Annotated in this window: 48 protein-coding genes (2 of these 48 only partly in view); 30 read left to right on the top strand and 18 right to left on the bottom strand. The window is 59.7% G+C overall.

The annotated features are described in order from the left end of the window. The 7 genes from cydB to EYD00_RS26215 form a co-directional block, all read right to left on the bottom strand. Positions 1 to 450: the beginning of a cytochrome d ubiquinol oxidase subunit II gene (gene cydB / locus EYD00_RS19750; protein ID WP_004437800.1), read on the bottom strand. 708 nt of this gene lie to the left of the window's left edge; the window shows 450 of its 1,158 coding nt (coding positions 1–450); the start codon lies at positions 448 to 450; the stop codon falls past the left edge of the window. A gap of 6 nt (positions 451 to 456) precedes the next feature. Beyond that, the gene (locus EYD00_RS19745) at positions 457 to 2,034 is read right to left on the bottom strand and encodes a cytochrome ubiquinol oxidase subunit I (RefSeq protein ID WP_006698090.1); all 1,578 of its coding nucleotides are present in this window, start codon (positions 2,032 to 2,034) and stop codon (positions 457 to 459) included. 68 nt (positions 2,035 to 2,102) lie between these two features. Next, positions 2,103 to 3,788, bottom strand: a complete 1,686-nt coding sequence (locus EYD00_RS19740) for an amino acid ABC transporter ATP-binding/permease protein (RefSeq protein ID WP_022563451.1) — start codon at positions 3,786 to 3,788, stop codon at positions 2,103 to 2,105. After that, complete coding sequence (gene cydD, locus EYD00_RS19735; protein ID WP_502685807.1) at positions 3,785 to 5,572, bottom strand: thiol reductant ABC exporter subunit CydD; 1,788 nt, start codon at positions 5,570 to 5,572, stop codon at positions 3,785 to 3,787. Before cydD ends, EYD00_RS19740 begins: the two co-directional genes overlap by 4 nt. A 13-nt stretch (positions 5,573 to 5,585) precedes the next feature. Continuing rightward, complete coding sequence (locus tag EYD00_RS19730) at positions 5,586 to 6,164, bottom strand: GbsR/MarR family transcriptional regulator (protein WP_022563449.1); 579 nt, start codon at positions 6,162 to 6,164, stop codon at positions 5,586 to 5,588. 459 nt (positions 6,165 to 6,623) lie between these two features. Further along, entirely contained in the window at positions 6,624 to 7,655 is a 1,032-nt protein-coding gene (locus EYD00_RS19725) for an L-idonate 5-dehydrogenase (protein ID WP_034500219.1), read from the bottom strand. Positions 7,656 to 7,700: 45 nt separating this feature from the next. After that, entirely contained in the window at positions 7,701 to 7,829 is a 129-nt protein-coding gene (locus EYD00_RS26215; RefSeq protein ID WP_286084891.1) for a hypothetical protein, read from the bottom strand. Between the two features lie 40 nt (positions 7,830 to 7,869). Between EYD00_RS26215 and EYD00_RS19720 the strand changes: the two genes are divergently transcribed. From EYD00_RS19720 to EYD00_RS19710, 3 genes are all read left to right on the top strand, one after another. Further along, the gene (locus EYD00_RS19720) at positions 7,870 to 8,625 is read left to right on the top strand and encodes an SDR family oxidoreductase (protein ID WP_022563447.1); all 756 of its coding nucleotides are present in this window, start codon (positions 7,870 to 7,872) and stop codon (positions 8,623 to 8,625) included. Between the two features lie 85 nt (positions 8,626 to 8,710). Further along, on the top strand, positions 8,711 to 9,604 hold the full coding sequence (locus EYD00_RS19715) for an NAD(P)-dependent oxidoreductase (RefSeq protein ID WP_034500261.1): 894 nt from the start codon (positions 8,711 to 8,713) through the stop codon (positions 9,602 to 9,604). 149 nt (positions 9,605 to 9,753) lie between these two features. Then, the gene (locus tag EYD00_RS19710) at positions 9,754 to 10,737 is read left to right on the top strand and encodes an aldose 1-epimerase (RefSeq protein WP_022563445.1); all 984 of its coding nucleotides are present in this window, start codon (positions 9,754 to 9,756) and stop codon (positions 10,735 to 10,737) included. 17 nt (positions 10,738 to 10,754) lie between these two features. On the opposite strand, the gene EYD00_RS19705 is transcribed toward EYD00_RS19710, so the two are convergent. Then, the gene (locus EYD00_RS19705) at positions 10,755 to 11,216 is read right to left on the bottom strand and encodes an Lrp/AsnC family transcriptional regulator (RefSeq protein WP_003508584.1); all 462 of its coding nucleotides are present in this window, start codon (positions 11,214 to 11,216) and stop codon (positions 10,755 to 10,757) included. Positions 11,217 to 11,382: 166 nt separating this feature from the next. On the opposite strand from EYD00_RS19705, the gene EYD00_RS19700 reads away from it, so the two are divergent. The 10 genes from EYD00_RS19700 (at position 11,383) to EYD00_RS19650 (ending at position 26,154) form a co-directional block, all read left to right on the top strand. Continuing rightward, a complete protein-coding gene (locus tag EYD00_RS19700; protein WP_006698095.1) occupies positions 11,383 to 12,096 on the top strand; it encodes an aspartate/glutamate racemase family protein in 714 nt (237 codons plus the stop codon). Continuing rightward, positions 12,097 to 12,867, top strand: coding sequence for a class II glutamine amidotransferase (locus EYD00_RS19695; RefSeq protein ID WP_022563444.1), 771 nt, complete (start codon positions 12,097 to 12,099; stop codon positions 12,865 to 12,867). 491 nt (positions 12,868 to 13,358) lie between these two features. Then, positions 13,359 to 15,821, top strand: coding sequence for a glycogen/starch/alpha-glucan phosphorylase (locus EYD00_RS19685; protein WP_022563443.1), 2,463 nt, complete (start codon positions 13,359 to 13,361; stop codon positions 15,819 to 15,821). After that, positions 15,821 to 18,028 (top strand): 1,4-alpha-glucan branching protein GlgB, encoded by a 2,208-nt coding sequence (gene glgB / locus EYD00_RS19680; protein ID WP_022563442.1) that lies wholly within the window; start codon positions 15,821 to 15,823, stop codon positions 18,026 to 18,028. The genes EYD00_RS19685 and glgB overlap by 1 nt, the downstream gene beginning before the upstream one ends. Positions 18,029 to 18,049: 21 nt before the next feature. Further along, on the top strand, positions 18,050 to 19,312 hold the full coding sequence (gene glgC / locus EYD00_RS19675; RefSeq protein ID WP_004437759.1) for a glucose-1-phosphate adenylyltransferase: 1,263 nt from the start codon (positions 18,050 to 18,052) through the stop codon (positions 19,310 to 19,312). Positions 19,313 to 19,317: 5 nt separating this feature from the next. Continuing rightward, positions 19,318 to 20,760, top strand: coding sequence for a glycogen synthase GlgA (gene glgA / locus EYD00_RS19670; protein ID WP_034500217.1), 1,443 nt, complete (start codon positions 19,318 to 19,320; stop codon positions 20,758 to 20,760). A 4-nt stretch (positions 20,761 to 20,764) separates the two neighbouring features. Further along, positions 20,765 to 22,393 (top strand): alpha-D-glucose phosphate-specific phosphoglucomutase, encoded by a 1,629-nt coding sequence (locus EYD00_RS19665; protein ID WP_022563440.1) that lies wholly within the window; start codon positions 20,765 to 20,767, stop codon positions 22,391 to 22,393. A 197-nt stretch (positions 22,394 to 22,590) separates the two neighbouring features. Further along, on the top strand, positions 22,591 to 24,546 hold the full coding sequence (glgX, locus tag EYD00_RS19660; protein WP_022563439.1) for a glycogen debranching protein GlgX: 1,956 nt from the start codon (positions 22,591 to 22,593) through the stop codon (positions 24,544 to 24,546). A 54-nt stretch (positions 24,547 to 24,600) separates the two neighbouring features. Beyond that, entirely contained in the window at positions 24,601 to 25,089 is a 489-nt protein-coding gene (locus tag EYD00_RS19655; RefSeq protein ID WP_004437750.1) for a MaoC family dehydratase, read from the top strand. 21 nt (positions 25,090 to 25,110) lie between these two features. Next, entirely contained in the window at positions 25,111 to 26,154 is a 1,044-nt protein-coding gene (locus tag EYD00_RS19650; RefSeq protein ID WP_022563438.1) for a DUF2332 domain-containing protein, read from the top strand. On the opposite strand, the gene EYD00_RS19645 is transcribed toward EYD00_RS19650, so the two are convergent. Genes EYD00_RS19645 through EYD00_RS19625 form a run of 5 tightly spaced genes read right to left on the bottom strand, consistent with a single transcriptional unit; the run spans position 26,151 to position 31,644 of the window. Further along, on the bottom strand, positions 26,151 to 26,705 hold the full coding sequence (locus EYD00_RS19645) for a sarcosine oxidase subunit gamma (protein ID WP_022563437.1): 555 nt from the start codon (positions 26,703 to 26,705) through the stop codon (positions 26,151 to 26,153). The two genes, EYD00_RS19650 and EYD00_RS19645, sit on opposite strands and share 4 nt — an antisense overlap. Further along, positions 26,698 to 29,658, bottom strand: a complete 2,961-nt coding sequence (locus EYD00_RS19640) for a sarcosine oxidase subunit alpha (RefSeq protein WP_022563436.1) — start codon at positions 29,656 to 29,658, stop codon at positions 26,698 to 26,700. Before EYD00_RS19640 ends, EYD00_RS19645 begins: the two co-directional genes overlap by 8 nt. Next, positions 29,655 to 29,969, bottom strand: a complete 315-nt coding sequence (locus EYD00_RS19635) for a sarcosine oxidase subunit delta (RefSeq protein WP_004437737.1) — start codon at positions 29,967 to 29,969, stop codon at positions 29,655 to 29,657. Before EYD00_RS19635 ends, EYD00_RS19640 begins: the two co-directional genes overlap by 4 nt. Before the next feature lie 11 nt (positions 29,970 to 29,980). Then, the gene (locus EYD00_RS19630; RefSeq protein WP_004437734.1) at positions 29,981 to 30,391 is read right to left on the bottom strand and encodes a hypothetical protein; all 411 of its coding nucleotides are present in this window, start codon (positions 30,389 to 30,391) and stop codon (positions 29,981 to 29,983) included. Beyond that, entirely contained in the window at positions 30,391 to 31,644 is a 1,254-nt protein-coding gene (locus tag EYD00_RS19625) for a sarcosine oxidase subunit beta family protein (protein WP_022563435.1), read from the bottom strand. Before EYD00_RS19625 ends, EYD00_RS19630 begins: the two co-directional genes overlap by 1 nt. Before the next feature lie 316 nt (positions 31,645 to 31,960). Here EYD00_RS19625 and rpsU point away from each other — a divergent pair, with 316 nt between their 5' ends. Both rpsU and EYD00_RS19610 read left to right on the top strand, forming a co-directional pair. Beyond that, complete coding sequence (gene rpsU, locus EYD00_RS19615) at positions 31,961 to 32,188, top strand: 30S ribosomal protein S21 (RefSeq protein WP_003508541.1); 228 nt, start codon at positions 31,961 to 31,963, stop codon at positions 32,186 to 32,188. Between the two features lie 133 nt (positions 32,189 to 32,321). Beyond that, positions 32,322 to 33,221 (top strand): tetratricopeptide repeat protein, encoded by a 900-nt coding sequence (locus EYD00_RS19610; RefSeq protein ID WP_006698105.1) that lies wholly within the window; start codon positions 32,322 to 32,324, stop codon positions 33,219 to 33,221. Between the two features lie 71 nt (positions 33,222 to 33,292). Here the strand turns inward: EYD00_RS19610 and EYD00_RS19605 are convergent, their stop codons facing one another. Next, positions 33,293 to 33,559 (bottom strand): DUF6074 family protein, encoded by a 267-nt coding sequence (locus EYD00_RS19605; RefSeq protein WP_004437715.1) that lies wholly within the window; start codon positions 33,557 to 33,559, stop codon positions 33,293 to 33,295. 339 nt (positions 33,560 to 33,898) lie between these two features. Here EYD00_RS19605 and EYD00_RS19600 point away from each other — a divergent pair, with 339 nt between their 5' ends. Then, positions 33,899 to 34,177 carry an exopolysaccharide production repressor protein gene (locus tag EYD00_RS19600; protein WP_004437712.1) on the top strand — a complete coding sequence of 93 codons (279 nt, stop codon included), beginning with the start codon at positions 33,899 to 33,901 and terminating at the stop codon, positions 34,175 to 34,177. Between the two features lie 109 nt (positions 34,178 to 34,286). Beyond that, positions 34,287 to 35,276: a glycosyltransferase family 2 protein gene (locus tag EYD00_RS19595; RefSeq protein ID WP_034500211.1), complete on the top strand. Its 990-nt coding sequence runs from the start codon at positions 34,287 to 34,289 to the stop codon at positions 35,274 to 35,276. A 182-nt stretch (positions 35,277 to 35,458) separates the two neighbouring features. On the opposite strand, the gene EYD00_RS19590 is transcribed toward EYD00_RS19595, so the two are convergent. Both EYD00_RS19590 and EYD00_RS19585 read right to left on the bottom strand, forming a co-directional pair. Next, positions 35,459 to 36,424, bottom strand: a complete 966-nt coding sequence (locus EYD00_RS19590; protein WP_004437706.1) for a polysaccharide pyruvyl transferase family protein — start codon at positions 36,422 to 36,424, stop codon at positions 35,459 to 35,461. 51 nt (positions 36,425 to 36,475) lie between these two features. Further along, entirely contained in the window at positions 36,476 to 37,441 is a 966-nt protein-coding gene (locus EYD00_RS19585; RefSeq protein WP_004437703.1) for a glycosyltransferase family A protein, read from the bottom strand. A gap of 117 nt (positions 37,442 to 37,558) precedes the next feature. Here EYD00_RS19585 and EYD00_RS19580 point away from each other — a divergent pair, with 117 nt between their 5' ends. The 10 genes from EYD00_RS19580 to EYD00_RS19535 all read left to right on the top strand — a co-directional run bounded on the left by EYD00_RS19580 (position 37,559) and on the right by EYD00_RS19535 (position 50,172). Beyond that, positions 37,559 to 39,037: a lipopolysaccharide biosynthesis protein gene (locus EYD00_RS19580; protein ID WP_022563430.1), complete on the top strand. Its 1,479-nt coding sequence runs from the start codon at positions 37,559 to 37,561 to the stop codon at positions 39,035 to 39,037. Between the two features lie 371 nt (positions 39,038 to 39,408). After that, entirely contained in the window at positions 39,409 to 40,557 is a 1,149-nt protein-coding gene (locus tag EYD00_RS19575; protein WP_022563429.1) for an acyltransferase family protein, read from the top strand. Between the two features lie 4 nt (positions 40,558 to 40,561). Further along, positions 40,562 to 41,353, top strand: coding sequence for an endo-1,3-1,4-beta-glycanase ExoK (gene exoK / locus EYD00_RS19570; protein ID WP_004437693.1), 792 nt, complete (start codon positions 40,562 to 40,564; stop codon positions 41,351 to 41,353). A 65-nt stretch (positions 41,354 to 41,418) separates the two neighbouring features. After that, positions 41,419 to 42,600, top strand: coding sequence for a glycosyltransferase family protein (locus tag EYD00_RS19565; RefSeq protein WP_022563428.1), 1,182 nt, complete (start codon positions 41,419 to 41,421; stop codon positions 42,598 to 42,600). 17 nt (positions 42,601 to 42,617) lie between these two features. After that, positions 42,618 to 43,616, top strand: a complete 999-nt coding sequence (locus EYD00_RS19560) for a glycosyltransferase family 2 protein (RefSeq protein WP_004437687.1) — start codon at positions 42,618 to 42,620, stop codon at positions 43,614 to 43,616. Continuing rightward, complete coding sequence (locus tag EYD00_RS19555; RefSeq protein ID WP_034500209.1) at positions 43,613 to 44,557, top strand: glycosyltransferase family 2 protein; 945 nt, start codon at positions 43,613 to 43,615, stop codon at positions 44,555 to 44,557. The genes EYD00_RS19560 and EYD00_RS19555 overlap by 4 nt, the downstream gene beginning before the upstream one ends. Further along, the gene (locus tag EYD00_RS19550) at positions 44,557 to 45,552 is read left to right on the top strand and encodes a glycosyltransferase family 2 protein (protein ID WP_022563426.1); all 996 of its coding nucleotides are present in this window, start codon (positions 44,557 to 44,559) and stop codon (positions 45,550 to 45,552) included. Before EYD00_RS19555 ends, EYD00_RS19550 begins: the two co-directional genes overlap by 1 nt. A 67-nt stretch (positions 45,553 to 45,619) precedes the next feature. Next, the gene (locus EYD00_RS19545; RefSeq protein ID WP_004437677.1) at positions 45,620 to 46,525 is read left to right on the top strand and encodes a UTP--glucose-1-phosphate uridylyltransferase; all 906 of its coding nucleotides are present in this window, start codon (positions 45,620 to 45,622) and stop codon (positions 46,523 to 46,525) included. Positions 46,526 to 46,633: 108 nt separating this feature from the next. Then, positions 46,634 to 48,982: a polysaccharide biosynthesis tyrosine autokinase gene (locus EYD00_RS19540; RefSeq protein WP_034500207.1), complete on the top strand. Its 2,349-nt coding sequence runs from the start codon at positions 46,634 to 46,636 to the stop codon at positions 48,980 to 48,982. Between the two features lie 245 nt (positions 48,983 to 49,227). Further along, a complete protein-coding gene (locus EYD00_RS19535) occupies positions 49,228 to 50,172 on the top strand; it encodes a 2-hydroxyacid dehydrogenase (protein ID WP_022563425.1) in 945 nt (314 codons plus the stop codon). Between the two features lie 17 nt (positions 50,173 to 50,189). Here EYD00_RS19535 and EYD00_RS19530 read toward each other — a convergent pair whose 3' ends face one another. Further along, the gene (locus tag EYD00_RS19530; RefSeq protein WP_022563424.1) at positions 50,190 to 53,153 is read right to left on the bottom strand and encodes a PAS domain-containing protein; all 2,964 of its coding nucleotides are present in this window, start codon (positions 53,151 to 53,153) and stop codon (positions 50,190 to 50,192) included. Positions 53,154 to 53,517: 364 nt separating this feature from the next. On the opposite strand from EYD00_RS19530, the gene EYD00_RS19525 reads away from it, so the two are divergent. The 3 genes from EYD00_RS19525 (at position 53,518) to EYD00_RS19515 (ending at position 56,670) form a co-directional block, all read left to right on the top strand. Further along, positions 53,518 to 54,516 (top strand): ABC transporter substrate-binding protein, encoded by a 999-nt coding sequence (locus tag EYD00_RS19525; RefSeq protein ID WP_022563423.1) that lies wholly within the window; start codon positions 53,518 to 53,520, stop codon positions 54,514 to 54,516. A gap of 212 nt (positions 54,517 to 54,728) precedes the next feature. Further along, positions 54,729 to 55,616: an ABC transporter permease gene (locus tag EYD00_RS19520; protein ID WP_006698119.1), complete on the top strand. Its 888-nt coding sequence runs from the start codon at positions 54,729 to 54,731 to the stop codon at positions 55,614 to 55,616. Further along, positions 55,609 to 56,670 (top strand): quaternary amine ABC transporter ATP-binding protein, encoded by a 1,062-nt coding sequence (locus EYD00_RS19515; RefSeq protein WP_004437660.1) that lies wholly within the window; start codon positions 55,609 to 55,611, stop codon positions 56,668 to 56,670. Before EYD00_RS19520 ends, EYD00_RS19515 begins: the two co-directional genes overlap by 8 nt. Here EYD00_RS19515 and EYD00_RS19510 read toward each other — a convergent pair. Next, on the bottom strand, positions 56,662 to 57,671 hold the 3' portion of the coding sequence (locus tag EYD00_RS19510) for a TIGR03862 family flavoprotein (RefSeq protein WP_034500204.1). The gene runs 220 nt beyond the window's last position; only the last 1,010 of its 1,230 coding nucleotides appear in the window; its start codon lies beyond the right edge, outside the window; it ends in the stop codon at positions 56,662 to 56,664. The genes EYD00_RS19515 and EYD00_RS19510 overlap by 9 nt on opposite strands.

The following is a 57,671-nucleotide window of genomic DNA, read 5'->3' as shown; positions in this document are numbered from 1 at the left end:
AACACCCTGCAGTACGTTGCCGATCGCCACGCCGAAGATAAGCGAAGGAACGAAGCCGCCGATGAAGAGCGCCCAGTCCCAGCCGGTGCGCCATGCGGTGCTCTCGCGCTTGGACCGATATTTGAAACCGACCGGCCGCAGGATCAGTGCAAACAGGGTGGCGAACATGGCCAGATAGAACCCCGAGAATGACACCGCATATAGCGGCGGCCAGGCCGCGAAGATCGCTCCGCCACCAAGGATGAGCCAGACCTGATTACCCTCCCAGACCGGGCCGATGGAATTGATGACGACACGCCGCTCCACATCCGTTTTCGCCACGAAGGGCAACAGCGCGCCGGTGCCGAGATCGAAACCGCCGGTCACGGCAAAACCGATCAGCACCACGCCAAGCAGCAGCCACCAGATGATGCGGAGGATTTCGTAGTCGATGAGTTGGTGCAATATCATGATCGTTTACTCCGCAGCGACGAGTTTTTCAGGAACGAGCGGCGCTTCCGGCTGATGGTCCGGATCGGGGCCCTTGCGGATCGCTTTCAACATCAGGCCCATCTCGACGATGAACAGCACCGTGTAGATGGCGATGAAGCACAGGAGCGTGATGAGGACAGTGGACGCGCTGAGACTGGAGACGGCGGCTGCGGTCGGCAACACGCCCTCGATGATCCATGGCTGGCGGCCGAACTCGGCCACGACCCAGCCCATTTCCGCCGCGATCCATGGCAGCGGAATGGCGAATACCGCCACCTTCAGCAGCAACGGGTAATGATCCAGCCGGCGGCGGGCCGAAAGATAGAAGAAGGTCGCGGTCAGAAGGATGAAGAACATGCCGAGACCAACCATGATGCGGAACGACCAGAAGAGCGTCGGCACATGCGGGATGGTATCCGCCGCCGCCTTGGCGATCTGCTCTTCGCTCGCCTGACGAGGATCGTCCACGTAGCGTTTCAGCAGCAGGGCGTAACCGAGCTCATGGCCGAGTTCCGCGAAGGTGCCGCGCACCTCTTCCGGCAATTCGGCGCCCTTGCCGGTGGCGCGAATCTGCATCAGGGCATCATAGGCCTTGATGCCGTCGCGGATGCGGGTTTTGGCCTGCTCCACGAGATCGTTGATACCGGGAATTTCCGTATCGAGCGAGCGTGTGCCGATGAGGCCCATGACCCACGGGATCTTCACGGCAAAATGTGTCTCGCGCGATTCCTGATCCGGAAAGCCGATGGCGGTGAACGGGGCCGGCGCAGGCTCCGTCTCCCACATGGCTTCGATGGAGGCGAGCTTCATCTTCTGGTGTTCGGTCGAAAGATAACCACTTTCATCACCCAGCACGACGACGGACAGCGCGGACGCCAGGCCGAATGAGGCAGCAACCGTCATCGAGCGTTTGGCAAGATCGACATGGCGGCCTTTCAGCACATACCAGGCGGAAACGCCGAGCACGAAGATGGATGCCGTGACATAACCGGCGGAAACCGTGTGAACGAACTTCGCCTGCGCCACCGGGTTGAACAGGACTTCAAAGAAGTCAGTTACTTCCATGCGCATGGTCTGGGGATTGAAGGCGGAGCCCGTGGGGTTCTGCATCCAGCCATTGGCGATCAATATCCAAAGCGCTGAGAAATTGGAGCCGAGGGCCACGCACCATGTCGCGACGAGATGGCCGAGCTTCGACAGTTTATCCCAGCCGAAAAAGAACAGACCGACGAAGGTGGCTTCCAGGAAGAAGGCCATCATGCCCTCGATCGCCAACGGCGCACCGAAGATATCGCCGACATAATGGCTGTAGTAACTCCAGTTCATACCGAACTGGAATTCCATGACGATGCCCGTGGAGACGCCCAGCACGAAATTGATACCGAACAGGGTGCCCCAGAATTTCGTCATCTGCCGCCAGATTGTGCGGCCGGTCATGACATAGACCGTTTCCATGATGGCGATCACCACCGATAGTCCGATCGTCAGGGGAACGAACAGAAAGTGATAGAGAGCCGTCACCGCAAATTGCAGGCGCGACAGCGCCACTATGTCGAGTTCCATGGTCTTATCCACCTTTTCCGGAAGGCCGGCCTTCCATTTGTAAGACGACGCCGGCTCTCAAAAAAATCTCAGTCCGGGCGCAATGTGTTCAGCACTACGCCGTATTCCGGAGTGCCGCTTTGACATTCATCAAATTGACGCCCCTCTTTCAGCACGACGATGCGGTCTGCGAATTCCGCCTCGCGGCGATTATGGGTGATGACCACGACGGTCCTGCCCTCCGCCGAGGCAAACAGGCGGGCAAGCACGTCGCGGGCGGTCTCGCCGTCCAGCCCTTCCGTCACCTCGTCGAGAAGCCAGAGGGGCTTGTCGGTGAGCAGGAAGCGGGCCAGCGCAAGCCGGCGCGACTGGCCGCCGGAAAGCCCCTGTCCCGCTTCGCCAAGCCTCGCCTCCAGTCGACCCGGCATGGCCTTGACGTGTTCGGCAAGGCCCGCCGCCGTGAGGACCTCCCACAACTGGCTCTCGGTCGCGGCAGGATTTGCCAGCCTTAGATTGTCGGCGATGCTGTCGCGGAAGATCTGGCTTCTCTGTGTCATAGGGCTGGACGGCAGCGCGCTGACCGTGCCTGCCGACGGCTGCAATTCGCCCGCCAGCAGCTGGATGAGGCTTGTCTTGCCCGCGCCGCTTGGACCGACGATCGCAAGCCTTTCTCCGGCGCAGATCTCAAGCTCGATACCGGTCAGCACTACTTTGCCTTCACGTTCGAGGCGCACGCCCTGAAGCTTGGCCGCAATGCCGCCAGCCGGCAGGGGCGGACAGTGCAACGCAGCTGCAGGCGCGAGCCGTGGTGCAATGCGGCGTGCGGAAAAAAGCGTTCGTCCCAGTTCCATCGCACCACGGCGCAGCGCCGTGAACGGCTCCAGCGCTGCCAGACAGACCAGCAGGCCAAGCGCCGCGGCGGGCGCACCGAGCTTTTCCTGCTCCGCCAGCCAGGCCACGCCGAGAAGCGTCGCGCTCAAAAGTACCGCCGTTGCAACGCCGAAGGAAAACCCGGCATTCGTCTCAATGCGGTTCAAAGCTTCATCACAATCGAGCAGATAATCATCGGCCCGTTTCACCGCCTCGACCTGTGAGGCAAGCCGGCCGGCCACGAGCAGTTCCGCCTGCCCGCCGACAAGATCCGCCGCGCGAGCGCGTAGCGCCTCCAGACCGACCGCCCTTCGGCGCGAGAATTTCTCCGCCCGCACAGCTGCGCGCACCGCAATACCGAGGCCGGAAGCGACAAGAAACAATGCAGCCAGAAGACCGGCAAGCGGATCGATGAAAGCAAGCCAGATGCCGGTTGCGATCGCCGCAAGGGCCGCGACGGCCGCGGGAAGCAGCACACGCAGGTAGAGTGAATCCAGCGCATCGATATCCGCTGTCAGCCGGTTCAAAAGGCGCGCCGGCCTTGCCTGGAGATTTTTCGCCGCCTGCGGCGCTGCAAAACCGCGAAACAGCTTTTCCCGAAGTGCCGCGAGGATGGAAAGCGTGGCCTCGTGGGTCGTCATGCGCTCACCATACCGCGCGGCGGTGCGGGCCAGCGCGAGAAGGCGAATGGCGGCTGAAGGTGCAAAAACGTCGAAAGCATAAGCTGTCGCCGGAAGCAGGCCGGCAATGGCGGTGGCCGTGATAAACCAGCCGGATATGCCAAGCAGACCGATGCCAGCCAGCACTGTAGTCGCCGCAAGAACCGCACCGGCCAGCAACATGCCGCTCCGTGCCGACCAGAAGAGGGCGATAACGGGTTTCAATATGGCGAAGCGTGACATCATGAGGGATCTCCCGATCTCACCGCCGCCATATCCACGACCCTGTCCATGCGCGCGGCCAGCACCGGATCATGGGTCGCGACGATCAACGTCCTTCCCTTTGCCAGTTGCAGCAGGTTTTCCGTAACGAGTTCGGCCGTCTCGCGGTCGAGATGCGCCGTTGGCTCATCGGCCAGAATGAGCCGTGCGGCGGGGTCGGCGAAGGCACGGGCAATGGCGAGCCGCACCGCTTCACCGCCGGAAATGCCATGGCCGCCATCTCCCACCGGCAGATGCCCGCGGGAAGACGACAATTGATCGAGGCCGGTGCTTTCAAGCGCCTTGTCAACCATGCTCCGCGTGATGCCGGCCCGGCCGAAGCGAATGTTCGCCTCCAGCGAGCCGGCTGTGAAAAACGGCTTCTGGCCAATCCACCCGATGGATTTGCGCAGTATGTCCGCCGTCTCATCGCCGAGTACGGTGCCGCCGATTTTTATCGTGCCGCCCTGTGCCTTGGCGAGCCCGGCAATAAGGGAGAGCACCGTGGATTTGCCGCAACCGGAGGGTCCGAGAAGTGCCACTGTTTCACCCGCCCGGACATTGAAATCGAAATTTCGAAGCACGGGCGATGCACCGGGATAGGCGAAGGTCAGGTCATGCATATCCACGGTTGCCGGCGTCGCAACTGTCACGTCCGGCGCGTCCTTGCCCGTGCCTGCAATAGCCGCCCCACCCTTCGCCAGATTGTCGAGCGCGCCGAGCGCAGCCTCGCCGGCCGCCCGGTCGTGCCAGACGGCGGACAATTCCCGCAGAGGCTCGAAAAATGCTGGCGCGAGAAGCAAGATGAAAAGACCTTCGGCAAGCGTCAGTTTCTGACCCCACGCGCCGAAATCGAGAAAGCCGAGCAGATGGAAACCAATGTAAACGGCGGTCATGGCGACGCCGAGCGCCGCGAAAAGCTCAAGCACTGCCGATGAGAGAAAGGCGATCCTGAGCACCGCCATCGTTCGCTTCTTGAGATTCTGCGCATCGGCGCTCAGGTGTGTGGCCGTTAGATCGACCGCTTCCAGCGCCCGAATCGTTTCCAGCCCGCGCAGCCGGTCGAGCAGGAAGGCGTTCATATTGCCGGCCTCAACAAGCTGCTTTTCACTGGCGGCCTTGGCCTGCCAGCCAATCAAAGCCATGAACAGCGGAATGGTCGGCATGGCAAGCAAAAGCACCAGCGCCGCGATCCAGCTGAACGGAAGGATGACGAGGGCATATGCCACGGGAACGATCGTTGCCTTCATCCTTGCCGGCTGAAAACGGGAAAGATAGGGCACCAGTGCCTCCGACGTTTCGGCGACGACAGCTGCCACCTCACCGGAAGCCGTTCGCGAGAGGTCGAGCGGGGAGACCCTGGCGAGGGCGTGGAGCGCTTCCAGCCGCCGCTGCGAAAGAGCCGCCCGCGCTATACGGAACGACATGCGCGCTGCGGTTTTTTCCAGAAGGGCCTTGAGGATACCGAGAAGAAAAATGGCGGCAGCCGGCGGCAGGAGCGCCATCATTGGCGCACCATCAGCAATTTTTCCGACGGAAAAGGCAAGCAGACCCGCCTGTAGCAACCAGAACAGCGAAACGAGAACATGCAGCAGGGAAGCCGATCTTGCCGCCGCCGGTGCGTGCATTTTTTGCGGGGTGGGCGCTTTATCGGCGCGGGGCTTGCGGCCAGGAATGGAAAAGACCCGCCGCGTACCGAGCGACAGTGCAACCGGCGCGGAACAGCCGTCATCGCGGCTGTCGGCCAAGGGAGGGGTCTGGGCTGACATGGTCATGATCGCCTTAGCCGTCCTTTTTCGCGACGCGGGGCCGACCAAGGGAAACGATCTTGTCCTTGGCCTCCAGAAGCTTGGTGACTTTGGAGCCGAGCGCCAGAAGAGAAGCCAGCCGTTCCGTCTCCAGCCTTTTCACATCGTCATACCAACCCGTGAGCTGCTCGATCAGCGTCTTCATCTCATCGATACGCCTCTGCGCATGACGCTCATCTTCGTTTTCCGGCGTTTCCATCAGGATTTCCCGAAGCACGCTGAGGGTCGGATCGATTTCGCGTTTCTTGCGCTCCTCAGCAAGCGTTCGCAGGATGTGCCAGACATCCTCAGGCGTCGTGAAAAAATCACGCCTGTCTCCGGGGAAGTGCTTGAGGATTGCCAGGTTCCAGGCTTGCAGTTCCTTGAGGCTCATCGACACGTTGGACCGCGAAATGCCGAGCGCCTCCACAATATCGTCCGCGCAGAGCGGCTGTGGCGATATGTAAAGCAGAGCATAAACTTGGCCGACAGTGCGGTTGATGCCCCAGCGGCTGCCCATCTCACCGAAATGCAGCACGAAGGACTGAACGAGTGGAGAGAGATTGGAAGGCATTTCTCTTCCTTCTGAATTTTCAGTAATTTCTGAAATTTCGATAACGCAAAAATCGACTGGCGGCAAATCACCTTTTTGACCTGCGTCAAAATGTGCAAATGGGCAGAGACGACGCTGGTATAGACGGTCCTGGGTGCAGTCCGGGCAAAATATGCGGCAGTCGTGTTGGGGGTATGACAGGCTGGAGCGTTTGCTGGCGTCCGTCACTTTCCCTCCGTCATTCCGGTCTTGAGCCGGAATCCAGCCAGCCCAAGTCCTTGGGCCGCAAGGACTCTCTCGTCGCGCAGACGCGTGTCGGCTGGATTCCGGCTCAAGGCCGGAATGAAGTCTCCGAAGCAGTCGATGATATCGATAACATCTACGCGAGTCGCTACGACCAACAATCAGCCCAAAAAAATTGGCGGCGGGATAACCCGCCGCCAATCGAAACGTCGGCGTATTCGCACGTAGAAACCTTGCTTACGAGAAAGCGATCTGAACCTTCATGGCGCGGCTGCGGTCGGAAGCGAATTCGAAGGCCGAGATGGCATCGGCGAGATCAACGGTCTGGGTGATGAAAGGTTTGACATCGATCAGGCCCTTTTGCATCAATTCAACGCCGGTTGCGAATTCCTCATGGAAGCGGAAGGAACCGCGCAGATCGAGTTCCTTGGCGGTGATCGCCATCATCGGCAAGCTCATATCGCCGCCAAGGCCAAGCTGGACGATGATGCCGCGCGGGCGAAGCGCCGCGATGCCGCCGGCAAGCGCCACGGCGGCGCCTGAGCATTCATAGAGAATATCGAAGGTTCCCTTGTTCGCACCGTAGGCGGCAAGCGCGTCGGGCTCGTCCTTGCTATTGATGACGCGATCCGCACCCGCCTCACGCGCCTTGCCAAGCGTGAAATCGGAAAGATCGGTGGCGACGATCTCAGATGCACCGGCGCGGCGCGCGGCCAGAATGGAGAGGATACCGATCGGGCCGCAGCCCGTGACCAGCACACGTTTTCCCAGCATATCACCGGCTCGGCGGGTGGCGTGCAGCGTTACCGCCAGCGGTTCCGCCATGGCGGCCTCACCGGCGCTCAGGCCATCGGCCGGCACGCATTGCAGGGCATCGGCCACCAGGACCTCGCGGAAGGCGCCCTGAATATGCGGGAAAGGCATGGCGCTGCCATAAAACCGCATGTTCAGGCACTGGTTGTGCAGGCCTTCCTGGCAGAAGCGGCAGGTTCGGCACGGGCGGGATGGCGAAACCGCAACCAGACCACCGATCTTCAGCCCATCGACGCCTTCGCCCAGTTCCTCAATGACGGCGGAGACCTCATGGCCCAGCACCATCGGTTCACGCAGCCGCACGGCGCCGAAACCGCCATGATTGTAATAGTGCAGATCACTGCCGCAGATTCCGCCCCTGGCCAGACGGAGCCGCACCTCACCCGGTCCCGGCTTTTCCTCCGGCCGGTCTTCGATGCGCACATCCTTTGCCCCGTGGGCGACAATCGCTTTCATGACAACTCCCGTTCAAGCGCGCGCCATTATGGCGCATAAAATTCTTCATCCCATTGCTGCCGCAAGATGCGCCTCGACGCGCCTTGTCAGTTCGCCACCCGCCCGATACGTACCGAAAGCGGGCGCATCAGCCTTGACATCCGCCCTCAAACGGATGAATGTTATCGGTAACATATACTTTCAAGAATGCAATGTCGAGAGACTGGAGGAAACAGTGGGCCTTAATTTGTTCGATCTTTCCGGCCGCCGCGCCCTGATCACGGGTTCGTCCCAGGGCATCGGGTTGGCGCTGGCGCACGGGCTGGCGGAAGCAGGGGCGGAAGTGGTGCTGAACGGGCGCGATGAGGTGAAGCTGAAGGCGGCGGCAGCGGGCATCAAGGGTGCCAGAACGCTTGCCTTCGATGCTACCGATCACGGCGCGGTGCGCGAGGCGATCGACCGTTTCGAAGCGGAGGTCGGCCCCATCGATATCCTCGTCAACAATGCCGGTATGCAACACCGAACGCCGCTGGAGGATTTTCCGGCGGATGCCTTCGAGCGCCTGCTGCAAACCAACGTCGCCTCGGTGTTTCACGCCGGGCAGGCTGCCGCGCGCCACATGATCGGCCGCGGCCGTGGCAAGATCATCAACATCGCCAGCGTGCAGACCGCCCTTGCCCGCCCCGGCATCGCCCCCTACACCGCCACCAAGGGTGCCGTTGGCAACCTGACAAAAGGCATGGCGACGGACTGGGCCAAATATGGACTGCAGTGTAACGCCATTGCGCCCGGTTATTTCGACACCCCGCTCAACGCCGCCCTTGTTGCGGACGAGACCTTTTCGGCATGGCTTGAAAAGCGTACGCCGGCCGGTCGCTGGGGCAAGGTCGAAGAGCTCGTCGGCGCCTGCATTTTCCTGTCGTCCGATGCCTCATCCTTCGTGAACGGCCACATTCTCTACGTCGACGGCGGCATTACCGCCTCGCTTTGACACCCCAGGCCCGGATGGCCGGCTGCACCGCCATCCGGGCTTGAACGACGACACCACGACGCTTTGGGAGGAGGCCGTGACCACCATGACCGAGAAGAACAAAGTTGCACTGATCGGCGCAGGCGCCATGGGCGGGGCGATCGGGACACGGCTCATAGAGACCGGCAATCAGCTGACGGTTTTCGATCTGGATGCGGAAAAGGTGGCGGCACTGACGAGCCTCGGCGCGCAGAGCGCGAGCACAGCGGCGGAAGCAGCGTCGATTTCCGATGTGGTCATTCTCAGCCTCAATTCGCCGAAAATCGTTCGCATCGCCGTCTTCGGCAAGGATGGCGTCGCGGCGGGGGCGAAGCCCGGCACGCTCATCATCGACATGTCTTCCATCGATCCGGAAGCCACAAAGGAACTTGCAGCCGATGCCGCCGAAAAGGACCTGCGCTGGGTGGACAGCCCGCTTTCGGGCGGCGCGCCCAAGGCGCTTGTCGGCCAACTGACGCTTATGGCCGGGGGCAGCGAAAAGGATGTGGCCGATGCGCATCGCGTGCTGCGACATGTGGCCACCAATTACACCCATATGGGACCCTGCGGCGCAGGGCAGACCACGAAACTCATCAACCAGGTTCTGTGCGGTCTGAACTTCCTTGCTGTAGCGGAAGCGACGCAACTGGCGCTGGACGCCGGCGTCGATGCCGCAAAAATTCCGCAGGCACTGAAGGGTGGCCGCGCCGACAGCGCCATCCTGCAGGAGTACATGCCGCGTTACGTGGCAAGGGATTACCGCCGCACCGGCCGGATCGACAATATGGTGAAGGACCTGAACGGCGCGCAGGATCTCGCCCGACGCACCAACACGGCCATGCCGCTGACGGCTGTTTGCGCCGAGGTGCACCGGATGCTCACGGCAGCAGGGCTCGGTGGAGAGGACCAGGCAGCGCTTATGGAGTTTTTCAGCGGCGCAAAGCGAAGCTTTCCGGACTGATTGACCGGCAGACAGGGGATGGCAGGAGCCTGTTGATACAGTCCCTGCGAGCCATTGCGAAATTGTCTTTCAGCGAAGATGATCAGGCGAATCGGCACGGCAGTGGCCCCGATGACAGCAGACGCATGTATGCAAAGGACAATTTCCCGATGACCACCTCCGCGACAGGCACGGGAATTGCCAGTCTGACCGTTTCCGGAACCGGTTTCATTGCCGAAATCGCTTATCAAGGGGCGACGCTTCTGAGCTGGCGGCCGGTCTCTGCCGATGGCAGCGGAGGCGAAAATCTCGTCGACGGATATTCGACGCCCGCCGAAATGCAGTCCCAAAATGGCGTGAGGAACGGCATTCTCGCGCCCTTCTCCAACCGCATCCTGGATGGTCGGTTTAGTTTTGCCGGGCAGACGCACCGCATTGAGCCGGTGCTTGCCCATGAAGCCCTCGTCTTCCACGGATTTGCCAGAGCCCTGCCCTTCGTCCTCGCCCAGTCATCGGAGGAAAACGGCACTCATACTCTCATCTTCCGTGCCGAAATATCGCCTGCGGATTTCAGCGGTTACCCTTACCGTCTCGCCATCGAAGTGGAATATCGCTTCGTCGGCCGTGACGTTACCATCGACATACGCGGCATCAACCGCGACGGCCGGCCCCTGCCCTTCGCCGCCGGCTGGCATCCCTATTTCCGCCTGCCCGGCACCACGTCCATCGACGACCTTCTCCTCACTCTGCCTTCGCGAACAGCAATTGAAACAAACGAGTATCTCATCCCCCTGCGAAACCCACAGGGCGGGTTACTCAAACGGAACGACACCCTTTTTCTCCATACCCCGCTGGCCGGGCATGTGGTCGATGCCTGTTTCACCGATCTGATTGCATCCGCAAACGGGCTTTACGAGACGAGGCTCGAAAACCCGCATGACGGCTCAAGCCTGACGATCTGGCAGGAGCGTGGGCACATGCATGTCTTTACCGGGGATACGCTCGCACGCGACAGGCGGCGCTCCATCGCGCTCGAACCCGTGGAAACGCCGACCAACGCCTTCAACCAGACGGAACTCGCGGATGCAATCACGCTGCAACCGGGCGAGACGCGAAGCTTCCGCTTTGGCGTCCGTTTCAAGGCAGCACGCTGATCAAGGTTCGATAGCCCTCAGATATGCGTCGTCGGCAGCGAAGACGACAGTTTCACCGTCTCCATGGAGATATAGGCGGACATGTCGTAAAGCTGCACGCGGCGCAGAATCTGTTTGTAGACCGTGTCGTAATATTCGACATTCGGCAGTACGAGCTTCAGAATATAATCAAAATTGCCGGTGAGCCGGTGAACCTCGACGATTTCAGGGATGGTGCTGACCGCGGCATGGAACCGGTCCAGCCAGTCCTCCGCATGAAGGCCCGTTCTTACCAGCAGGAAAACCGTGGTCGGAAGATTGATCTTCCGCCGGTCGAGCAGCGCCATGGTGCCTGTCACGTAACCTTCCGTTCGTAGCCGCGTGATGCGGCGCGAACAGGCCGATAGCGACAGGGAAACTTCCTCTGCGATATCGGCGAGCGGGGTTTCGGCATTTTCCTGGAGAATCGCAAGGATTCGGCGGTCGCGGTCATCAATCATCAGTGAACAATGCACGGGTTAATGGAAGCGCGCAAGAAATTTGCGACATCGGGACAGAAAGCGCGCCGAGTTTGCATCCAGGCCACGAAAACTGCGCAAAAACGCATGCCGTTTTCGTTGCGACGATGGCATTCTTATTTCAATCAAAGTTGAAAAGGGAACTCTTATGAAACGGATCGGCCTGATCGGCGGCATGAGCTGGGAATCCACCGCAACCTATTACCGCATGATCAACGAGGCGGTTCGCGACAGCCGCGGCGGTCTGGTCTCGGCCGATATCGTCATGCATTCGCTCGATTTTTCCGAGGTCGTCGCCCTTCAGAAGGCAGACCGCTGGGATGAGGCCGGCGCGCTTCTGGGTGCAGCAGGCGCGCGCCTTGCCAATGCCGGCGCCGATTGTGTACTGATCTGCACCAATACCATGCATCTCGTTGCCGACACCGTTGCGAAAATGTCCGGCGTGGCGCTGATTGACATCATCGACGAGACCGCAGCCGCCCTGAAAACGGACGGACGCCGCAAGCCGCTGCTGCTCGCCACCCGCTACACGATGGAACACGGTTTCTACACGGACCGGATGCGCCGCCACGGCGTCGACGTGGTCGTGCCGGATGCCGAAGACAGGGCCGCCATCCACGACATCATCTTCGGTGAATTGTGCCAGGGCGAGATCAAGTCCTGCTCGCGTGACCGCTATCTTGCGGTCATCGAGAAGGCTCGCGCACTCGGCGTTGATTCCGTCATTCTCGGTTGCACCGAAATTTCCCTGCTGATCGATCCCGACGCCCTGCCGCTGCCGGGTTACGATTCGACCGCCATTCACGCGAAGGCCGCCGTCGGTTTTGCGCTCGGAGACAAGGCATTCGATAGAGCTGCATGAATGTGCCGCCTCTTTGCCTATTCCGGTGAACCGGTCTGGCTCGACAGCCTGCTGATCGAGCCGGAAGCCTCGCTGGTCAGCCAGTCCATGGCAGCAAGGGAAGCCAAGACCGTCGTTAATGGTGATGGTTGCGGCCTTGGCTGGTATGGCGAACGCGGAACGCCCGGCGTCTTTCGCGACACGCGCCCCGCCTGGTCAGACGCCAATCTCGCAGCACTTTGCCACCAGCTTCGATCGGGCATGTTCATGGCGCATGTGCGATCCGCCACGTCGGGCGAAGTCTCGCGCGCCAATTGCCACCCCTTTGCGCATGGGAAATACCTTTTCATGCATAACGGCCAGATCGGTGGCTATGAGCAGATCAGGCGCGATATCGATTCCCTTATCCCCGATGACATCTATGCATCCCGACGCGGCACCGGCGATAGCGAAGCGATCTTCTTGATTGCCGCCGGCCATGGCCTTGAGGTGGACCCGGTCAATGCCATCTCTACCGCGCTGCGGCTTTGCCAGGAAAAGATGATGGCGGCAGGTGTCTCTTCCGCATTGAGATTCAGCGCCGTTCTGATGGATGGTGATTGCGTTCACGCCTTCCGCTGGTCAAGCGATGACAAGCCGCCGACACTTTACTGGCGCGGTCTGGACGAAGGCATTGCGTTGAGTTCGGAACCCTTTTCCTTCGATTGTGCTCCCTGGTGCGCCGTTCCACCAAATACCAGCGTGACGATCCGCGCCGGAAAAATGACGACACAGGCTTTTTTCCTTCCGTAATCCCGGCTTTGCTGGCCGCATTTTCCCGGTTTCGCGGCGTCGCTTCCGTCGACCGGTGCGGCTGCCGCGATGCCTCGTTTATTTTCATTGAATTTTTGCAGCCGCGAAGGCTAGTGTGTGGTCCATGGCGTCGGATCGGAATAAGCACGATTTTCGGCTCGACGCGCAAAACGGAATATTAGAGCGAAACAGATTTCAGGACCGGTGAACCATTTAGAAGTGTTGCAGCCTCTCCCTTTCTTGCACGTTGCCCGCCATCGCGAAGACCATGCAAACCCGTTCAGGACCGACCCATAATGGGCCGGCAATCCCTTCGGCGATCCTCGGAACGCAGAGTAAAAAGTCTTATTTTTCATCACCCTAGGCCGTTCAACTTTCCGAAAAAATTGCTGTTGCCACACCTCCATATCGATGCATAAACTGGCATCAGCAAAGGCAACACGGATCGACCTCATCAGACCCTCTCCTCCCACCAAGGTGCTGACCGACCAATGATCAATAATCTCAACGCCGCCGATCTCCCCCGTCCCGCGCCGCGCAGTTCCAACCCGGAAATCATGGCGTCGGAAATCATCGAACGCCTCACCTACCGTATCGGCAAGGACGTCAAGGTTGCCAAGCCGCATGACTGGCTGACCGCAACTATTCTGGTCGTACGCGACCGCATCATCGACAAGTGGATGGAATCCACCCGCAAGGCCTATGCCAACAATTCCAAGCGCGTTTATTACCTGTCGCTCGAATTCCTGATTGGCCGCCTGATGCGCGACGCCATCTCCAATATCGGCCTGATGCATGAAATCCGCGACGCGCTGTCATCGCTCGGCGTCGATCTTGACGTCATCGCCGGGCTGGAGCCGGATGCCGCGCTCGGCAATGGCGGCCTTGGCCGTCTCGCCGCCTGTTTCATGGAATCCATGGCGACCGTTGATATCCCCGCCTATGGTTACGGCATCCGTTACGTGCACGGCCTCTTCCGCCAGCAGATGGCAGATGGCTGGCAGGTGGAACTGCCGGAAACATGGCTTGCCCACGGTAACCCCTGGGAATTCGAACGCCGCGAAAGCTCCTACGAAATCGGCTTCGGCGGATCTGTAGAGACGATCGGCGGTTATGAAGATCCGCAGCGTTTCGTCTGGAAACCGGCCGAACGCGTCATCGCCATGGCCTATGACACGCCGGTCGTCGGCTGGCGCGGCACGCGCGTCAATACGCTCCGCCTCTGGTCGGCACAGCCGATCGATCCCATTCTGCTGGCTGCCTTCAACGCTGGCGACCACATCGGCGCGCTGCGTGAAAGCAACAAGGCGGAGAGCCTGACGCGGGTTCTTTATCCTGCTGACGCGACACCTGCCGGTCAGGAACTGCGCCTGCGGCAGGAATTCTTCTTCTCCTCCGCCTCCTTGCAGGACATTCTGCGCCGCCATCTGCAGCAATATCCGGATTTTACTTCGCTGCCGGAAAAGGTCTCGATCCAGCTAAACGATACACATCCGGCCATATCCATTGCGGAGATGATGCGCCTTCTATGCGATGTGCACGGGCTGGAATTTGATGAGGCCTGGAAGATCACCCAGGGTACCTTCTCCTACACCAATCACACGCTGCTGCCGGAGGCGCTGGAAAGCTGGCCCGTGCCGCTGCTCGAACGTCTTCTGCCCCGGCACATGCAGATCGTCTACGCCATCAACGCAAATACGCTGCTCTTTGCCCGTAAGGAAAAGAAGATGGCGGATCAGCAGATCCGCTCCATCTCGCTCATCGATGAAGGCGGCGAGCGCCGCGTGCGCATGGGCAATCTCGCTTTCATCGGCTCTCATTCGATCAACGGCGTTTCCGCCCTCCATACCGAGCTGATGAAGGAGACGGTCTTTGCCGATCTCCACGGCCTCTATCCTGACCGTATCAACAACAAGACCAACGGCATCACACCGCGCCGCTGGCTGATGCAGTGCAATCCCGGCCTCACCAGCCTGCTTCGCGAAACGATCGGCGACGATTTCCTCGATGATGCGGAAAAGCTGACAGCGCTCGACCGTTTCGCCGACGATGCCGCGTTCCGCGAGAAATTCGCCGAAGTTAAGCGTCTGAACAAGGTGCGCCTTGCCAATACGGTGGCGCAGCGCATGGGCATTCGCGTCGATCCGTCGGCCATGTTCGACATCCAGATCAAACGTATCCATGAATATAAGCGCCAGCTTCTGAACCTCGTGGAAACCGTCGCGCTTTACGACCAGATTCGTTCTCACCCGGAACTGGATTGGGTTCCGCGCGTTAAGTTCTTTGCAGGCAAAGCGGCGCCGAGTTACCACAACGCGAAGCTGATCATTAAGCTTGCCAACGATATTGCCCGGGTCATCAACAACGATCCGGCCGTGCGCGGGCTTCTGAAAGTGGTATTTGTTCCGAACTATAACGTCTCGCTCGCGGAAATCATGGTACCCGCCGCCGATCTCTCCGAACAGATCTCGACGGCCGGCATGGAAGCCTCCGGCACCGGCAACATGAAATTCGCCCTCAACGGCGCACTCACCATCGGCACGCTCGATGGCGCCAACGTTGAAATGCGCGATCATGTCGGTGAAGACAACATCGTCATTTTTGGCATGACGGCCGATGAGGTGGCCAGAGCCCGTGCAGAGGGTCACAATCCCCGCGCGATCATCGAAGGATCGTCGGAACTGTCGCAGGCCCTTTCGTCCATAGCATCAGGCGTCTTCTCGCCGGATGACCGCTCACGATTCGCCGGCCTGATCGACGGTATTTACAACAGCGACTGGTTCATGGTTGCCGCCGATTTCGACGCCTATGCCGGTGCGCAGCGAGAAGTAGATGCGATCTGGAGTAATCCGGATAGCTGGTACGCCAAAACAGTGCGCAATACGGCGCGCATGGGCTGGTTCTCGTCCGACAGGACTATCCGCCAATATGCCACCGAGATCTGGAGAGCCTGATGAAAAAACCGCTCAATTCGGCCGACGAGAAAAAGACTGGCGACATCACGAAGGCTGAAATCGAGGCGATCAAGAGCGGTTTGCATTCCAATCCCTTTGCCCTTCTCGGCGTTCACGAAACGCCGGAAGGGTTTTCTGCCCGCTGTTTCATTCCGGGTGCCGAGGAGGTTTCCGTCCTGACGCTGGACGGAAATTTCGTGGGAGAATTGAAGCAGCTGGACCCGGATGGCTTTTTTGAAGGCCCGATCGATATTTCGAAACGCCAGCCGGTGCGTTACCGCGCCTGCCGCGACGATGCCGAATGGGCTGTGACAGACCCCTACAGCTTCGGCCCGGTTCTCGGCCCCATGGATGATTATTTCGTCCGGGAAGGATCGCATCTGCGGCTGTTCGACAAGATGGGCGCACACCCGCTGAAGCTCGAAGGCGTTGAAGGTTTTCACTTCGCCGTCTGGGCGCCGAATGCGCGGCGCGTTTCCGTCGTCGGCGATTTCAACAATTGGGACGGCCGCCGGCATGTGATGCGTTTCCGCAAGGATACGGGCATCTGGGAAATCTTCGCGCCCGATGTCTATGCCGGTTGCGCCTACAAGTTCGAGATTCTCGGTGCAAACGGCGAGCTGCTGCCGCTGAAGGCCGACCCCTATGCCCGCCGCGCCGAGTTTCGGCCGAAGAACGCTTCCGTCACTACGCCCGAACTGACGCAAAAATGGGAAGATCAGGCCCATAGGGAGCATTGGGCGCAGGTGGACCAGCGCCGCCAGCCGATTAGCATCTATGAGGTGCATGCCGGCTCCTGGCAGCGCCGTGAGGACGGCACCTTCCTAAGCTGGGACGAGCTCGCCGCCCAGCTCATTCCCTATTGTACGGATATGGGCTTCACCCATATCGAGTTCCTGCCGATTACGGAACATCCCTATGACCCTTCCTGGGGTTACCAGACGACGGGTCTCTACGCCCCAAGCGCACGTTTTGGCGATCCCGAAGGGTTTGCCCGCTTCGTCAATGGCGCTCACAAGGTTGGCATCGGCGTTTTGCTGGACTGGGTTCCCGCCCATTTTCCGACCGACGAACATGGACTTCGCTGGTTCGATGGCACCGCACTCTATGAGCACGCCGATCCGCGTCAGGGTTTCCATCCCGACTGGAACACGGCGATCTATAATTTCGGCCGCGTCGAGGTCATGTCTTACCTCATCAACAACGCGCTTTACTGGGCTGAAAAATTCCATCTCGACGGCCTGCGCGTCGATGCGGTCGCCTCGATGCTCTATCTCGATTATTCCCGCAAGGAAGGCGAGTGGATCCCGAACGAATATGGCGGGCGTGAAAATCTCGAATCCGTGCGCTTCCTGCAGAAGATGAATTCCCTCGTTTATGGCACCCATCCGGGCGTCATGACGATTGCCGAGGAATCCACCTCCTGGCCGAAAGTGTCGCAGCCCGTTCATGAGGGTGGCCTCGGTTTCGGTTTCAAGTGGAACATGGGCTTCATGCACGACACGCTGAGTTATTTCTCGCGGGAGCCTGTGCATCGCAAGTTCCATCATCAGGAACTGACCTTCGGCCTGCTTTACGCCTTCACCGAAAATTTCGTGCTGCCGCTGTCCCACGACGAAGTCGTGCACGGCAAGGGGTCGCTGATCGCCAAAATGTCCGGCGATGACTGGCAGAAATTCGCCAATCTCCGCTCCTATTACGGCTTCATGTGGGGTTATCCCGGCAAGAAGCTGCTGTTCATGGGTCAGGAATTTGCGCAGTGGAGCGAATGGAGCGAAAAGGGCGCGCTCGACTGGAACCTGCGCCAATATCCGATGCATGAGGGCATGCGCCGCCTCGTGCGTGATCTCAACCTCACCTACCGATCCAAAGCCGCCCTGCATGCCCGGGACTGCGAACCTGACGGCTTCCGCTGGCTTGTGGTCGATGATCACGAGAATTCCGTCTTCGCCTGGCTGCGCACGGCGCCCGGCGAAAAGCCGGTCGCGGTCATCTGCAACCTCACCCCGGTCTATCGGGAAAACTATTATGTGCCGCTGCCCCAGGCGGGGCGGTGGAGGGAGATTCTCAACACCGATGCCGAAATTTATGGCGGCAGCGGCAAGGGAAATGGCGGACGCGTTCAGGCGGTCGATGCCGGCGGCGATATCGGGGCGATGCTCGTCCTGCCGCCGCTCGCCACGATCATGCTCGAGCCGGAAAACTGACAGACAGAGAGGGAGGACACCATGTCGGAAAAAAGAGTTCAGCCTTTGGCGCGTGATGCAATGGCCTATGTCCTCGCGGGCGGCAGAGGCAGCCGCCTGAAGGAACTGACGGATCGCCGAGCAAAACCCGCCGTTTATTTTGGCGGCAAGGCGCGCATCATCGATTTTGCGCTCTCCAACGCGCTTAATTCCGGCATTCGCCGCATCGGCGTCGCCACGCAATACAAGGCGCACTCCCTCATTCGGCACCTGCAGCGCGGCTGGGACTTCTTCCGCCCCGAACGTAACGAAAGCTTCGACATCCTGCCCGCCTCCCAGCGCGTTTCCGAAACGCAATGGTATGAGGGTACGGCAGACGCGGTTTACCAGAACATCGACATTATCGAGCCCTATGGGCCGGAATACATGGTCATCCTCGCCGGCGACCATATCTATAAAATGGACTACGAATACATGCTGCAGCAGCATGTCGATTCCGGTGCGGATGTGACGATCGGCTGCCTTGAAGTGCCGCGTATGGAAGCAACCGGCTTCGGCGTCATGCATGTGAATGAAAAAGACGAGATCATCGATTTCATTGAAAAGCCCGCCGATCCGCCCGGCATTCCCGGCAATGAGGGTTTTGCGCTCGCCTCCATGGGCATCTACGTCTTCCACACGAAATTCCTGATGGAAGCGCTGCGCCGCGACGCCGCAGACCCCACCTCCAGCCGCGATTTCGGCAAGGACATCATTCCCTATATCGTGAAACACGGCAAAGCCGTTGCCCATCGCTTCGCAGACTCCTGCGTGCGTTCGGATTTCGAGCATGGCCCCTACTGGCGGGACGTCGGCACCATCGACGCCTACTGGCAGGCCAATATCGACCTGACGGATGTGGTGCCTGACCTCGATATCTACGACAAATCCTGGCCGATCTGGACCTATGCGGAAATCACACCGCCGGCAAAATTCGTGCATGACGACGAGAACCGCCGTGGCTCGGCCGTGTCTTCGGTCGTTTCCGGTGACTGCATCATTTCGGGTGCGTCGCTCAACCGCAGCCTTCTGTTCACAGGCGTGCGCGCCAATTCATACTCCCGCCTTGAGAATGCCGTAGTACTGCCGAGTGTGAAGATCGGGCGTCATGCCCAGCTCAGCAATGTCGTCATCGACCATGGCGTGGTCATTCCGGAAGGACTGATTGTAGGAGAAGACCCAGAACTGGATGCCAAACGTTTCCGCCGTACCGAAAACGGCATCTGCCTTATCACCCAATCGATGATCGACAAGCTGGACCTGTAGCGCCGATGAATGTCCTTTCGGTTTCATCCGAAATCTACCCCCTGATCAAGACCGGAGGGCTCGCCGATGTTGCCGGCGCGCTCCCCATCGCGCTCGAAGCCTATGGCGTAAAGACGCGCACGCTGATACCCGGGTATCCGGCGGTGAAAGCTGCCGTGACGAACGCGGTGAAATGTTACGAATTCACCGACCTGCTGGGCGAAAAGGCCGATCTGCTCGAAGGCCGGCACGAGGGACTGGATCTCCTTATCCTCGATTCGCCCGCTTATTACGAGCGCTCCGGCGGGCCCTATCTCGACCAGACGGGCAAGGATTATCCCGACAACTGGAAGCGCTTTGCGGCGCTTTCGCTGGCGGCGGCCCGCATTGCAGCCGGCGAATTTCCCGACTGGCGGCCGGATCTCCTGCACGCTCATGACTGGCAGGCTGCCATGGCGCCAGTCTACATGCGTTATGCCGAAACGCCTGAAATTCCGAGCCTGCTCACCATTCACAACATTGCCTTCCAGGGGCAGTTCGGCGCCAACATCTTCAGCAAGCTTGGGCTACCAGCCCATGCTTTCGGCATGGAGGGCGTGGAATATTATAACGATGTGAGTTTCCTCAAGGGCGGGCTGCAGACGGCGACGGCGCTCTCCACCGTCAGTCCCTCCTATGCCGAGGAAATCCTCACCCCGCAATTCGGCATGGGCCTGCACGGCGTTATCGGCAGCCGAGCCCATGTGCTGCACGGCATCGTCAACGGCATCGACACGGACGTCTGGAACCCGGCAACGGATCATCTGATTCATGACAATTATTCCGCCGCCAATCTCAGAAACCGGGCCCTGAACAAGAAGTCTGTCGCCGAACATTTTCGCATCGACGACGATGACAGCCCGCTGTTCTGCGTCATCTCACGCCTCACCTGGCAGAAGGGCATCGACCTCATGGCCGAAGCCGTGGACGAGATCGTTGCTCTCGGCGGCCGTCTGGTGGTGCTGGGCGCGGGCGATGTGGCGCTGGAAGGTGCGCTCCTAGCGGCAGCATCCCGCCACCATGGCCGCGTCGGCGTTGCCATCGGTTACAACGAACCCCTGTCACATCTCATGCAGGCGGGCTGCGACGCGATCATCATCCCCTCGCGCTTCGAACCCTGCGGCCTCACCCAGCTTTATGCGTTGCGTTACGGCTGCATTCCGGTCGTCGCCCGCACCGGCGGCCTTGCAGACACGGTGATCGACGCCAACCATGCCGCCATCGCCAACAAGTCGGCGACCGGTGTGCAATTTTCCCCCGTCACGCTTGATGGTCTCAAACAGGCGATCCGCCGGACCATCCGTTATTATCACGACCCGAAACTATGGACACAAATGCAGAAACTCGGGATGAAATCCGATGTTTCCTGGGAAAAGAGCGCCGGCCTTTACGCCGCGCTTTACAGCCAGCTTATTTCGAAAGGCCATTGAACCAATGATCAAGACTGTTCAGACGAAGCCCTATCAGGACCAGAAGCCGGGCACTTCAGGCCTGCGCAAGAAGGTGCCCGTCTTCGCCCAGGAAAATTACGCCGAGAACTTCATCCAGTCGATCTTCGACGCGCTTGAGGGCTTTGAAGGCCAGACGCTGGTGATCGGCGGCGATGGCCGTTACTACAACCGCGAAGTCATCCAGAAGGCAATCAAGATGGCCGCCGCTGCCGGCTTTGGCAAGGTTCTGGTCGGTCAGGGCGGCATTCTTTCCACGCCGGCCGCATCCAACATCATCCGCAAATACAAGGCCTTCGGCGGTATCGTGCTCTCCGCTAGCCACAATCCCGGCGGCCCCACCGAAGATTTCGGCATCAAATACAATATCGGCAATGGCGGTCCCGCCCCGGAAAAGATCACCGACGCGATCTACGCCCGTTCCAAGGTCATCGACAGCTACAAAATTTCAGACGCCGCCGATATCGACCTCGACAAGGTGGGCAGCTTCAAGGTGGACGATCTGACGGTCGAGGTGATCGATCCGGTCGCCGATTATGCCGCCCTGATGGAAGAGCTGTTCGATTTCGATGCCATCCGTGCCCTCATCGCCGGCGGCTTCAAGGTCGTGGTCGATTCCATGAGCGCCGTCACAGGCCCTTATGCCGTTGAGATCATCGAAAAGCGGCTTGGCGCTCCGAAGGGCTCGGTCCGCAATGCTACACCGCTGCCGGACTTCGGCGGCCATCACCCCGACCCTAATCTTGTCCACGCCAAGGAGCTTTATGACGATGTCATGAGCCCGGAAGGCCCCGATTTCGGCGCTGCTTCCGATGGCGACGGCGACCGCAACATGGTCGTCGGCAAGGGCATGTTCGTCACGCCATCAGACAGCCTGGCGATCATCGCCGCCAATGCCAGACTGGCGCCCGGTTACGCGGCAGGCATTTCCGGCATCGCCCGTTCCATGCCGACAAGTGCGGCAGCTGACCGTGTCGCCGAAAAGCTCGGCCTTGGCATGTACGAGACTCCAACCGGCTGGAAGTTCTTCGGCAACCTCATGGATGCCGGCAGGGTGACGATCTGCGGCGAAGAAAGCTTCGGCACAGGCTCCAATCATGTACGCGAGAAAGATGGTCTCTGGGCCGTGCTCTACTGGCTGAACATCGTCGCCGCCCGCAAGGAAAGCGTGAAGGACATCGTCACCAAGCACTGGGCCGAATATGGCCGCAATTATTACTCCCGCCACGACTATGAGGAAGTGGATTCGGACGCCGCCAACACGCTGGTGGCGACCCTGCGCGAAAAGCTCGCGACGCTTCCTGGCACCAGCTACGGCAATCTGAAGGTCGCCGCGGCAGATGATTTTGCCTATCACGATCCGGTCGATCAGTCCGTCAGCAAGAACCAGGGTATCCGCATCCTGTTCGAAGGCGGTTCGCGCATCGTGCTGCGCCTTTCCGGCACCGGTACGGCGGGCGCCACACTTCGTCTCTATGTCGAGCGTTACGAGCCGGACGCGGCGCGTCACGGCATCGAAACGCAGGAAGCGCTCGCCGACCTGATTGCCGTTGCCGATACGATCGCCGGCATCAAGGCCCATACGGGACGAAGCACGCCCAGCGTTATCACGTAAGCTGGCTGCGGCGCTGCTTTCTCCTGAGAGAGCCGGGCACAATACGATGAGTTCACAAAGCAACTCGTTGGAGTGACACGTCCGCCGCCCTGCTCGGCGTCATCCTCGGGCTTGCTCGAGGATGACGGAGGAGGGTTTCCAACCCTCCTATTCTGCCGATACCTTTCAGAAGAGATATTATCTAGCGGAGACAGATAATGCAGACACCTTCCGTTTTCCCCAAAGGCGCGCTGCAGACGGAAAACGGAACGGAATTCACGGTCTATTCCCGGCACGCCTCCCAGATCGATCTTTGTCTTTTCGATACGGCCGGGGAAAAAGAGATGGCGCGCCTGCCAATGGTGCGCGGCGAAGGCGACATTCACGGATTGATCGTCTCCGACGCTGGCCCGGGTACGCGTTACGGCTTTCGCGCTCACGGTATTTATTCGCCCGAACATGGCCTGTGGTTCGATCCCGCAAAGTTGCTGCTCGACCCCTATGCCACCGAGATAGACCGTCCCTTCCGGCATGATCCAGCCCTTTTTGCCTTTGGTCAGGAAACGGGCCACATCGTGCCCAAGGCGATTCTTGCCAGCCATGAGCCGCTCAAGCGCCAACCCCCGCTTTTCACCGAAGGTGGGCTGATTTACGAACTTTCCGTGAAGTCCTTTTCACAGCTGCATCCCGAGGTGCCGGAAGACATCCGGGGCACCGTCGCCGCGCTCGCCCATCCCGCCATCCTCGCCCACCTGAAAAAAATCGGCGTCGACGCGGTGGAGCTGATGCCGATTACCGCGTGGATCGACGAGCGTCACCTGCCGCCTCTCGGCCTTTCCAATGCCTGGGGTTATAATCCCGTCGGCTTCATGGCGCTTGATCCTCGACTCTGTCCCGGTGGCGTGCGCGGACTGCGCGAGACGGTTGCAGCGCTGCATGCGCAGGGCATCGGTGTCATTCTCGATCTGGTCTTCAACCACACGGGTGAAAGCGATATCGAAGGATCGGTTCTATCGCTGCGCGGGCTCGACAATCTCACCGCCTTTCGTCACCCGCCGGGCAAACCGGGGGTTCTGGTCAACGATACCGGCACCGGCAACACGGTCGCCTGCGACCATCCCTATATCCGGCAGCTTATTATCGATTCTCTCAGGCATTTCGTTCTGAGTGCCGGCGTGGACGGTTTCCGCTTTGATCTGGCCCCAGTGCTCGGACGAACGGCCAATGGCTTCGAAATGGCAAGCGAAACGCTCTCGGCCATGCATTCGGACCCGGCGCTTTATGACCGCCTGCTAATCGCCGAACCGTGGGATATCGGCCCCGGCGGTTACCAGCTCGGCAATTTTCCGGAAAGCTTCCTCGAATGGAACGATCGCGCCCGCGATGACATGCGCCGGTTCTGGCGCGGGGACACCGGCACGACCGGGGCGCTGGCCGATGCGCTTTCCGGTTCCTCGCCGATCTTTTCCCGCCATGGCCGCCAGAACACCCGCAGCGTCAATTTTCTCGCAGCCCATGACGGTTTCACCCTGTACGATCTCGTCAGCCACGAACATAAGCACAATGAGAAAAACGGCGAGAGCAATCGCGACGGCCACAATGACAACCATTCCTGGAACAATGGCTTTGAGGGGCTGACAGACGATCCCGCCATTGGAGCAGCCCGGATTGCAGATGTGAAGGCGCTGCTTTCCACGCTTTTCGTCTCTCGCGGCGCCCTGATGCTCACGGCGGGCGATGAGGGCGGCCGCAGCCAGCAAGGCAACAACAACGCCTATTGCCAGGACAATGAGATAAGCTGGGTCGACTGGTCATCGCTTTCCCGCGAATTGATCGACCATACGGCCTTTCTCGCTTCATTGCGCAAACGTTTCGACGTGTTTTCGGGGACAGGCTTCTTCTCAGGCTATGGCGATGTGACATGGCTCGCCCCCGCCGGCGAGCCGATGACGACGGCAGACTGGGAAAGGCCAATTGCGCAGGCCTTTGCCATGGTGCTTTCCACCCTCGACCGGGAAACTGGTGCCGACGCTGAACTTGCCGTGCTGATAAACCGCAGCCGTGAGATAGTGCCTTTCACCCTGCCGGGCGATGGCTGGTCCGCCATCGGCACGGATTTCGGTAACCCCGCCTTCCTTCCAGCCCGTTCGGTGGTGTTTTATCTGCGCGGTTGATCCCGTCGCGTCACGAGCCGTATAAGTCGCGGGAGACAATGCGGACGAGGTAACATGACAAAAGAAATTGCGCTGGCCGAGATGAAAAACCACGTTGGCACAGAAATGGGCGTTTCCGACTGGATCACGGTCGACCAGACAATGATCGACAGCTTCGCAAAAGCAACACTGGATGACCAGTTCATCCACACAGATCCGGAACGCGCCAAAGCGGAAAGTCCCTTTGGCGGCACCATTGCACATGGGTTCCTGACGCTGTCTCTGCTTTCGGCCCTGAATTACGACGCCCTGCCGCGCATCCGCGAGCAGACCATGGGCATCAATTACGGCTTTGACGCCATTCGTTTCGTCGCTCCGGTCAAAAGCGGTGCTCGCGTGCGCGGCCGTTTCACCCTGGCGGAGACGCGCTTTCGCGGAGCCTCCATGCTGATGACCACCTACGATGTGACGGTGGAAATCGAAAACGAGAAAAAGCCGGCGCTAACCGCGCGCTGGACCACCATCAGCCAGTTCAATCCGGAGGACAGGCCGGAGGACGCCTGAAACCCACGAGGGAGAGACCGCATGCATGACGAAGCCGTGAGGAATGCGTTTCTCGTTCAGGCAAGAGCCTGCGACAGCCTCGGCTCTCCCTTCACTGCACGGCTTTGCCGCGCCATGGCAACAAGGCTCGACCGCCAGACAGAGGTCGGCGAGCGAATTTTGTCCTGGTCCGGCGATGTCGGCCCATCCGGAGATTCCGTACCGCTACGGCTGGCCGGCGCCCTGCATGCGCTTGCCATAGAGGAAAAGATCGCGCCGCTCGCCGATATTCCGCCGGAAAACGAAGAAGCGCTCTGGCAGGCATGTGCAAACGCCCTGCGTTTTCATTCCGCCTTCATCCTCGGAAGGTTGCAATCACCGCCGCAGACCAACGAGGTTCGCCGTTCTGCCGTTCTGCTGCCTGGCTTTCTTTCGATTGCGAAAATGACGGGCAAGCCGCTGGTGCTTTCCGAAGTCGGGGCCAGCGCTGGCCTCAACCTGCAATTTGACCGTTACCGATATCGCCTCGGCGATCTCGTCTGGGGTGAACAATCCGATGTTTTCCTGTCACCGGAGTGGCGCGGCGACACCCCCGCCCATGAGCGGATCGACGTTATCGAGCGCGCCGGCTGCGATATCAACCCACTCGATCCGTCATCCGCGGAAGATCGTCTGCGGCTGATGTCCTATGTCTGGGCCGACCAGACGGACAGGCTGGAACGAACGGCCGCCGCCCTGCGCATAGCGATGGAACACGCTCTGCATGTCGAGAAGGCCGACGCTGTCGACTGGCTGCAACGCCGCCTTGCCACGCAATATCCGGGCGCTGCCCATGTCATCTATCATTCCGTCGCCTGGCAATATCTGCCCGATGACCTGAAACAGGCCGGCGAGACTGTGATTGCCGAGGCCGGCACCCGCGCCACGCCGGACGCCCCGCTTGCCCGGCTGCAAATGGAAGCGGATGCGACGCCCGGCGGTGCTGCAATTATGCTTCAAATCTGGCCGGGCGGCGAAAAGCAGGAAATCGGCCGCGCCGATTTCCATGGGCGATGGGTGGAATGGCGGGGTTGGACAGAGAGTTAAACCGCCACGTCCTCAGCCGCCTCCTGCAGCAGCCCGCCGACATAGGTCGCGAAGGAGCGCCAGCACTCCACCCGGAATGTGTCATCCGCCGTGCGCAGCAGGACCACTTCCGCCTTGCCGAAAATAGTGCGTGAGCAGCCACCTACCGGGAACCTCGCAAGAGAAAGGTCCTGCGGGCAGCCGGCATTGAGAGCTGCTTCCGCGCCAGCGCCGGAAACGATGATGGCGGTGTTGCGGTGGGAAATATCAGTTGCCGAAAACAGGCCGGAAACGCCGGCAAGCGCCACCATGAGATCGCTTTCGCCCTGATCGATCAGCAGCCATTCATCCGGGCCGAGCCACAGAGCGGATCGCAGACCAGAGGTGACCGAGCTTTTCGGGCTGGTCGGCAGGGCAAGACCGAGCGCTTCGGACAGCGCCGGCACGGCGCTCTCGCGTGCCCGCAGCGACAACCGCGAGGCAGAAGCCGCAGGCTTCAGCGATACGAAGGGCGAACCGCCGTGAAAATCCTCAAGCACGGATTTGCGTTTTGCGTGCAGCATATCAGCCATTGAGACGGGCTCCTTCCTTGTCGAGGAAGACCATGTCGGTCACTTCGACGGCAATGGTTTTATCAGCAAGCGGAATATAGAGCGTTTCGCCCATGCGCGCCCTGCCATCCGCCACCAAGGCGAAAGCAATGGAATGGCCGAGATTTTCCGACCAATAGGCCGAGGTCACATGGCCGAGCATGGTCATTGGCTTTGGCTGGTTCGGATCGGCAACGATCTGACCGCCCTCGTCCGGAACGGTCAGCCGGTCCTTCGTCTTCAGGCCAACAAGCTGTTTGCGGCCGGAGCGCGTTAGATCGGGGCGTTTCAGACCGCGAATGCCGACGAAATCCGTTTTCTTTTTGGAGACAGCCCAGGCAAGCCCGGCATCATCGGGCGTCACGGTGCCATCCGTATCCTGCCCGACGATGATATAGCCCTTTTCGGCACGCAGGATATGCATTGTCTCGGTACCATAGAGGCAGCCGCCGACGGCTTCCGCCCTCTCCCGGATTGCAGACCAGACGGCTGCGCCGTAATCGGCAGGCACATTGATTTCGAAACCGAGTTCGCCGGTGAAGGAGACGCGGAAAAGCCGCGTCGGCACGCCGCAGAACTTGCCTTCCGCCACCGCCATATGCGGAAAGGCCTCCGGCGAAAGGTCGATACCCTCGACGAAAGGCGCGATAACCTCGCGCGCCTTCGGCCCCTGCACGGCAATCACGGCCCATTGTTCGGTTGCCGATGTCAGCCAGACATTGAGATCGGGGAATTCGGTCTGGAGATAGTCCTCCATGTGCTGGAGAACGCGCGGCGCGCCGCCCGTCGTCGTCGTCACGTGGAAACGGTCTTCGGCCAGGCGCCCAACAACGCCGTCATCGTAAACGAAGCCGTCTTCGCGGGTCATGATGCCATAACGGCAGCGGCCGGGTTTCAACGTATCCCAGGCATTGGTGTAGATGAGGTTCAGGAACTTCGCCGCATCCGGGCCAACCACCTCGATTTTGCCGAGGGTGGAGGCATCAAACATGCCGACGCTATCACGAACCGTCTTGCATTCACGGTTGATCGCTTCATGCATGTCCTCGCCCGCCCGCGGGAAGAACCAGGCACGCTTCCAGTTGCCGACATCCTCGAATACCGCGCCAGCCGCCAGCTCTTCGTCGTGCATCGGCGTCTTGCGCGCGGGATCGAACAGCGTGCCGCGTGAATGGTTGATGAGCGTGCCGAAAGTAACCGGCGTATAGGGCTGGCGGAAGGTGGTGAGGCCGACCTTGGGCAAATCCCGGCCGAGCGCTTCCGATGCAATGGCAAGGCCATGCATGTTCGACATCTTGCCCTGGTCGGACGCCATGCCATTGGTGGTGAAGCGCTTGATATGCTCGACCGAATGCATGCCCTCGCGCACGGCAAGGCGAATATCCTTGGCGCAGACATCGTGCTGGAAATCGATGAAAGCCTTGACGCCGGTGCCCTCGCCTGCACCCTCCGCCGCACCAATCATGCCGCCTGTCCAGGCCCGGGCGTTTTCACCGGAAAACGCCACCGCGCCGCCACCCGCAGCCGCGGCCTCGGCGATCAGCGCCGAAAGATCATCCGTGCCATTGCAGGCGCCGATGGAGACGCAGTTCTGCACATGGATGTCAGGCAGGAAACGCTGGTTAGCCGCGTCAAACTTCAGCTTGCCGCGAGATTGCGAGAACAGATGCACTGAAGGCGTCCAGCCGGCGGAGACAACAAGCGCGTCGATGGCGATCTTGCGCTTGTTCGACCCGCCATTGCGGCCGACCGTCATGGAAGATACGCGCAGGCGGCCGGCGGTATTGTAAACGCTGTGACCCGCCAGCACCTCGATGCCGAGTGCCCGGGCCTCGTCCAGCAGACGCTGGTCCGGATTTTCGCGGCAATCGACGATGGCGGCGATCTTCACCCCGGCCTTCTTCAGATCGAAGGCGGTCTCATAGGCGGAATCATGAGCGGTGTAGACACCGACATTGTGGCCCACGGCGACGCCGTAGTGGTTCAAATAGGTGCGGGCGGCCGAAGCCAGCATGATGCCAGGCCGGTCATTGTTGGCGAAGACCATGTGGCGCTCGATCGCACCGGCCGCCAGCACGACCTTTTTGGCGCGGACCTGCCAAAGGCGCTCGCGCGGCTGATGTTTAGCCGGCGTCGCGAGATGATCGGTGACGCGTTCGGCGAGCGCGACAAAATTGTGGTTGTAATAACCAAAGGCGGTCGTGCGCGTCAGAACCCGCACATTGGGCAGGGACTTCAGCTCGGCAAAAACCTTCTGCGCCCATTCATAACCGGCGAGACCGTCGATGACCGCGCCGGCATCGAAACGCAGGGCTCCGCCGACGTCCGCATTCTCATCCACCAGAATGACGCTGGCGCCAGTTTTCGCGGCAGAAAGCGCAGCTGTGAGACCGGCGACACCAGCGCCGGCCACCAGCACGTCGCAATGGGCATAACGGCCGGAATAATGATCCGCATCCGGCTCGCTCGGCGCCTTGCCGAGACCGGCGGCGCGGCGGATCAGCGGTTCGTAAATCTTGTGCCAGGCGGCCTTCGGCCACATGAACGTCTTGTAGTAGAAACCGGCCGCGAACATCGGCGACAGAAGATCGTTGATGGCGCTCAGATCGAAGGACAGTGACGGGAAACGGTTCTGCGAGGCGATAATCGCGCCGTCGAAGACTTCCTGCACCGTAGCGCGCACGTTGGGCTGCTTGCGCAGGCTGTCGCGCGACACGTCGATCAGCGCATTCGGTTCCTCCGGCCCGGCCGACAGGAAACCACGCGGACGGTGATATTTGAACGAGCGGCCGATCAGATGCACGCCATTGGCCAGAAGGGCTGACGCGACGGTGTCGCCCTCCAGCGCCGGATAGATCTTGCCGTCAAAGGTAAAGCGCGCGGTTCTCGCCGGCGTGAGACGGCCTGCGCCCTTGATACGATAATCGCCGCTCATTGCCCGGCTCCCTTTTCTGCCGAAAGGACCGTTTCAATATCGGGTTTCGGTTCACCCGCCTTGTAGGTCATCAGGAATCTGTCGCTCACCGAATCGCGGGCGGCGTTGAAAAAGCGGCCGCAGCCGTGAATGTGACGCCAGCGCTCGAAAACGAGGCCCTTGTCGTTGTCGCGGATGAAGAAATACTCCGCAAAGGCCTCGTCGGAGATATCGGCGATGTTTTCCGGCCGGGCGATATGGGCTTCGCCCGCCCAGCGGAATTCCAGTTCGGAACGGTCTTCCCCGCAATAGGGGCAATGGATCAGAAGCATCGTCGCTCCACCTAGAGAGAATTTTCCGGAAGGATCGTTCCGGCGGGTTGGTCACACAGCCGCTTCCCCATGGCTACAAAAGGGGAAAGCCGCTTTAAAAGCTGCTCAAAATTATCGAAGGGACGCAACGCCGAGGCCCGGCCCATATTGACGATGGCGACCGCCATCATGTCGGTGTCGATCGCGAAGGGATAATCCTGCTCGCCATCCTCATTCTCTCCGACAAAATAAACCATCTTGTCTGCGAGGCTGGGAGCACACAAAAGCAGGCCCTTTTCCGCCGTGAAGGGCCAGTCTTTCTCACCCTGCATCTTCGCAATCTTCTGGCTGCGAAAATCCTCGGCCCCGGGAATAACGCTACCGGCGGGCACGGCCTCGGCCGCGCCTGATATATTGATCGCAAGCATGGCCGCCGCCAGCATCAATGCGCCACCGCGGCAGCGGCAGCCTCATCAATCAGTCGGCCGGTGCGGAACCGGTCAAGCGTCAGCCCGGCCGCCAGGCGATGCGGTTCACCGCGGGCGATGAGATGCGCGAAGAGATTGGCGGAGCCCGGCGTCGCCTTGAAGCCGCCGGTGCCCCAGCCGCAATTAACGAAAAGGTTTCGCACCGGCGTCACGCTTTGGATGGCGGAACGATCAGGTGTGTTATCGGTGATGCCGCCCCACTGGCGCATCATCTTCACCCGCCGAAAGATCGGAAACAGCTCGCAGATGGCGTCGAGCGTGTGAGTGATGATCTGCAGACCACCGGTCTGGGAGTAGGAATTATACTGGTCGGTGCCAGCGCCGATGACCAGCTCGCCCTTGTCCGACTGCGAAATATAGGCATGCACCGTGTTGGACATGACGACGCAGGGGAAAATCGGCTTCAGCGGCTCCGACACCAGCGCCTGCAGCGGGTTCGAATGCAAGGGAACGCGCACGTCCGCCATCTTCATGATGACGGAGGAATGACCGGCGGCCGATACGCCGATCTTCTTTGCGCCGATGAAGCCTCGATTGGTCTCGACACCCGTCACCGCGCCATCAGGCCCGCGGCGAATGCCAGTCACCTTGCAGTTCTGGATGATATGCACGCCGCGGTCGGAGGCCGCGCGCGCATAACCCCAGGCCACGGCATCGTGGCGTGCCGTGCCGCCGCGACGTTGCAGGGCTGCGCCATTGATCGGGTAACGCGCATTGCCGGATATGTCGAGCGGCGGACAGTACGCCTTTGCCTGCTCCGGCGTCAGCCACTCATTGTCGATGCCATAAAGACGGTTGGCATTGATATGACGGCTGAAGGACTGCCGGTCATGGATATTGTGCGACAGCATCATCACGCCGCGCGCCGAATACATGACGTTATAATTGAGATCCTGGCTCAAGCCCTCCCATAGCTTCAGGGAATGCTCGTAAATATCCATGCTCTCTTCATAGAGATAGTTGGAGCGGATGATGGTGGTGTTGCGGCCGGTATTGCCACCGCCGAGCCAGCCTTTTTCCAGGACTGCGACATTGGTAATGCCATGTTCCTTGGCAAGATAATATGCCGCGCCGAGACCGTGGCCGCCCCCGCCAATGATGATGACATCATAGTCCTTGCGCGGCTCGGGTGAGGCCCATTGCGCATCCCAGCCCTTATGACCCCTAAGCGCCTCACGCGCCACGGCAAAAACGGAATATTTGCGCATTCGCAATCTGCTCCTCGAGAACCGGCCAGAGGCCTGGAACATAGCCCCGGCCCGTATCATACACATGGCAAATCGGGATGGGAGGCAATATCCATTTTGCGACGCGGCAATGGTTTTGTTTCGACATGGCCGAAAGATTGCGGGACGGCGCGCATTTTGTGGCTGAATATGCGCTACCGGCTGGACTTGCTGCAAATGATCTGTTATTGCACGTCACCAATCGCCCGGCTCAACAGCCGGATGAACCACTTTTTGTTTGCGTGCGAATGCCTTTATTCACACAGCAAGATAACCAAACTAAAGGAACGGGTTTAACGTGCAGGTACTAGTCCGCGACAATAACGTTGATCAGGCGCTCCGCGCCCTGAAGAAAAAGATGCAGCGCGAAGGCATTTTCCGTGAAATGAAGATGCGTGATTATTACGAAAAGCCCTCCCAGAAGCGCGCTCGCGAAAAGGCTGAAGCCGTTCGCCGCGTTCGCAAGCTGGCACGCAAGCGTGCACAGCGCGAAGGTCTGGTTGCTGGCCCCCGCGCAGGCCGTTAATAGGCCGTCTTTTGGACGTTTTTGAATGCTTGTTGGGCGGGGGCGATCAATTCGCCGCCGCTCTTTGTGTTTGTGGCCGGAGAACGCTCTTGAAAACGACCGTGAGACCGGCCTGCGAGGGAACCCACACCGAATGATCGCTGTCGACACCTGTGTTGTGAAAAACGCCGATGCCTCCACGCGCCGGTTGCCATTAAAAAACAACAGAGGGTTCCGCGCTTCTCTGGTCGTCTGCGCCGTGCTTGCCGGTCTTTCCGGCTGCGCGACATCCAACCAGACGGAAGATGTGTTCCGGATCGACCGCGCACAGGGCTCGCAGGAAAACATCGCCTCGCTCACCTCGGTCATCAACGCCAATCCGCAGGATCCTGAAGGTTACAACGTCCGCGGCTCGGCCTACGGCCGCGCCGGCGATTCGCGCCGTGCCATCGAAGATTTCAACAAGGCGCTGCAGCTCAACCCGCGCTTTTACCAGGCCTATGCCAACCGCGCGCTGGTTTACCGCAATAGCGGCCAGCAGCAGCAGGCCCTTCAGGACTACAACGCCGCCCTGCAGATCAATCCGAGCTACGATGTGGCGCTGATCGGTCGCGGCAATCTTTACCGGCAGTCCGGACGCGTCAACGAAGCCTTCAACGATTTCTCCCGCGCCATCGAGCTGGAAACCACCGACGGTCGCGCATGGCACAATCGCGGCCTGATCTACCAGCTGCGTAACCAGCATGCCCAGGCCATCGAGGACTTCTCCAAGGCAATCTCGTTGTCATCGACGTCACCGGAGCCCTATAACGGTCGCGGCCTTTCCTACGTCGCGCTCAATGACGACGAAAACGCCTTCGCGGATTTCAACCACGCCATTTCGCTTGACGGGAATGTGGCGGAATCCTGGGCCAACCAGGCGCTGGTCTATGAGCGACGCGGTGAGATGGCCAAGGCGGCCAAGTCCTATGCGCATGCGGCGCGACTCGATCCCAAATACAAGCCCGCACTGGATGGTGTTGCCCGCACGCGCGGCGCCGCTGGCGCCTCCTAAGGCGTCCGGAACCAATAAAAAAGCCGGCTGGTTTATAACCCGCCGGCTTTTTTAATGAAGAAAAAGAACCATCAATGGCTGTCGCGGCGTGCCTCGGGCGCGGCATCCACCGCCCACAATTCAGCCTGCACGGCGTTTTGAAATTCCATGACCTCGCGCCGCATGGCGGCGTCCTCATAGCCAAGCGCCGTCAGACGGGCGGCCAGTTCACGGCACTCCCTGCGCCAGAAATCATTCGCCTCCACACCATGCAGCCGGTCGAGCATGGTTGCACATCGTTTTACGTCGGCAATGCGGTTCTTTGCCGGAAAGGCGATTACTTCTGAACTCGTCGTCACGCGGGCACCCTGCTCTTCGAGGAATCAATACCGACTTTTTAAAGGCGAGATGGTTAACGAAGTCTGCAGAGCCGGCCAGACGCTCCGCAAGGCCCGCACCGGAGGCGGTTTTAGACTTATCAGAAGCAGGCATCACTGTTGTCTGGCCGACGTCATCGATGCGAATCGGCAGTTACTGAGGAATTTACCAATCAAGATTACCGAAATTTCATGCCGCGGGAGGTAGAAGAAGTATATGTGTGTTGAAACAGCACCGGTCTCATCGTATATGTCCTGCAAAGAAGAAAAATGCCGCAGCGCAGTCAAAAATGGAGAAATCGTTCTCGGGAGGAGAGCAACATGTATGCACCTCGTGTTTTTTTCAGCATGATCGGTGCTTTGCTTGCTTTTGCGGTTGCGACATATTTCATCCACGGCTCCTTCTATACGGCATTCATTCAGACCCTCATTTGCGCAGTCATTCTGCAAGTCGGTTACTTCGTGGCGATTTTGGTTCTGGTCGCCCGTGAAAAACGCCGGATGCGGGAGACCTTTTCCCGGGACCTCAGCGCTGAAACAATTGCGGCAGACACCGCAAAAAGCGCACCGCCGCATGGGGCAAAGCTGACGGATATGTAAGTTTTTTCGCATCCGCTTTTATTGCATCGCAAAAAATCGCTTGCATCCATATCGCTGACACTTTCTGCTGGCCAAATCCTGAAGGTTCGTCAAAGCAGAAGGACACCCCATGGTGAGCGGTTCACAGCCCATTTGCGTCATCATCGCTGCAAAGAATGCATCTGATACCATCGATATCGCCATTCGCTCCGCCCTTGCGGAGCCAGAGGTCGGCGAAGTCGTGGTGATCGACGATGGTTCCACCGATACAACGAGCGACGTGGCGCATGCGGCGGATGACGGCACGGGTCGCCTGCGGGTGGTGCGATTCGACGTCAACCGCGGGCCATCGGCTGCGCGCAATCATGCCATCTCGATTTCCTCCGCTCCCCTCATCAGCATTCTTGATGCGGACGATTTTTTCTTCCGCGGCCGTTTCGCTGCCATGCTGGCCGATGACGACTGGGACCTCGTGGCCGATAATATCGCCTTCATCCAGCAATCCGTTCCAGGCGCGTCCTCCATGCAGCCTGCCCGCTTCGAGCCCCAGGCGCGGTTTTTGTCGCTGACGGAATTCGTGGAAGGCAATATTTCCAGGCCTGGTGTGGAGCGCGGGGAAACCGGCTTCCTGAAACCGGTGATACGCCGCGCCTTTCTCGACAAACATGCGCTGCGTTATGACGAGGCTCTGCGACTTGGCGAGGATTACGAACTTTACGTGCGCGCGCTGGCGGCCGGCGCGCGCTACAAGGTCATCCGTCATTGCGGTTACGGTGCGATCGTTCGCGGCAACTCGCTGAGTGGCCGCCACCGAACCGAAGATCTCCGTCTTCTCTACGAAGCAGACAGGGCGATTCTCGCCGGTTGCCGGCTCTCGGCAGAGGAAACGGCGATCCTGCGCGAGCACGAGAAACACATCCGCGCCAAATTCGAGCTTCGCCATTTTCTCGATACAAAAAAACAGAAGGGTGTGAGCGGAGCGCTGAGCCACGCCCTTGCGCGTCTGCCCGCCCTGCCCGCCATTACACGCGGTATCTGGAGCGACAAGACCGCCCGCTTCCGCAAAGCGGCGCCGGTGCGGGACGTGCGTTATCTGCTGGACGGCACGCCGGTTTCCTAAGGGAAAAGACAACTCACGACAAATCTCTGCCGTCCGCCCCGGGGCTTGTCCCGGGGATTTGCTCACGTATCCTCTAAGCGTTCAGTCGCAGATGCTCGGGACAGGCCCAAGCATGGCGATGCAGCAACGGTGTCCTCAAGCAAAAGCCGCAGAAAATTCTCTGCGGCATCCGCTCCTCACCTCTAGAGATAATCCCGCTTTACCGTTTCCAGAACGGCGGCGAAACGCTCCTTGCGTTCTTCCAGTCTGCCATCCGGGCTAAGACGCGGTTCCGCTCGGCTTGCCTGCCAGAGCGCCAGTGTGGAAGGTGCGGCCAGCACCTGCTTGGCGAGCTTCCGCAACGAGCGGGATTGCGTTTCCTGCGGACGCACCATTACATCGCCCTCATGCGCCCGGCCCTCAAGCGCAGAGACGGAATCGGCGGTGACAACGGGGGCGGGCGGTGGGGGGAAGCTCATGCCCCAGAAGCGTGAGCCCTTTTTCGCCGCTTCGGCGCGGGTTGAAACCGGCACATAGCGCGGCTGATATTCGACTCCGACGCTGCCGGCCCAATCGCTCCATTTGAAGCTGTTGATCGATGGTGAAGTGCTGACGGCGACCCACGGCACGCGGAAGGCATCGGCAAGGATTGCACCATGCATGGATTCAGCCACGATGAATTCCGATTGGGCAATGGCGCGGATGACCGCTTTTGCCTCGCCGCGCGGGTCGAGATAGGTGAGTCCTGCCGGTTCACAGACGGTTTCCCACATGCCGAATTCCGCCGATTCCCAATGGGGGACGAAAGTCTTCTTGTGGAGCTTTGGCAGCCCCTTGAAATCAGGCATCTCGGTGACCATCACGGCGGGATCGACAATGCCTTTTTCGGGAGCGAGCCCCAACTTGGCGGCGGTTTTTTCGCCGCGCACACACCGGATATCCCAGAACTCGGTGCTGGTATCCGGCACCGCGCCATAACCATAGCCGCTGCCGATCACCAGCTTGCGCTGCTTGGCGGGCAAAAGAACGTCGTTGAGCACCGTTCCGACGCCCACGAGCATGACATCGTCATGCACATCGCGCAGGCCCGGAAGCAGAAAGTCCCACAGCCACAGGTTGAGATCGTCACCGAAATTTCCGTGATGAGATTCCCAGTGGTAAGGTTTCATGAGGTCACTCCTGGGTGAAAAACATATAAATTGTTGCGGGCGAAAATTCGCTCATCTGGAGCGGACGATTTTTCCGGCGCCGAGTTCGAAAGCGGCGCGCAGCAGTGCCGGATCGCGCATTGCCCATTTTAGCAGCAAACCGAATTCGGGAGCCTTGCGCCGTTTCAGGTTGCCAGCCTGGCTCCAGAGAGCCTGTTTGCGCGCGGTGTTTTTATAGGAAGCGATGGACGCCACGTCGGCCGGCCGGCGAGAAAAACGTCCCTCCAGCGTATCGAGCGCCACCCAGGTATTGAACTGCTGGCGCAGGAATTCCGGCGAGGTATTGTCGATGCTGTGGAAGATATTGACGCCCATGCCGCGCATCGCGCCGGCGTCGTCACAGAGCAGTGTCCGCTTCGATGCAAGGATGGAATCGCAGAAAAACAGCACGTCTTCCGCCGCCAGTCTGAGCGCCGGATCGAAACGGATCTTCTCGAAAAGAGGACGACCGATCACCATGCAGGAGAGATGCAGGAAGCTCCAGTTCCGCAGCATGACGCTTGCGAGATCCGGCAGTTCGATCACCAGCGGCTTCTCCGAAAGCCGTGCCGCACCCTCATTCTTTTCCAGCTCGGAAATGGCGAAATGATAATAAAATTCGTCACTTGCCTGCATGGACGCCCAGTAGCACTCGCCGCCATAGGTCGTGAGCGCAAAGGCCGCATTCCGCAGATGATCGGGCGTCCAGATATCGTCGGAATCAAGAAAGGCAACGTAGTCGGTGCCGTCAGGCACATTGTCCAGACCGGTGTTGCGGGCGCCGCCCGGGCCGGCATTGGCCTGCTTAATGACAAGAATCCGGTCTTTCTGTTCCTGCGAAAGTTCCGCAAGTTCCTGATCGATCGGGTATGGCGATTCGTCATCGACGATGACAAGATCGAAGTCTTGGTAGGTCTGCGCAAAAACCGATGCGAGTGCACGTCCCAGGACACCGTGCTGCTTTTGATAGTAGGGAATGACGACAGTAAATCTTGCCATTGTTTCGCCCCTTGCGTTGATCAAGAAGTGTCGGGCCCGATCCTAAAAGCGGCCCCGATGGTATCGGCAACTCCCAACCGGCTTCCTCCCGCCGGCCTCCAGAAACAGGATGCTTGTATGCCCCCAGCGCCAAATGTAAAGACCATCACCACGAATGTCGGCTGGAGCGTTTTATCAAAAACAGGGACATTCGGGCTTAAATTTGTCACGGTCCCTATTCTTGCAAGGCTGCTTTCCCCGGAGGAATTCGGGGTGGTAGCGGTAGGACTAACGGTTGTACAGTTCCTGACCATGATTGCCGGCGCGGGGCTCACCTCCGCTCTCATCGTTGAGAAGGAAGAGGATATGGAAACGATCCATACCGTCTTCTGGGCTAATCTGGCGATCTCCTGCTCCATGGCAGCCGTCCTCTACATCTGGGCGGAATTTTTCGGCGGACTGCTGGGGGCGGTGGAAAGCGCATACCTGCTGCGCATCATGGCATTCCTCATTCCATTGCAGCTTGCCGGCGATGTCGCCTATTCGCTGCTGGCGCGACGGATGAACTTCAGCAAGGATGCGCTCTGGAGCATGGCCTCGGAGAGCATCGCAGCGATTGTCGCGGTCGCGCTCGCCTTCATGGGGTTCGGCGTCTGGGCACTTATCATCCAGCTTTTTGCCGCAGCTCTCATCCGTCTCGTCGGGCTTTATGCCGTTTCCCGCTATTGCCCGCGTTTTGTCATGAAGCCACGCCGGCTGGTGCCGCTTCTCGGCTTCAGTTCGGGGCTGATGGGCTCGGAAATCGCCAATTTTGTCACCTTCCAATCGCCGATGGTGGTCATCGCCCGTCACCTGGGTCTGGCGGATGCCGGCGCCTATTCCGCCTCCAACCGTTTCGCCAGCATTCCCAACCAGGTGGTTTTATCCGCCGTCATGGGGGTTCTGTTTCCCGCCTTCAGCCGCATGATGGACGACCCGCAGCGCCGTCGTGATGCGTTGATGTTCAGCACGCAGGTGCTGACCGTACTGCTCGCGCCCATGATGTTCGGTCTCTGGGCCGTGGCCGAGCCGGCCATGCTTGTCATCTTCGGCCAGAACTGGGCCTATGCCTGGCCTGTCCTCGGGCTGCTCGCCCTGTCCAAGGCCATTCTCACACCGTGCAGCACCTTCATCCCGTATCTGAAGGGTGCTGGTTACGGCCGCGTATTGTTCTGGTCGGCGACGATCCGCGCCATCGTCACCACGGTGGCAGTGTGGCTCGCCGCACTTTATGGCACGCTGATCGACGCCATGGTCTGGCTTTGCATCGTCAACGCGGTCACACTGGTCGCTTACTCCTGGGCCGTGTTCAAGGCCAGCGACACGCCTTTCTTCCGGGGCCTTTATGTCAGCAGTCGGCCGATGATCGCCGCTTTCGTGATGGCCGTTGCGGTGCGCTATCTGCTTCACCTTCTCGCCGATCGCATTCCCAATGCCACCCTTCAGGTTCTTATCGGTGGTGCCGTGGGCGGCGCCATCTATGCAATACTGATTCTGCTGACTGAACGTGCCCTGCTGGGAAAAATCCTGGGCATGGTCAAATCACGGCGTATGCCGAATACCGCAACCCAAGGTTAGAAATATCACAAAAAAATGCGCCTCATTTCTGCCGTTAAGGGGCCTTGCCACGGTGATTTTTCTCGCCGTGGCAAGGTGGGTTCGGCGCTCTTTTTGCAGCGCAACATCACGGCAAATGACAAATTCGCACGCTTCAGAGATTTTTAATGAAGCGTGAGTTTAGATAAAATTCATTTATTTCAATCGTTTAATTTTTTCACGCGATAGAAACTGCGCTGACGCCAGACATTCACCCGCAAAATCTAATCTTGTGTTTTTCCCGCGTCGCCACATTTTATCCCAAAGTCGAAACCAGACTTCCCAGTGCGGGCTTAAGTTCGCTCTGGTTGCAACGCGGCGTGGGGAGACGCCGCCCAATAGGGGTGACTGATGTGACTGTCGATCAGAACCTATCCTCCCGTATCAACTTGATGCGCATATTGCTGATTTCAGGAATCGTGTTCGTGCATGTGCCGCACAATGCCGAAACCAGCCCCTTTCTTGGCCTTTACGGCTTTTTCGACTGGCTGCGGGTTTTCCTTGGCGACGCGCTGTTTCGCATCGGCGTGCCCTGTCTCAGCGCCATTTCCGGTTATCTGCTGTTTCGCCGCGGCATGAGCGCTTTCGATTATCCGGCGACGATCCGCTCCAAGACGAAAACCGTGCTGCTGCCATTCCTCTTGTGGAATGGCGCACTGTTTGCCGCCGTGCTGCTGATCCAGCTGTTCGAGGTTGGCGTCGGATATTTTCCCGACCTATGGAACGCCAGCCCGCGCGAAATACTCAGCCATGGTACGGCGCTGGAAGAGCTGCCGGTGAATGTGCCGCTTTATTTCCTGCGCGACCTTTTTGTCTGCATTCTGCTGTCGCCGGTGCTCGCATTTCTGATGCGCCGCTTTGCGCTGCCGACGCTCGTAATCCTGCTGATCGTCACGGCCATGCCAGACCTGAAGATCTTCATTGTCCAGAAAAAATCCATCCTCTTCAGCTTTTCGCTCGGCATCGCGCTTGCGCTGCACCGGGTCGACGTCAAGGCACTTGATCCTTATGCCCTGCCGATCATGTTGTTGACATTTGCCGCGTCGGCCATTCTCGCCACAGGTCTCTATTTTACTGGCCCTGAATTCACATTCTGGCTGAATATGTCGCGCAATCTGCTCGCGGTCTTCGGCGCGCTCGGCTTCTGGGTGTCTTCATCGATCTTGATCCGCAGCCGGCTTGGTCAGAGGCTTGCCGAGACCGGCAGTCTCAGCTTCTGGATATTCTGCGCCCATTATCCGCTGCTGGTCATCATGTGGATGGTCTGGAACAAGGGCGGGCCGGATTTCTATCCGGCTTTCTACATCAGCGCGACGCTTTGCGCCTTCGTCATTTTGGTGATCAGCAATGCCCAGACCCGCAAATACCTGCCGGCCGTCTATGCCGTATTGACCGGAAGCCGCAGCGGCAAAGGCAAGGCAAAGGCCGAATTCGCGGCCAAACGGGCTTCCACGATAGGCCCACCCACATCCGAAACACTTTATTCGCAACGACAGAGGTGAACCAATGACAACATTTGTCACCCGCGTTCAGACACGCATTCTTCTTGCCGCCGCCCTCACTGCAACGGCATTCACGGCCCCCGTCAACGCCCAAGAGGGCAATGGCACGTCCTTCATGGAGAATTTCGACCAGATGGACAGAAGCTTCTGGTACGTTTCTGACGGCTGGAACAATGGCGCGCACCAGAACTGCACCTGGTCGAAGAAGCTGGCAACGGTGGAGAACGGCCAGCTGACGCTGGGCTTCGAGGAAGCCAAGGCTGGCGACCGCAACTTCGCCTGCGGTGAAATCCAGACCAAGGGCCGTTATCGTTACGGCACCTATGAAGCGCGCATGAAGGCCGCCACCGGCCCTGGCCTGAACTCCGCCTTCTTCACCTATATCGGCCCGACCGACAAAAAACCGCACGACGAAATCGACTTTGAGGTTCTTGGCAAAAATACCGGTCAGGTGCAGCTCAACCAATATGTGTCCGCCAAGGGCGGCAATGAGAAGCTGGTGCCGGTGGAAGGCGGGGCCGATGCCGGCTTCAACGACTATGCCTTCGTCTGGGAACCGCAGCGCCTGCGTTATTACGTCAACGGCAAGCTCGTTCATGAGGTGACGGACGCGACGAAAATTCCGCAGAACGCCCAGAAGATTTTCTTCAGCCTGTGGGGCACCGATACGCTGAAGGACTGGATGGGCAAGTTTGCTTATGCCGGGCCATCGCAGATGGTCGTTGACCGCTTCGCCTTCACGGCGCTCGGTGACAAATGCCAGTTCCCGGAAAGCATTGCCTGCGCTCTGAATTGACCGATTTTTTTGAACCAAATCCTGTGCTGCGGCGTCTTTGACCCGCGAACCGACCGGAACCCTGCATGATCCATATTCTCTACCTCGCGCATGATCTGTCAGACCCCGCCATTCGTCGGCGGGTGCTGACGCTGCTTGCAGGCGGGGCGCGGGTCACGCTGGCCGGTTTCCGGCGCGGACAGAACCGGCTGGCGGAGATCGAAGGCGTCGTACCCGTCGTGCTCGGGGAAACCGCCGACGGGCAATTTCTGCAGCGCATGGCGGCAGTGGCGAAAGCCAGCCTTTCGCTCGGCAAAGTCTTGAACGGAATTCCGGCACCCGACGTCGTTCTCGCCAGGAACCTCGAAATGCTGGCTCTGGCAAAGCGCGCCATGTCGATCTATTCCGGCCGCCCGGCGCTGGTTTACGAATGTCTCGATATTCATCGCCTGCTGCTCAACGAAGGCAAGCCCGGACAGATGCTGAATGCCGCGCAGCGTTATTTCGCACGCGACGCAAAGCTTCTGGTGACAAGTTCCCCGGCATTCGTGGAGCATTATTTCAAGCCCGTGTCGGGCCTCGACCTTCCTGTCCTGTTGCAGGAAAACAAGGTGCTGGCGCTCGACGACACCGTTGCCGCCACGCCAAGACCACGGGCGCCCGCGCCCGGCGAGCCATGGAAAATCGGCTGGTTCGGCGCGCTTCGCTGCCGCAAATCGCTTGAAATTCTCGCTGAGTTCGCTCGCCGCATGGAAGGCAGGGTCGAAATCATCCTGCGTGGCCGGCCGGCCTATTCGGAGTTTGCTGATTTCGATGGCTTCGTGGCCGCAGCGCCGCATGTGCATTTCCATGGGCCATACAGGAACCCCGAGGATCTAGCCGCGATCTATAACGAGGTGCAACTTACCTGGGCGATCGACTTTTTCGAGGAAGGCCAGAATTCCAGCTGGCTGCTGCCCAACCGGCTTTACGAGGGCTGCCTTTACGGCGCTCTGCCGATTGCACTTGCTGGCACGGAAACGGCTCGCTTCATTGAAAAACGCAATATCGGCTTTGTCCTGCAACAGGCGGGCGCTGACGATCTTGCCGCCCTCTTCAACCAGATGACCCCGCAAACCTATGCGGATGCCTTCCACGCCCTGTCGGCAACAGACAGGAAACAATGGCTGACCGACCGCGACGATTGCCGTCTGCTGGTGCAGCAATTGTCTTCTCTGGCCAAATCCGCTTCCGGCCACGCCCGTGAAGCGCAGTTTTCACCCGTGTAGTGCGTAGGGGGCAAATCATGGAAGGTCCAGGTCATTCCGGCATCAGAACGCTGATCGTCATACCCTGCCTCAATGAGGCGAAGACGATCGAGGGGTTGCTTGTCAAATTCACCGGCGCAATGCAGGGGCGCCTGTTCCGCATCGTCGTCGCCGATGGCGGCAGCACGGATGGAACGCGCGATATCGTTGCCGCCTTTGCGGCAAAGGACGAACGCGTCACGCTTCTCGCTAATCCGAAGCGTATCCAGAGCGCCGGCATCAACCTTGCCGTCGCCACCTTCGGCGAGGATTTCGATTATCTCATCCGCATCGACGCCCATGGCGATTATCCCGATGATTATTGCCAGCGGCTGATCGAGGATGCGGAACGGACGGGTGCGGACTCCGTTGTCGTTGCGATGGATACGGTCGGCCACGGCCTGTTCCAGAAGGCGACTGCCATTGCCCAGAATTCCAAGCTCGGCAATGGCGGTTCCAAGCACCGCGAAGGCGCAAAAGGCCACTGGATCGACCACGGCCACCACGCGCTGATGCGGATCGCAGCTTTCGATGCGGTAGGCGGTTATGATGAGAGCTTCAGCCACAACGAGGATGCGGAGCTGGATTTCCGGCTGCGCAAATCCGGGTTCCGCATCTGGATGACCGACAAGACCCGCATGACCTATTATCCGCGCGCCAGCGTCATGCCGCTCTTCAAGCAATATCTCGCCTATGGCCGCGGCCGGGCGAAGAACCTGTTGAAACATCGCTCAATCCCGAAAATCCGCCAGATGATTCCGCTCGCCGTGCTGCCGGTCTTCATCTTCGCGCTGCTGTCGCTGGTGCATTGGGCAGCCCTTATTCCGCTCGGCCTCTGGATTGCCGCATGTGTGGGTTATGGCTTGTGGATGGCAATAGGTCAGAAAAATCCATACGGCCCGCTCGCCGCTTTTTCGGCAATGGTGATGCATCTGGCCTGGTCCACCGGCTTCTGGCTGGAACTCCTGAAATTCCGGGGAAGAAAGGCTGTCTCATGACCGACAACACCGTCACCGGCACGCAATATCTCAAGACCGTCGATATCGGCATCTGCACCTACAGACGCCCGGCGCTTGTCGCCACACTTCTGTCACTCTTCGAGCTGGATGTGCCTGAAGGCGTGAAAGTTAGGCTGATTGTCGCCGATAATGACGAGGAGCCCAGCGCAAAGGCAAGCGTCGATCGCCTGCGCGAAACCGCCCCCTTCGAGATCACCTATGTGCATTGCCCGAAATCTAATATTTCGATTGCCCGCAATGCCTGCCTGTCGGAATGCAAGGCGGATTATCTCGCCTTTATCGATGACGACGAAACGGCGCCGCCACACTGGCTGGCCGCGCTTCTGGAAAAGGCAGACGAGACCGGTGCAGAAACAGTTCTCGGCCCCGTCACTGCGGTTTACCGGGACAACGCGCCGGGCTGGATGAAACGCGGAGATTTCCACTCGACCGTTCCGGTCTGGGTCAATGGCGAGATCATCACCGGTTATACCTGCAACACGCTGCTCAGGATGGAAGCGCCATCGGTAAAGGGCCGGCGCTTCGCGCTGGCGCTTGGCCAGACCGGCGGCGAAGACACACATTTCTTCTCGCATCTCCACGCCGCTGGCGGCCGTATCGTCTTTGCGGAAGACGCTGTCTTGTCGGAGCCGGTTCCGGAAAATCGGGCAAGCTTTCTATGGCTTGCCAAGCGCCGGTTCCGTTCCGGCCAGACCCATGGACGGGTGCTGGCTGAAAAGAAACCCGGTGCGCGCCGCGTCGTCCAGGTGGTGAAAGCTGGTTCGAAAGTGCTTTATTGCGCTCTTTTTGCCGCCTTGAGCGGTTTCAATGCCGTACGCCGCAACCGTTATGCGTTGCGAGGCGCGCTGCACATGGGTTCGATGAGCGGCGCCTTCGGTGTGCGCGAAATCCGCCAATATGGTGCCGTGGAGGCGACCTGATGGAAAACCTCACCTCTTCGCCAGACATCAGCTTCGTCATCGCCGCCTATAATGCCGCCGATACGATCGAGGCCGCGGTTCAAAGCGCGCTCGATCAGCAGGGCGTGACGCTGGAAGTAATCGTCGTCGACGACCGCTCCGCAGACGATACCATTCCCTTCGTTGAAGCGATCGCCGCAATCGATCCGCGCGTGCGGCTGCTTGCGCTCGAAGAAAACCGCGGTCCAGGCGGCGCCCGCAACGCTGGCATCGAGGCCGCGACGGGGCGCTGGATCGCCGTGCTCGACTCCGACGATGTCATCCGCCCGGAGCGCTCCGCCTGCATGATGTGCCGGGCAGAAGCCGCCAACGCTGACATCGCTGTCGATAATCTCGATGTCGTCTACACCGATGGCCGGCCGATGGAGACGATGTTTCCCGAAGAGTTTCTGGAGGAACGGCCTGTTCTCACGCTGGAGGACTTCATTTCCTCCAACATCCTGTTCCGCTCCACCTTTAACTTCGGCTACATGAAACCGATGTTCCGGCGCGATTTCCTTAATAACGAAGCACTGCGCTTCCGTGAGGATATCCGCATCGGCGAAGACTATATTCTTCTCGCCTCGGCGCTTGCCGCTGGCGGCCTCTGCGTCATCGAACCGAAGCCGGGTTACATCTACAATATCCGCGAAGGTTCGATTTCCCGCGTCCTCGAACTTCATCACGTCGAAGCGATGATGCGAGCGGACGAAGAATTTCTGAGCCACTACACCTTGCTGCCGGCCGCCATGGACGCGCAGCAGGCGAGAGCCCGCAGCCTGCGGCTGGCGCATAATTTTTTGACTTTGGTGGACAACATCAAGCGCCGCTCGGTACTCGGCGCCTTGAAGACCACAATCCGAGATCCTGCCGTGCTGGGGCACCTGAGAATGCCGATTGCAGTGCGGCTGAGGAGGCTGCGGGACGCCGTGTTTGCGCCCGCAGCGAATACAGGGGTGAAAAGGCAGATTTCATAAAATTTGCGCGCGGACCATGTCTGCGCGGGGACTGGGGACAGATCAAACCTTGATGAAGGAGAACGCGATGGACCTGAAGAGAACTGTCAGAAAAGCCGTCATTCCGGTAGCCGGCAACGGCACGCGGTTTTTGCCCGCCACCAAGGCGATGCCAAAGGAAATGCTGACGATCGTCGACCGGCCGGTCGTTCAATATGCCGTGGATGAAGCCATGCAGGCCGGCATTGAGCACATTATTTTCGTCACGAGCCGCAACAAGACCGCCATCGAAGACTATTTCGACAGCGCACCTGAACTCATCAACACGCTGACCCGCTCCGGCAAGACCGTGCAGGTGCTGCAGCTGGAAAAGATGCTGCCGGTTGCCGGCACCGTCAGCTATACCCGCCAGCAGGTGCCGCTCGGCCTCGGCCATGCCGTCTGGTGTGCGCGTGAACTGGTCGGCAAGGAGCCTTTTGCACTGCTGCTGCCTGACATGGTCTCCTATGGCGCGCGCGGCTGCATTGCCGGTCTGATGGAGCTTTACGATGAAGTCGGCGGCAATATTCTCGGTGTCGAGGAATGCCTGCCGGAAGAAGTTTCGTCCTATGGCGTCGTCGGCGTCGGCCAGAAGGTCAATCACGGCTTCGCCGTGACCGAAATGGTCGAAAAGCCGGAACCATCCAGGGCGCCTTCGAATTATTACCTGAATGGCCGTTATATTCTGCAGCCGGAAATCTTCGATATTCTCGCCAAGCAGGAGCGCGGCGCGGGCAACGAAATCCAGCTGACCGACGGCATGAAGCGGCTCGCCGAAAAGCAGGCCTTCCATGCGCAGAAATATAGCGGCCGCACCTTTGACTGTGGCAGCAAGCAGGGCTTCATCGCCGCCAACGTCGCCTTCTCGCTGCTGCGCGCCGACATGGAAGCGCAGGTTCTCGCTTCGGTGAAGGAACTGGTGGCAAACCACGAAAGCCGCGTGCAGGCGGCCTGACTTTCATCGCGCCGCCGGGGGAGGCGGCCGGCGCACCAATAACGGGAGGCGGGAAGGCGAGAGTTGCTCGGCTTCCCGCGTACCATTTTTAATTCACAAGGTAGGTCCATGCACCACAAGACCTTTAAATCCAATATCGGTTTTCCGGAATCCGGCAAGGATTCCGACACGTTCATCGACCTCGACCGCCTGTGGGCCGCCGTGGTGCGCCGTGCCAACGTCATTGCCGCCTCCGTCATTGCCGCCGTAGTTTTGGCCGGACTTTACCTGGTGCTTGCGACCCCTGTTTATACGGCGATGACGCAGGTGCTGCTCGATGAAAGCCTCTCCCGTTATGCGGAAGAGGAATCGCCTGTGCCCGCTGCCCAGATCGTCGACAACCGCATCGCCAGCGCCGTGGAAATCCTGAAATCCAAGGAAATGGCGCTGACCGTGGTGGACAAGGCCAAGCTTGACGAGAACGACACCATCGTCAATCCGCCGATGTCGCCGGTCGAGCTCGTCAAATCCTCCGTGCGCGGTATCCTCGATCTCGTCCTGCCGAGCGATCCGCCGGTCTCCGAAGCCGCAATCCGTGCCGGGCGCCGCGAAAAGGCTGCCGCCGTGCTGCAGCAGTCGCTGACTGTGGAGCGGGTCGGTCGCAGTTCCGTCATCGCAATCTCCACCCGTTCGACTGACCGCCAGCTGGCCGCACACATCGCCAAGACCTACGCGCAGGCCTATCTCACCGAGCAGCTGAACGCCAATTTCGACGCCAGCGAGCGGGCCTCTGTCTGGTTGCAGGAACGCCTGACCGACCTTAACCAGCGCGCCCAGGCGGCAGAGCTTGCGGTGCAGAAATTCAGGTCCGACAACAATATCGTGTCCTCGCGCGGCGAACTGATGTCGGAAGGCCAGCTTGCCGATCTCAATGGCCAGCTGATTGCGGCACAGGCGGATGCCGCGACGGCCTCCGCCCGTTACAATCAGTATAAATCCATCATCGACCGCGGCCCGGAAACGGCCGTCGACAACGCCGTCGTCTCGGCCCGTGATACCGACAATTCCGTTATTCAGGATCTGCGCAAGCGCTACATCACCATTTCCGACCGGCAACGGGGCATTGTGCAGCAGTTCGGAGCAGACCATCCGCAGGCAGCCGCGCTGGACGCCGAGAAGAAAGAAGTGGCGCAGCAGATCTTCCAGGAACTGCAGCAGCTGACCGGCAGCTTCAAGAACGAATACGACGTCGCAAATTCGCGCGTACAGTCGTTGCGCGACAGTATCGACAAGGTGGCTGGCCGTAATTCGGAAGCCAATATCACCATGGTGCAGCTGCGCGAGCTCGAGCAGCGGGCGACGGCCCTGCGCACCCTCTACCAGTCCTATCTCGGACGCTTCGAAGAGGCTTCGCAGAAGCAGTCGCTGCCGATCGCCAAAGCCCGCATCATCTCCGAGGCCGGTCTTCCCACATCGCCTTCCAGCCCGAAAAAGACCATGACAATGGCGCTTTCGGTCGTATTGGGCCTGATGCTGGGTGGGGGCATTGCGGCACTTCTCGAATTCCGCGACCGCTTCTTCCACACCGGCAACGATGTGCGTGATAACCTGCGCATGCGCTTTCTCGGCTACCTTCCCTTCATCGGCGAAAGGGGTGTGGAAAACGCCAAGACCGGAAACAGCGCCGCAACCCCCGGCGGCGAAAACGCCACGCTTGAGGACAGCGGACAGGTTTCGTTCCAGAAAATGCTGCGCCTCGCCGTTGACAGTCCGCGCTCCAGTTTTGCGGAAACGCTGCGCAACGTGAAACTGACGGCGGATGTCGTTATTCAGGAGCGCCAGTGCCGGGTCATCGGCGTCATTTCCTGCCTGCCGAATGAGGGCAAATCGGTCGTTGCGCTCAACCTCGCGGGCCTGATCGCCTCCACCGGCAAGCGCACGCTTGTGGTGGATGCCGACATCCGCAACCCGGGTCTCAGCCGCATGCTGACCACGCGCCAATCCGCCGGTCTGGTGGAGGTCGTGCTTGATGAGGTGCCATGGACGCAGGCGGTGAAAGTGGACACGCGCACCAAGATGGGCATTCTGCCGGTTTCGACCAGCAACCAGTTCGCCCATTCAAGCGAATTGCTCTCCTCTTCCGGCATGCGCAAGTTTATCGACTCGGCTCGCGAGGCCTGCGACTACATCATCGTTGACCTTGCACCCGTTGTGCCCGTCATCGACGCCAAGGCCTTTGCGCCGCAGGTGGACGGCTTCGTCTTCGTCACCGAATGGGGCAAGACACCGATCCAGATGGTGCAGAACCTGATGGCCAACGAACCGCAGATCGCCAACAAGACGCTCGGCATCGTGCTCAACAAGACCGACATGACGGAACTGCAGCGTTATGCCGGACCTGGCGGTTCGGAGCATTACCACGAGTCGTTCTCGGCCTATTACGGCGATGCAAAGCCGCCGGTGAAAGAAGATGCGTAGTGGCAGAGATTTAACAGGCCGGTTGCATCCACACTCCGTCACCCCGGCCCCCGAGCCGGGGTCCAGCCAGCCCAAGTCCTTGAGCTGAAAGAAGTCCTGGCGCCGCGCAGACGCGCGGCGGCTGGATATCGGATCTAGTCCGGCATGACGGAAGAATCACAAATTCCCCTATTCCACCCATGGCATTACCCGCCGAAATTGCGCATTGATGGCGTCACGCAAAAATCGCAAGCAGGACCAATGCCATGTCTTCACCAATCGCCTTTGTTTCACGGATGAATGCAGAGACGGAGGCCGTTTGGAAACAGGCGCTGCGCGCCGCCATGCCGGAGGAGGAGATCCTCTCCTTTTCCGAATTGACGGATGAGCAGCGGCGGGCAGTGGAATTTGCCATTGTCGCCAATCCCGATCCGGCCGATATCGCCGCTCTTCCGGGCCTCAAATGGATCCACAGCCTGTGGGCGGGCGTGGAGCGGCTGGTGCTGGAACTGGGCAGCAAGGCTCCCCCCATCGTTCGGCTGAAGGACCCGGAACTTTCCCGCGTCATGGCCGAAGCGGTGCTGGCATGGACCTATTATCTGCAGCGTGACATGCCCGCCTATCGCGAAAATCAGCGAAAGGCGCTCTGGCAGGAACTGGATTACCGCCACCCCGGCGAGATGACCATCGGTCTCCTGGGGCTCGGAGCACTCGGCGCGGCCGCGGCGGAGCGCCTTATCCATGCCGGCTTCAACGTCGCAGGATGGAGCCGTTCGGCCAAAACAATCGAAGGCGTGGAAACGTTGACCGGCGATGCAGGGCTGCAGGCATTGCTGGAAAAAAGCGACGTTCTCATCTGCCTTGTGCCGCTTACCGATGCGACGCGCGGTCTTCTCGATGCCCGCCGTCTCGCCGCAATGAAACAGGGCGCGGCAGTCATCAATTTCGCCCGCGGCGCCGTCATCGTCGCCGATGCGTTGATAGCGGCACTCGATTCCGGCAAGCTCTCGCATGCCGTACTCGATGTCTTCGAACAGGAGCCACTCCCTGCGGCTTCGCCATTTTGGCAGCACCCCAAAGTTACCGTCCTGCCGCATATTTCCGCGCCGACAAGCTGGGAGAGTTCGGCGCGGATCGTGGCCGGCAACGTCCGCACATGGCGGGAAACAGGCAAGCTGCCGGAAACCGTCGACATGGACCGCGGTTACTGAGCCGGCATCAAGGCGGCCTATTCGGCCGCCACCGGCCTGGCCGTATGGGCCTTTTCTACGGCGGCAATGATCTGCTGTTCATCGTAGGGCTTGGTGAGCAGGACTGCGCTTTCCGGCGCCCCCTCCGGCAGATGGCTGTCGCCCGTCGCAAAGACGATGGCAAGACCCGGCCTGCGGCGCAAGGCCTCCACCGCCAGTTCACCGCCCTTCATGTCCGGCAGGCCGATATCTGTAACGAGAACGTCGATCTGCTCCGATTCGATAACCTTCAGCGCCTGCGCCGCGTTGCCAGCCTCAACAACGGCAAAGCCGCTCTCCGAAAGCATCTCCATGGAATTCATCCGGATCAGCTCGTCATCCTCGACCAGAAGAACCTGGATTGACCGCTCCCGGTTGTCGACCGCCATGGCGGGTTCGGGGATTTTCGAAGAACCAGGCCGCGCCCTCGACAGCGAAACCTGCTTGCGGTTGGCTATGACGTGGCGGATGCGCCGCGCCAGCGCTTCACGCGTATAGGGTTTGGATAGCAGTTCCACACCTGCATCCAGCTTGCCGCCATGCACAATGGAGTTTTCGGTGTAACCCGAGGTGAAAAGAACGGCGAGATTGGGCAACCGCTCCTGCGCGCGACGCGCCATTTCCCGGCTTTTCAAGGGGCCTGGCATCACGACGTCGGTGAAGATGACATCGATCGGAATGCCGCTTTCCACCACCGTCAAACCCGCCTGTGCGTCGCGTGCGGTCAGCACCCTGTAACCGAGATCGCTCAGAGTTTCGACGACAGTACCGCGCACTTCTTCATCGTCCTCAACCACGAGGATCGTCTCCGTACCACCTTCGACAGGGCCGTTATGCACCACGACCTCCCTGTCCTCATCGGCTGCGGAACGCGGCAGATACATTTTCACCGTGGTGCCCTGCCCCACCTCGCTATAGATGTTCACATGCCCGCTGGACTGTTTGGCGAAACCATAGACCATGGAAAGGCCAAGGCCCGTGCCCTTGCCCTCGGGCTTGGTCGAGAAGAACGGTTCGAAGACCTTTTCGAGTATCTCCGGCGACATGCCCGAACCCGTATCGGTGACCGCGAGCATCACATATTGCCCGGCCGTGACCTCGGAATGTTTGCGGGCGTAATCGCGGTCGAGAACAGCATTGGCTACCTCGATGGTGAGCTTTCCGTGCCCTTCCATGGCATCGCGCGCGTTGATCGCGAGATTGAGAAGCGCGTTTTCCACCTGGTTGGGGTCGGCATAGGTGTTCCAGAGGCCACCTGACGTGATGACCTCCACCTCGATCGCCTCACCAAGCGAGCGGCGAAGCAGGTCATCCATGCCGGTTACGAAACGGGCGATATTGATGACCCGCGGCTCCAGCGCCTGACGGCGGCCGAAGGCCAGAAGCTGGCTCGCGAGCTTCGCGCCACGTTGGACGCCCGCGAGCGCATTCTCCAGCCGGCGCTCCGCACGTTCATTGCCGATCACATCTTTCGCCAGCAATTGCAGATTGCCGGCGATCACCTGCAGTAGATTGTTGAAATCATGCGCCACGCCACCGGTCAGCTGACCGATCGATTCCATTTTCTGCGCCTGCTGAAGGGCCTTTTCGGTCTGACGGCGCTCCGCCATTTCAGCTTCGACCCGGGCTTCCAGCCCCTCATTCAGTTGCCGGAGCTGCTCTTCCGCCCGGATGCGATGGCGAATTTCACGCTCAAGGTTGCTCGCATGTTCCTTGAGGGTATCTTCGGCACACCGCTGCTCGGTGATATCGGTGTGAACGCCGACCCATTCGGCAATAGCACCTGACTTGTCGAAAATCGGCACGCCGCGGATCGCGAAAGTACGATAGACACCGTCATGTCTGCGCACGCGATGTTCCCAGATATAGGTCGATTTTTCCGCGACCGCCTTGTTCCAGCTATCGACTGAACCCTGCCTGTCTTCCGGATGAACGGCGTCCGCCCACCCAAAGCCCTGATATTCTTCGGGCGTCTGGCCCGTCAACGCCGCCCATGCCGGTTGCTCACCCAGCATCCTGCCTTCGGCACTGTTGGTCCACAGCACACCGTGCACGGCCTCCACCGCCGCGCGGAAACGGTTGTTGCTGATGAGGATTTCCTGCTCCGAGCGCTTCCGCTCCTCGATATCGATGATCAGGACATAGATGCCGTCGACGGAGCCGTCGGCAATGTAGCGCGGAACATACCGGATTTCAGCGGCGCGCTTGGTGCCATCCGGTCTGCTGATGACGGTATCCGAAACGATCTTCTCACCGGCAAGCGCCCGGTCGAGATAGGCCTTGCGCGCATCGAAAAATGCCTCGCCGACAATCTCGGGAACGCTGCGCCCGATGACGTCTTCACCACTTCGGCCGAACCATTCGAGATAACCGTCATTGGCAAATTTATAGATGTAATCGCGATCGACATATCCGACCAGAATGGGCAGGGCGTTGGTGAGCCGGCTCAATTCCTTGCGGCTCTGCTCCATAGCCTCAACGGCTTTCACCTTGTCGGTATTTTCGAGCACGGTGCACAATACGCCATCAACCGTGCCACCTTCATTATAGATAGGCGTGTAAAACAGGTCGAAGATCACCTCTTCCGGTATGCCATGTCGCATAAGCGTCATTGGCTGGTCGCGATATGCCAACACTTCACCGCGAAAACCGGCTTCGAGAATGCGGCTGTTCCAGTCCCAGATTTCCGGCCAGATGCCGGGCACCGTGCCGCCCAGCGCCTGCGGATGGTAATTACCGGCGATCTCCGCATAACCGTCATTGTAGATCATCACATGATCGCGGCCCCACATCAGCACCTGCGGAATAGGTGAATTGACGACGGAATTGGCTTTTTGCCTCAGATTTTGCGGCCAGTCGCAAATCGAACCAAGCGATGTCTTCGACCAGTCGAAGCGGCGCACAAGCTCACCCGTTTCACCGCCGCCGATGGGCCATACCGGGGCAGCACGAAGATTGGTCATTCAAAATCACCACAAAAATCGAGAAGAAATCTCCCGTAATACAGAACGGGATAAAAGTCCAAGAGAACAGAAACTTCGCCTGATTGTTCCCAGACTTTTCAAAAAAATGAAAAAGTTCCCTCGCTTGTGAAATATCATTGATGCGCCGCTAAACAACTATATGTTTCAATATCTTAATTCCGAAATTTTCGCTAATATGGCCCCGCGATCGCGCCTTCGTCCGGCGAATGGCATCCTCAATACGCCAGAAATTGCCGCAAACGGGATGGCGACAAAAGATTTATTAAGCCTCAATAAGGGTGCTGGCGGTCGCGGTGCCGTCAGCGCCCGGGTCATCGCCACACCGCGACCAGAGGGAACAACAATGAAAATACTTTTGGGTGCCACAATTCTTTCCGCCGGCTTCGCCTTTTCAGGCAGCGCAGCCTATGCCGCCGACTGTGGAAACGTAACAATCGCCAGCATGAACTGGCAATCCGCTGAAGTTGCCGCCAACCTGGACAAATTCATTCTCGAAAAAGGCTATGGCTGCTCCGCCGAAATCGTTACCGGCGATACGGTGCCGACACTGACCTCCATGGCCGAAAAAGGCCAGCCGGATATCGCACCTGAGGCCTGGGTCAGCCTGCAGCCGGAAATCGTCAAGCAGGGTCTGGAAGGCGGCAAAGTGGTCGCGGCCGCAAAAATCCTTTCCGATGGCGCTGTTCAGGGCTGGTGGATTCCGAAATACGTCGCTGACGCCAACCCCGATCTCAAAACAATTCCTGATCTTTTCAAGCATCCCGAGCTCTTCCCATCGCCTGAAGACAAGTCCAAGGGTGCTGTGTTCAACGGCCCGCAGGGCTGGGGCGGCACAGTCGTCACCGCGCAGCTGTTCAAGGCGTTTGGCGGCGAGAAGGCCGGCTTCACCCTCGTGGACACCGGCTCTGCCGCAGGTCTCGACGGCTCCATCGCCAAGGCCTATGAAGCCAAGCAGCCCTGGGTCGGCTATTACTGGGCGCCCACCTCCCTGCTCGGCAAATACGAAATGGTGAAACTTGGATTCGGCACTGAGTACGACGCGGCCGAATGGAAACGCTGCACATCCGTTGCCGATTGCGCCGATCCGAAACCGAACGCCTGGCCGATCGACGACGTACAGACGCTGGTCAGCAAATCCTTTGCCGATCGTGCCGGTCCGGCAATGGATTATCTCAACAAGCGCGCCTGGACCAACGCCACCGTCAACAAGCTGATCGCCTGGATGACGGATAACCAGGCCACCGGCGAAGACGGCGCCAAGCAGTTCCTGAAGGAAAACGAAGCCCTGTGGAAGGGCTGGGTCTCGCCCGAGGTCGCGGAAAAGGTCAAGGCCGCCCTTTAAAAAGCGCGTTCTGACATATCTGCCCGGCAACCGGCGTCTCCCGCGGCGACGCCGAACCGCATCGGCTACCCGGCTTTGGCTGATAACGATGCGCCGGTTCAACAGAGCGTTCCGCCCATGCGTCCAGTTGGCCGCGCGGCGCTCTGGCGATTTTACTCCCGGAGTGCGGAGGACATCGATCCCCGCCTCCGGTTCGTCATGGAGAACAGGATATGGAATGGCTTTTCAAATTTCCGACCATGAATGACGATGCTCTGCGCGCGCTGAAAAAAGTCATCGACGAGGGGTTCCGGGCCTTTACCCGAACCTATGGCGGCGCAATCGAGGGGTTGTTCACCCCACTCCAGAGCTTCCTCATCTGGGCGGAAAGGCTTTTGATCGGCGCGCCCTGGCCGGTCGTTATTCTTATTGTCGGCGCTCTTGCCTGGTTCGGCAGCCGCAGCGCCACCATTGTTTCGCTCTGTTGCGGCATTCTCTTCGCCATCGGCTGGTTCGGCATGTGGGAAGACACGATGAAGACGGTTTCGATGATCTTCGTCTGCGCCGTGCTGTCCATCATCGTCGGCCTGCCCATCGGCATCGCCATGGCACGGTCCAACCGCCTGCAGAACGTGATCAACCCCGTTCTCGATGTGATGCAGACGATGCCGAGTTTCGTCTATCTTATTCCCGTCGTCATGCTGCTCGGCATCGGCCGTGTCCCAGGTGTCATCGCCGTCGTCATCTATGCCATTCCGCCGATGATCCGGCTCACCAATCTCGGCATCCGCATGGTCGACCGTGACGTTCTGGAGGCGGCCGATGCCTTCGGCTCCTCCAAACGCCAGAAACTTTTTAAAGTTCAGCTGCCGCTCGCGCTGCCCACCATCATGGCCGGCATCAACCAGACCATCATGATGGCGCTTGCCATGGTCGTCATCGCCTCCATGATCGGCGTGCAGGGCCTCGGCCAGCCGGTGCTGAAGGCCATCGCCAACCAATATTTCACGCTCGGCGTGTTCAACGGGCTTGCCATCGTCGGCATCGCCATCATTTTCGACCGCATCAGCCAGGCCTATGGCCTTCGCCTGCAAAAACACCGGGAAGTGGCGCATGGCTAGTCAATCGATCGAAATTCGCAGTCTTTACAAGATTTTCGGCTCCAAAGCGGGGGATCATGTCGAAGCCGTCAAAGCCGGCATGTCCAAATCGGAACTCAACGCCAAGCACGGCCATGTGCTCGGCCTGCGTGACATCAACATCACCATGCCGGGCGGGCAGATCACCGTTATCATGGGCCTTTCCGGCTCCGGCAAATCCACGCTGATCCGCCATGTCAACCGGCTGATCGACCCGACCGCCGGCGAAATCCTCTATGGCGGCACAGACGTGTGCAGCCTCAACGAAGCGGATCTTCTGGAATTTCGCCGCCACAAGACGGCGATGGTGTTCCAGAAATTTGGTCTCCTGCCCCACCGCAACGTGCTGCAGAATGTCGTCTACGGCCTTGAGGTGCAGGGCGTCGACAAGCGCGAGCGCGAAGAAAGGGCAGAGGTCTGGATCAGGCGGGTCGGCCTGGAGGGCTTCTCCAACCATTACCCCAACCAGCTCTCCGGCGGCATGCAGCAACGTGTGGGTCTCGCTCGGGCGCTCACCAACAATGCCGAAATCCTGCTCATGGACGAGGCCTATTCGGCCCTCGATCCGCTCATCCGCGTCGACATGCAGACGGTGCTGCTGGAACTTCAAAAAGAGCTGAAGAAGACCGTGGTCTTCATCACCCACGATCTCGACGAAGCGCTGCGGCTGGGTGACAAGATCGCCATTCTGCGCGACGGCGAAATCATCCAGCAGGGAACGGCCGCTGAAATCGTCATGTCGCCGGCGGATAGTTATATCGAGGCCTTCGTGGAAGAGGTCAATCGCGGCCGCGTCATTCGCCTTGGCGCCGTGGTGCAGCCGGAATTTGCCGGCCAGTCCCGCCTTCAGCTCGATGCGGATATGACGGTTGAAGAGGGCCTGCGCGCGCTGGTCCGGGAAAATGTCAGCAGCGCCACGGTCGTCGGAGAAAACGGCAAGGCGCTTGGTGCAATCACCACCGATGCCATCATGCGCTGCCTCGTCCGAACCGCACATGGTGAGGAAGCAGGCATGGCTGAACGTTTGTCAGGCTGAGCCTTCGAGCCACGCGGCCATGCCCTTTGCGGCCGCCTTGCCGGTGGCGAAACAGGCGGTCAGGAGATAACCGCCGGTGGGCGCTTCCCAATCCAGCATTTCCCCGGCAGCAAATATGCCGGGGAGCTTTTCCAGCATGTAGTTTTCATCAAGGCCGCTCCACGCGATACCACCGGCGGACGAAATTGCCTCGGCAATCGGCCTCGTCCGCAGAAGCGGAATCTCCGCATGTTTTATTCTCGCGGCGACGAATTCATCCGGCATGCCCGCGATATCGGGAAATATTTCCCGCAGAAGCCCGACCTTCACGGCAGACAGGCCAGCCGCCTTACGCATGCGGTTTGCGAAACTTTCCTTCCTGACGAGCCTGCCCAGATCACGGCTAAGTCGTTCCACCGTACGTCCGGGCGCAAGATCAATCGCCAGCGACGCTTTCCCTGCTTCTTCCAACCGGTCTCGCAGGGCGGCGGAATGGGCATAGATCACGCTGCCCTCAATGCCGTGCTTCGTTATCACGAATTCGCCCTGAAAGGCCCCCGCCGGCGAAATGGTGATTGTGGATTTCACCGCTTCACCCGCAAAACGCTCACGGAAGACATCGCTCCAATCAACGTCAAAACCGCAATTGGCAGGGCGGAATGGAGCGAGCTCTACACCCCTGGCCGCAAGCACCGAAACCCATGCGGCATCGGAGCCCAGACGCGGCCAGCTTGCGCCGCCGAGTGCCAAAAGAGTGGCGTCGGCCTTGACGGCAATCTCGCCCTCCGGTGTCGCGAAAACCAGGTGCTTGCCGGAAAAACCCGTCCAGCGATGCCGCGTCCTGATGGGCACCCCCTGCGCCTCCAGCCGGGCGAGCCATGCCCGGAGCAACGGTGAAGCCTTCATGACGGTGGGAAACACCCGGCCCGAAGTGCCGACGAAAGTTTCCTGCCCTAGCCCCTGCGCCCAGTCGCGCAGCATATCCGGCGTGAAATCATCGAGAGCGGCGCGCAGCCTCGGTT

The organism is Agrobacterium sp. 33MFTa1.1 (assembly GCF_004328495.1).
Lineage (GTDB): Bacteria > Pseudomonadota > Alphaproteobacteria > Rhizobiales > Rhizobiaceae > Agrobacterium > Agrobacterium pusense.
The sequence above is the reverse complement of the archived record's forward strand: the minus strand, read 5'-3'. Positions and strand labels throughout refer to the sequence as shown.

Bases quoted from the DNA above. Each gene is read 5' to 3' on its own strand.
- EYD00_RS19745 (WP_006698090.1), bottom strand. From the start codon at position 2,034: ATGGAACTCGACATAGTGGCGCTGTCGCGCCTGCAATTTGCGGTGACG.
- EYD00_RS19740 (WP_022563451.1), bottom strand. From the start codon at position 3,788: ATGATGTCACGCTTCGCCATATTGAAACCCGTTATCGCCCTCTTCTGG.
- cydD (WP_502685807.1), bottom strand. From the start codon at position 5,572: ATGTCAGCCCAGACCCCTCCCTTGGCCGACAGCCGCGATGACGGCTGT.
- EYD00_RS19730 (WP_022563449.1), bottom strand. From the start codon at position 6,164: ATGCCTTCCAATCTCTCTCCACTCGTTCAGTCCTTCGTGCTGCATTTC.
- EYD00_RS19725 (WP_034500219.1), bottom strand. From the start codon at position 7,655: ATGAAAGCGATTGTCGCCCACGGGGCAAAGGATGTGCGCATCGAAGAC.
- EYD00_RS26215 (WP_286084891.1), bottom strand. From the start codon at position 7,829: ATGTTACCGATAACATTCATCCGTTTGAGGGCGGATGTCAAGGCTGAT.
- EYD00_RS19715 (WP_034500261.1), top strand. From the start codon at position 8,711: ATGACCGAGAAGAACAAAGTTGCACTGATCGGCGCAGGCGCCATGGGC.
- EYD00_RS19710 (WP_022563445.1), top strand. From the start codon at position 9,754: ATGACCACCTCCGCGACAGGCACGGGAATTGCCAGTCTGACCGTTTCC.
- EYD00_RS19705 (WP_003508584.1), bottom strand. From the start codon at position 11,216: ATGATTGATGACCGCGACCGCCGAATCCTTGCGATTCTCCAGGAAAAT.
- EYD00_RS19700 (WP_006698095.1), top strand. From the start codon at position 11,383: ATGAAACGGATCGGCCTGATCGGCGGCATGAGCTGGGAATCCACCGCA.
- EYD00_RS19695 (WP_022563444.1), top strand. From the start codon at position 12,097: ATGTGCCGCCTCTTTGCCTATTCCGGTGAACCGGTCTGGCTCGACAGC.
- EYD00_RS19685 (WP_022563443.1), top strand. From the start codon at position 13,359: ATGATCAATAATCTCAACGCCGCCGATCTCCCCCGTCCCGCGCCGCGC.
- glgB (WP_022563442.1), top strand. From the start codon at position 15,821: ATGAAAAAACCGCTCAATTCGGCCGACGAGAAAAAGACTGGCGACATC.
- glgC (WP_004437759.1), top strand. From the start codon at position 18,050: ATGTCGGAAAAAAGAGTTCAGCCTTTGGCGCGTGATGCAATGGCCTAT.
- glgA (WP_034500217.1), top strand. From the start codon at position 19,318: ATGAATGTCCTTTCGGTTTCATCCGAAATCTACCCCCTGATCAAGACC.
- EYD00_RS19665 (WP_022563440.1), top strand. From the start codon at position 20,765: ATGATCAAGACTGTTCAGACGAAGCCCTATCAGGACCAGAAGCCGGGC.
- glgX (WP_022563439.1), top strand. From the start codon at position 22,591: ATGCAGACACCTTCCGTTTTCCCCAAAGGCGCGCTGCAGACGGAAAAC.
- EYD00_RS19655 (WP_004437750.1), top strand. From the start codon at position 24,601: ATGACAAAAGAAATTGCGCTGGCCGAGATGAAAAACCACGTTGGCACA.
- EYD00_RS19650 (WP_022563438.1), top strand. From the start codon at position 25,111: ATGCATGACGAAGCCGTGAGGAATGCGTTTCTCGTTCAGGCAAGAGCC.
- EYD00_RS19645 (WP_022563437.1), bottom strand. From the start codon at position 26,705: ATGGCTGATATGCTGCACGCAAAACGCAAATCCGTGCTTGAGGATTTT.
- EYD00_RS19640 (WP_022563436.1), bottom strand. From the start codon at position 29,658: ATGAGCGGCGATTATCGTATCAAGGGCGCAGGCCGTCTCACGCCGGCG.
- EYD00_RS19635 (WP_004437737.1), bottom strand. From the start codon at position 29,969: ATGCTTCTGATCCATTGCCCCTATTGCGGGGAAGACCGTTCCGAACTG.
- EYD00_RS19630 (WP_004437734.1), bottom strand. From the start codon at position 30,391: ATGCTGGCGGCGGCCATGCTTGCGATCAATATATCAGGCGCGGCCGAG.
- EYD00_RS19625 (WP_022563435.1), bottom strand. From the start codon at position 31,644: ATGCGCAAATATTCCGTTTTTGCCGTGGCGCGTGAGGCGCTTAGGGGT.
- EYD00_RS19610 (WP_006698105.1), top strand. From the start codon at position 32,322: ATGATCGCTGTCGACACCTGTGTTGTGAAAAACGCCGATGCCTCCACG.
- EYD00_RS19600 (WP_004437712.1), top strand. From the start codon at position 33,899: ATGTATGCACCTCGTGTTTTTTTCAGCATGATCGGTGCTTTGCTTGCT.
- EYD00_RS19595 (WP_034500211.1), top strand. From the start codon at position 34,287: ATGGTGAGCGGTTCACAGCCCATTTGCGTCATCATCGCTGCAAAGAAT.
- EYD00_RS19590 (WP_004437706.1), bottom strand. From the start codon at position 36,424: ATGAAACCTTACCACTGGGAATCTCATCACGGAAATTTCGGTGACGAT.
- EYD00_RS19585 (WP_004437703.1), bottom strand. From the start codon at position 37,441: ATGGCAAGATTTACTGTCGTCATTCCCTACTATCAAAAGCAGCACGGT.
- EYD00_RS19580 (WP_022563430.1), top strand. From the start codon at position 37,559: ATGCCCCCAGCGCCAAATGTAAAGACCATCACCACGAATGTCGGCTGG.
- exoK (WP_004437693.1), top strand. From the start codon at position 40,562: ATGACAACATTTGTCACCCGCGTTCAGACACGCATTCTTCTTGCCGCC.
- EYD00_RS19565 (WP_022563428.1), top strand. From the start codon at position 41,419: ATGATCCATATTCTCTACCTCGCGCATGATCTGTCAGACCCCGCCATT.
- EYD00_RS19560 (WP_004437687.1), top strand. From the start codon at position 42,618: ATGGAAGGTCCAGGTCATTCCGGCATCAGAACGCTGATCGTCATACCC.
- EYD00_RS19555 (WP_034500209.1), top strand. From the start codon at position 43,613: ATGACCGACAACACCGTCACCGGCACGCAATATCTCAAGACCGTCGAT.
- EYD00_RS19550 (WP_022563426.1), top strand. From the start codon at position 44,557: ATGGAAAACCTCACCTCTTCGCCAGACATCAGCTTCGTCATCGCCGCC.
- EYD00_RS19545 (WP_004437677.1), top strand. From the start codon at position 45,620: ATGGACCTGAAGAGAACTGTCAGAAAAGCCGTCATTCCGGTAGCCGGC.
- EYD00_RS19540 (WP_034500207.1), top strand. From the start codon at position 46,634: ATGCACCACAAGACCTTTAAATCCAATATCGGTTTTCCGGAATCCGGC.
- EYD00_RS19535 (WP_022563425.1), top strand. From the start codon at position 49,228: ATGTCTTCACCAATCGCCTTTGTTTCACGGATGAATGCAGAGACGGAG.
- EYD00_RS19530 (WP_022563424.1), bottom strand. From the start codon at position 53,153: ATGACCAATCTTCGTGCTGCCCCGGTATGGCCCATCGGCGGCGGTGAA.
- EYD00_RS19525 (WP_022563423.1), top strand. From the start codon at position 53,518: ATGAAAATACTTTTGGGTGCCACAATTCTTTCCGCCGGCTTCGCCTTT.
- EYD00_RS19520 (WP_006698119.1), top strand. From the start codon at position 54,729: ATGGAATGGCTTTTCAAATTTCCGACCATGAATGACGATGCTCTGCGC.
- EYD00_RS19515 (WP_004437660.1), top strand. From the start codon at position 55,609: ATGGCTAGTCAATCGATCGAAATTCGCAGTCTTTACAAGATTTTCGGC.